General features: G+C 39.7%; 51 protein-coding genes, 1 tRNA gene and 3 pseudogenes (1 of these 55 cut by a window edge). 32 read left to right on the forward strand and 23 right to left on the reverse strand.

The window, feature by feature from the left end; translation table 11 throughout:
- Window positions 1-38 carry the 3' portion of a Tol-Pal system beta propeller repeat protein TolB gene (gene tolB, locus PVV66_RS03670; RefSeq protein ID WP_273718779.1) on the forward strand. It extends 1,288 nt beyond the left edge of the window, so only the last 38 of its 1,326 coding nucleotides appear in the window; the start codon falls outside the window, past its left edge; its stop codon occupies window positions 36-38.
- 47 nt (window positions 39-85) lie between these two features.
- On the opposite strand, the pseudogene PVV66_RS03675 reads toward tolB, so the two are convergent.
- A pseudogene (locus PVV66_RS03675) lies at window positions 86-1,009 on the reverse strand (tyrosine-type recombinase/integrase); the annotation flags it as partial.
- 590 nt (window positions 1,010-1,599) lie between these two features.
- Complete coding sequence (locus tag PVV66_RS03680) at window positions 1,600-2,346, reverse strand: YebC/PmpR family DNA-binding transcriptional regulator (protein ID WP_273718781.1); 747 nt, start codon at window positions 2,344-2,346, stop codon at window positions 1,600-1,602.
- A gap of 376 nt (window positions 2,347-2,722) precedes the next feature.
- On the opposite strand from PVV66_RS03680, the gene PVV66_RS03685 reads away from it, so the two are divergent.
- The 6 genes from PVV66_RS03685 to glmM all read left to right on the forward strand — a co-directional run bounded on the left by PVV66_RS03685 (window position 2,723) and on the right by glmM (window position 11,456).
- Window positions 2,723-3,418 (forward strand): DUF1013 domain-containing protein, encoded by a 696-nt coding sequence (locus PVV66_RS03685; RefSeq protein ID WP_273718783.1) that lies wholly within the window; start codon window positions 2,723-2,725, stop codon window positions 3,416-3,418.
- A 189-nt stretch (window positions 3,419-3,607) separates the two neighbouring features.
- A complete protein-coding gene (gene pal, locus PVV66_RS03690; protein ID WP_273718784.1) occupies window positions 3,608-4,126 on the forward strand; it encodes a peptidoglycan-associated lipoprotein Pal in 519 nt (172 codons plus the stop codon).
- Between the two features lie 53 nt (window positions 4,127-4,179).
- On the forward strand, window positions 4,180-5,814 hold the full coding sequence (locus PVV66_RS03695; RefSeq protein ID WP_273760951.1) for a tol-pal system protein: 1,635 nt from the start codon (window positions 4,180-4,182) through the stop codon (window positions 5,812-5,814).
- Window positions 5,815-5,832: 18 nt separating this feature from the next.
- Complete coding sequence (tilS, locus tag PVV66_RS03700) at window positions 5,833-7,320, forward strand: tRNA lysidine(34) synthetase TilS (protein ID WP_273718896.1); 1,488 nt, start codon at window positions 5,833-5,835, stop codon at window positions 7,318-7,320.
- A 115-nt stretch (window positions 7,321-7,435) separates the two neighbouring features.
- A complete protein-coding gene (gene ftsH, locus PVV66_RS03705) occupies window positions 7,436-9,577 on the forward strand; it encodes an ATP-dependent zinc metalloprotease FtsH (protein ID WP_273718897.1) in 2,142 nt (713 codons plus the stop codon).
- Window positions 9,578-10,097: 520 nt separating this feature from the next.
- On the forward strand, window positions 10,098-11,456 hold the full coding sequence (glmM, locus tag PVV66_RS03710; protein WP_273718898.1) for a phosphoglucosamine mutase: 1,359 nt from the start codon (window positions 10,098-10,100) through the stop codon (window positions 11,454-11,456).
- A 687-nt stretch (window positions 11,457-12,143) separates the two neighbouring features.
- Here glmM and PVV66_RS03715 read toward each other — a convergent pair.
- Window positions 12,144-12,518 (reverse strand): hypothetical protein, encoded by a 375-nt coding sequence (locus PVV66_RS03715; protein ID WP_273718899.1) that lies wholly within the window; start codon window positions 12,516-12,518, stop codon window positions 12,144-12,146.
- Between the two features lie 65 nt (window positions 12,519-12,583).
- On the reverse strand, window positions 12,584-12,877 hold the full coding sequence (locus PVV66_RS03720; protein ID WP_273718900.1) for a hypothetical protein: 294 nt from the start codon (window positions 12,875-12,877) through the stop codon (window positions 12,584-12,586).
- A 493-nt stretch (window positions 12,878-13,370) separates the two neighbouring features.
- On the opposite strand from PVV66_RS03720, the gene PVV66_RS03725 reads away from it, so the two are divergent.
- Entirely contained in the window at window positions 13,371-13,547 is a 177-nt protein-coding gene (locus PVV66_RS03725) for a hypothetical protein (RefSeq protein ID WP_273760952.1), read from the forward strand.
- Here PVV66_RS03725 and PVV66_RS03730 read toward each other — a convergent pair.
- Both PVV66_RS03730 and PVV66_RS03735 read right to left on the reverse strand, forming a co-directional pair.
- Entirely contained in the window at window positions 13,530-13,982 is a 453-nt protein-coding gene (locus PVV66_RS03730) for a phage holin family protein (RefSeq protein ID WP_273718901.1), read from the reverse strand. The two genes, PVV66_RS03725 and PVV66_RS03730, sit on opposite strands and share 18 nt — an antisense overlap.
- Window positions 13,983-13,985: 3 nt before the next feature.
- Window positions 13,986-14,324 (reverse strand): YqjD family protein, encoded by a 339-nt coding sequence (locus tag PVV66_RS03735; protein WP_273718902.1) that lies wholly within the window; start codon window positions 14,322-14,324, stop codon window positions 13,986-13,988.
- Between the two features lie 1,070 nt (window positions 14,325-15,394).
- Between PVV66_RS03735 and PVV66_RS03740 the strand changes: the two genes are divergently transcribed.
- The 3 genes from PVV66_RS03740 to PVV66_RS03750 all read left to right on the forward strand — a co-directional run bounded on the left by PVV66_RS03740 (window position 15,395) and on the right by PVV66_RS03750 (window position 17,139).
- A complete protein-coding gene (locus tag PVV66_RS03740) occupies window positions 15,395-16,270 on the forward strand; it encodes a MotA/TolQ/ExbB proton channel family protein (RefSeq protein WP_273718903.1) in 876 nt (291 codons plus the stop codon).
- The gene (locus PVV66_RS03745) at window positions 16,267-16,866 is read left to right on the forward strand and encodes a biopolymer transporter ExbD (RefSeq protein ID WP_273718904.1); all 600 of its coding nucleotides are present in this window, start codon (window positions 16,267-16,269) and stop codon (window positions 16,864-16,866) included. The genes PVV66_RS03740 and PVV66_RS03745 overlap by 4 nt, the downstream gene beginning before the upstream one ends.
- A 141-nt stretch (window positions 16,867-17,007) precedes the next feature.
- Window positions 17,008-17,139, forward strand: a complete 132-nt coding sequence (locus tag PVV66_RS03750) for a hypothetical protein (protein WP_273718905.1) — start codon at window positions 17,008-17,010, stop codon at window positions 17,137-17,139.
- A 726-nt stretch (window positions 17,140-17,865) separates the two neighbouring features.
- Here PVV66_RS03750 and dut read toward each other — a convergent pair.
- On the reverse strand, window positions 17,866-18,402 hold the full coding sequence (gene dut, locus PVV66_RS03755; protein ID WP_273718906.1) for a dUTP diphosphatase: 537 nt from the start codon (window positions 18,400-18,402) through the stop codon (window positions 17,866-17,868).
- A 397-nt stretch (window positions 18,403-18,799) separates the two neighbouring features.
- The gene (locus PVV66_RS03760; RefSeq protein ID WP_273718907.1) at window positions 18,800-19,618 is read right to left on the reverse strand and encodes a VIT1/CCC1 transporter family protein; all 819 of its coding nucleotides are present in this window, start codon (window positions 19,616-19,618) and stop codon (window positions 18,800-18,802) included.
- A 1,112-nt stretch (window positions 19,619-20,730) separates the two neighbouring features.
- On the opposite strand from PVV66_RS03760, the gene PVV66_RS03765 reads away from it, so the two are divergent.
- The 3 genes from PVV66_RS03765 to PVV66_RS03775 all read left to right on the forward strand — a co-directional run bounded on the left by PVV66_RS03765 (window position 20,731) and on the right by PVV66_RS03775 (window position 21,870).
- On the forward strand, window positions 20,731-21,084 hold the full coding sequence (locus tag PVV66_RS03765) for a hypothetical protein (RefSeq protein WP_273718908.1): 354 nt from the start codon (window positions 20,731-20,733) through the stop codon (window positions 21,082-21,084).
- Window positions 21,056-21,373: a hypothetical protein gene (locus tag PVV66_RS03770; protein WP_273718909.1), complete on the forward strand. Its 318-nt coding sequence runs from the start codon at window positions 21,056-21,058 to the stop codon at window positions 21,371-21,373. The genes PVV66_RS03765 and PVV66_RS03770 overlap by 29 nt, the downstream gene beginning before the upstream one ends.
- Before the next feature lie 287 nt (window positions 21,374-21,660).
- Window positions 21,661-21,870, forward strand: a complete 210-nt coding sequence (locus PVV66_RS03775) for a hypothetical protein (RefSeq protein WP_273718910.1) — start codon at window positions 21,661-21,663, stop codon at window positions 21,868-21,870.
- Between the two features lie 1,594 nt (window positions 21,871-23,464).
- On the opposite strand, the gene PVV66_RS03780 is transcribed toward PVV66_RS03775, so the two are convergent.
- From PVV66_RS03780 to PVV66_RS03790, 3 genes are all read right to left on the reverse strand, one after another.
- Window positions 23,465-23,995: a type II toxin-antitoxin system PemK/MazF family toxin gene (locus tag PVV66_RS03780; protein WP_273718911.1), complete on the reverse strand. Its 531-nt coding sequence runs from the start codon at window positions 23,993-23,995 to the stop codon at window positions 23,465-23,467.
- A gap of 549 nt (window positions 23,996-24,544) precedes the next feature.
- Window positions 24,545-25,114, reverse strand: coding sequence for a disulfide bond formation protein B (locus PVV66_RS03785; protein ID WP_273718912.1), 570 nt, complete (start codon window positions 25,112-25,114; stop codon window positions 24,545-24,547).
- A 12-nt stretch (window positions 25,115-25,126) separates the two neighbouring features.
- The gene (locus PVV66_RS03790; protein ID WP_273718913.1) at window positions 25,127-25,732 is read right to left on the reverse strand and encodes a YqaA family protein; all 606 of its coding nucleotides are present in this window, start codon (window positions 25,730-25,732) and stop codon (window positions 25,127-25,129) included.
- A gap of 194 nt (window positions 25,733-25,926) precedes the next feature.
- On the opposite strand from PVV66_RS03790, the gene PVV66_RS03795 reads away from it, so the two are divergent.
- A tRNA-Leu gene (locus PVV66_RS03795) sits at window positions 25,927-26,011 on the forward strand.
- 2,614 nt (window positions 26,012-28,625) lie between these two features.
- Here PVV66_RS03795 and PVV66_RS03805 read toward each other — a convergent pair.
- Window positions 28,626-29,519, reverse strand: coding sequence for an outer membrane protein (locus PVV66_RS03805; RefSeq protein WP_273718914.1), 894 nt, complete (start codon window positions 29,517-29,519; stop codon window positions 28,626-28,628).
- A 1,086-nt stretch (window positions 29,520-30,605) separates the two neighbouring features.
- Here PVV66_RS03805 and PVV66_RS03810 point away from each other — a divergent pair.
- Window positions 30,606-31,375: pseudogene (locus tag PVV66_RS03810) on the forward strand (Arm DNA-binding domain-containing protein); the annotation flags it as partial.
- A gap of 390 nt (window positions 31,376-31,765) precedes the next feature.
- Here the strand turns inward: PVV66_RS03810 and fumC are convergent.
- Window positions 31,766-33,154 (reverse strand): class II fumarate hydratase, encoded by a 1,389-nt coding sequence (gene fumC, locus PVV66_RS03815; RefSeq protein WP_273718915.1) that lies wholly within the window; start codon window positions 33,152-33,154, stop codon window positions 31,766-31,768.
- 232 nt (window positions 33,155-33,386) lie between these two features.
- On the opposite strand from fumC, the gene groES reads away from it, so the two are divergent.
- The 3 genes and pseudogenes from groES to PVV66_RS03830 form a co-directional block, all read left to right on the forward strand.
- The gene (gene groES, locus PVV66_RS03820) at window positions 33,387-33,683 is read left to right on the forward strand and encodes a co-chaperone GroES (RefSeq protein WP_005774667.1); all 297 of its coding nucleotides are present in this window, start codon (window positions 33,387-33,389) and stop codon (window positions 33,681-33,683) included.
- 60 nt (window positions 33,684-33,743) lie between these two features.
- Window positions 33,744-35,387 (forward strand): chaperonin GroEL, encoded by a 1,644-nt coding sequence (groL, locus tag PVV66_RS03825; protein ID WP_273718916.1) that lies wholly within the window; start codon window positions 33,744-33,746, stop codon window positions 35,385-35,387.
- Between the two features lie 337 nt (window positions 35,388-35,724).
- A pseudogene (locus tag PVV66_RS03830) lies at window positions 35,725-36,184 on the forward strand (integrase arm-type DNA-binding domain-containing protein); the annotation flags it as partial.
- Between the two features lie 63 nt (window positions 36,185-36,247).
- On the opposite strand, the gene PVV66_RS03835 reads toward PVV66_RS03830, so the two are convergent.
- Both PVV66_RS03835 and PVV66_RS03840 read right to left on the reverse strand, forming a co-directional pair.
- Window positions 36,248-38,032 (reverse strand): MFS transporter, encoded by a 1,785-nt coding sequence (locus PVV66_RS03835; RefSeq protein ID WP_273718917.1) that lies wholly within the window; start codon window positions 38,030-38,032, stop codon window positions 36,248-36,250.
- Window positions 38,025-39,083 carry a radical SAM protein gene (locus PVV66_RS03840; RefSeq protein WP_273718918.1) on the reverse strand — a complete coding sequence of 353 codons (1,059 nt, stop codon included), beginning with the start codon at window positions 39,081-39,083 and terminating at the stop codon, window positions 38,025-38,027. The genes PVV66_RS03835 and PVV66_RS03840 overlap by 8 nt, the downstream gene beginning before the upstream one ends.
- A gap of 694 nt (window positions 39,084-39,777) precedes the next feature.
- Here PVV66_RS03840 and PVV66_RS03845 point away from each other — a divergent pair.
- The gene (locus tag PVV66_RS03845; RefSeq protein WP_273718919.1) at window positions 39,778-39,942 is read left to right on the forward strand and encodes a hypothetical protein; all 165 of its coding nucleotides are present in this window, start codon (window positions 39,778-39,780) and stop codon (window positions 39,940-39,942) included.
- A 906-nt stretch (window positions 39,943-40,848) separates the two neighbouring features.
- Here the strand turns inward: PVV66_RS03845 and PVV66_RS03850 are convergent.
- The 4 genes from PVV66_RS03850 to PVV66_RS03865 are packed head-to-tail and all read right to left on the reverse strand — an operon-like array spanning window position 40,849 to window position 42,085.
- Window positions 40,849-41,061 carry a hypothetical protein gene (locus PVV66_RS03850; protein ID WP_038474185.1) on the reverse strand — a complete coding sequence of 71 codons (213 nt, stop codon included), beginning with the start codon at window positions 41,059-41,061 and terminating at the stop codon, window positions 40,849-40,851.
- Window positions 41,054-41,266 (reverse strand): hypothetical protein, encoded by a 213-nt coding sequence (locus tag PVV66_RS03855; RefSeq protein ID WP_273718920.1) that lies wholly within the window; start codon window positions 41,264-41,266, stop codon window positions 41,054-41,056. Before PVV66_RS03855 ends, PVV66_RS03850 begins: the two co-directional genes overlap by 8 nt.
- Window positions 41,190-41,426, reverse strand: coding sequence for a hypothetical protein (locus PVV66_RS03860; RefSeq protein ID WP_273718921.1), 237 nt, complete (start codon window positions 41,424-41,426; stop codon window positions 41,190-41,192). The genes PVV66_RS03855 and PVV66_RS03860 overlap by 77 nt, the downstream gene beginning before the upstream one ends.
- The gene (locus PVV66_RS03865; RefSeq protein ID WP_273718922.1) at window positions 41,423-42,085 is read right to left on the reverse strand and encodes a lysozyme; all 663 of its coding nucleotides are present in this window, start codon (window positions 42,083-42,085) and stop codon (window positions 41,423-41,425) included. The genes PVV66_RS03860 and PVV66_RS03865 overlap by 4 nt, the downstream gene beginning before the upstream one ends.
- Window positions 42,086-42,227: 142 nt before the next feature.
- Between PVV66_RS03865 and PVV66_RS03870 the strand changes: the two genes are divergently transcribed.
- Window positions 42,228-42,458, forward strand: coding sequence for a hypothetical protein (locus PVV66_RS03870; RefSeq protein WP_273718923.1), 231 nt, complete (start codon window positions 42,228-42,230; stop codon window positions 42,456-42,458).
- A gap of 265 nt (window positions 42,459-42,723) precedes the next feature.
- Here the strand turns inward: PVV66_RS03870 and PVV66_RS03875 are convergent, their stop codons facing one another.
- From PVV66_RS03875 to PVV66_RS03885, 3 genes are all read right to left on the reverse strand, one after another.
- Window positions 42,724-43,674: a YopJ/AvrA family T3SS effector serine/threonine acetyltransferase gene (locus PVV66_RS03875; protein WP_273718924.1), complete on the reverse strand. Its 951-nt coding sequence runs from the start codon at window positions 43,672-43,674 to the stop codon at window positions 42,724-42,726.
- Between the two features lie 389 nt (window positions 43,675-44,063).
- On the reverse strand, window positions 44,064-44,996 hold the full coding sequence (locus tag PVV66_RS03880) for a YopJ/AvrA family T3SS effector serine/threonine acetyltransferase (protein WP_273718940.1): 933 nt from the start codon (window positions 44,994-44,996) through the stop codon (window positions 44,064-44,066).
- Window positions 44,997-45,387: 391 nt separating this feature from the next.
- A complete protein-coding gene (locus PVV66_RS03885) occupies window positions 45,388-46,356 on the reverse strand; it encodes a YopJ/AvrA family T3SS effector serine/threonine acetyltransferase (RefSeq protein ID WP_273718941.1) in 969 nt (322 codons plus the stop codon).
- Window positions 46,357-47,138: 782 nt separating this feature from the next.
- Here PVV66_RS03885 and PVV66_RS03890 point away from each other — a divergent pair.
- Window positions 47,139-47,312 (forward strand): hypothetical protein, encoded by a 174-nt coding sequence (locus PVV66_RS03890; protein WP_273718925.1) that lies wholly within the window; start codon window positions 47,139-47,141, stop codon window positions 47,310-47,312.
- 890 nt (window positions 47,313-48,202) lie between these two features.
- Complete coding sequence (locus PVV66_RS03895; protein ID WP_273718926.1) at window positions 48,203-48,445, forward strand: hypothetical protein; 243 nt, start codon at window positions 48,203-48,205, stop codon at window positions 48,443-48,445.
- 934 nt (window positions 48,446-49,379) lie between these two features.
- On the opposite strand, the gene PVV66_RS03900 is transcribed toward PVV66_RS03895, so the two are convergent.
- A complete protein-coding gene (locus PVV66_RS03900) occupies window positions 49,380-49,949 on the reverse strand; it encodes a hypothetical protein (RefSeq protein ID WP_273718927.1) in 570 nt (189 codons plus the stop codon).
- A 2,182-nt stretch (window positions 49,950-52,131) separates the two neighbouring features.
- On the opposite strand from PVV66_RS03900, the gene PVV66_RS03905 reads away from it, so the two are divergent.
- The 9 genes from PVV66_RS03905 to PVV66_RS03945 all read left to right on the forward strand — a co-directional run bounded on the left by PVV66_RS03905 (window position 52,132) and on the right by PVV66_RS03945 (window position 57,525).
- Window positions 52,132-52,647 (forward strand): hypothetical protein, encoded by a 516-nt coding sequence (locus PVV66_RS03905; protein WP_273718928.1) that lies wholly within the window; start codon window positions 52,132-52,134, stop codon window positions 52,645-52,647.
- A 12-nt stretch (window positions 52,648-52,659) separates the two neighbouring features.
- Window positions 52,660-53,220, forward strand: coding sequence for a hypothetical protein (locus PVV66_RS03910; RefSeq protein ID WP_273718929.1), 561 nt, complete (start codon window positions 52,660-52,662; stop codon window positions 53,218-53,220).
- Between the two features lie 45 nt (window positions 53,221-53,265).
- Window positions 53,266-53,823, forward strand: a complete 558-nt coding sequence (locus tag PVV66_RS03915; RefSeq protein ID WP_273718930.1) for a hypothetical protein — start codon at window positions 53,266-53,268, stop codon at window positions 53,821-53,823.
- The gene (locus tag PVV66_RS03920; RefSeq protein WP_273718931.1) at window positions 53,813-54,010 is read left to right on the forward strand and encodes a hypothetical protein; all 198 of its coding nucleotides are present in this window, start codon (window positions 53,813-53,815) and stop codon (window positions 54,008-54,010) included. The genes PVV66_RS03915 and PVV66_RS03920 overlap by 11 nt, the downstream gene beginning before the upstream one ends.
- A complete protein-coding gene (locus tag PVV66_RS03925; protein ID WP_273718932.1) occupies window positions 54,007-54,351 on the forward strand; it encodes a hypothetical protein in 345 nt (114 codons plus the stop codon). Before PVV66_RS03920 ends, PVV66_RS03925 begins: the two co-directional genes overlap by 4 nt.
- 587 nt (window positions 54,352-54,938) lie before the next feature.
- On the forward strand, window positions 54,939-55,289 hold the full coding sequence (locus PVV66_RS03930) for a hypothetical protein (protein WP_273718933.1): 351 nt from the start codon (window positions 54,939-54,941) through the stop codon (window positions 55,287-55,289).
- 253 nt (window positions 55,290-55,542) lie between these two features.
- Window positions 55,543-55,920 (forward strand): hypothetical protein, encoded by a 378-nt coding sequence (locus PVV66_RS03935; protein ID WP_273718934.1) that lies wholly within the window; start codon window positions 55,543-55,545, stop codon window positions 55,918-55,920.
- A gap of 13 nt (window positions 55,921-55,933) precedes the next feature.
- Window positions 55,934-57,082 carry a DUF6990 domain-containing protein gene (locus PVV66_RS03940; protein WP_273718935.1) on the forward strand — a complete coding sequence of 383 codons (1,149 nt, stop codon included), beginning with the start codon at window positions 55,934-55,936 and terminating at the stop codon, window positions 57,080-57,082.
- 167 nt (window positions 57,083-57,249) lie between these two features.
- Window positions 57,250-57,525 (forward strand): hypothetical protein, encoded by a 276-nt coding sequence (locus PVV66_RS03945; protein WP_273718936.1) that lies wholly within the window; start codon window positions 57,250-57,252, stop codon window positions 57,523-57,525.
- Window positions 57,526-57,671: the final 146 nt, after the last annotated feature.

Here is a 57,671-nt window from a genome sequence, read left to right on the forward strand (position 1 = left end):
CTGATCCCGCATGGTCGCCATTGCTCAACGTACAGTAAAAAATGCTTGATAAAAATACAAAAACATAGAGGGAATATAGTCTTATCAGAAAGAGGACCGCGACCGGTTGCAGAAAAAAGAAATCATTGCGAGAAAGCAGACGTGCTTTTTTTAATTTCTAATGCCTCTATTGATAAAGGCACACGAAATTCTGTTGGAGCATCACGCCGTCCTTTCATATTTTCAGCAGGAATTATCCATATATCCCTATCAATCTGTTCTTTACATATATGACGCAAGGGATTTGCACGAACGCCTGTAAGAATAAGCAGATGCAAAGCCAATAGTGTTAGGGGGTGATGCTTCGCACAGTGTTTTATAAAAAGCCGGAACATCTCTCCCATCCAGTGCGGGTCTATTAGGAGTTTTGTGATGTTGTTTGCCTAACAAAGCTTGTGCTTTTTCTGCTGCTGTAGATCAACATCTAAACCTAACGCAGCCGCATGTTTGAAACACATATTAAGGCGCTTGAAAGCTCTATAAGCAACTCCAGATCTTGTATGCCAGATAGGGGCGAGGGTATTGTGTATCTCTGTTTGGGTAATCTCTGAAACGGGGAGGCAACCTAATTTGGAAAGAATATGGAGTTTTAAAGGTGAAAACCAATTTCCAGCTTTGCCATCTTTTTTTAATTCAGCTTTACGGCTTTCAAAAGCACCCAAAGCAATATCTTATTCAAATAATGCAGATTACACATTGCTTCACGTTTTTGTTTATTGCGTTCTTTAATGGGGGAACACCCTTCACGTAAAACAGAGCGCCAACCAGTTGCATATTCACGCGCTTGTTTTAAAGAAACATCTCTTAAAGCGCACTCAAGTCCATTTCACGGCGGCGCCCGTGAAGGGTATAACGATAAATTCATCGAGTACCACCATCTTTAAGCTTGTGGAGAGGAAAGACGGCATCATCGTTATATTTGCCAGCCCCCAGTTTTACCAACAGCCCTACAGCCTTTGAGACGATTCATAAGGGAATTTTTTCTCCTTTAAGTTTTACGCCAAACGGGCTTTTTCTGCTTAAATAATGTGCAAGCGCATGACTTTGATTGATGCACCGCACACACAAATTTGGAATAAGAGAATTTGACGCTATTTAGAGGGTCTCATTCAAGTTCAATAACGCTAAACTCCCCTTATAAATCAATGTGATAAGTATTTAGGGGTTTCAGTTTCAAGTGAATCTCATGCGTGAGAAGAGGAATATGTCTAAGAGGATCTGATTTGTTTACAGACCAGATTGGGGTGACATCTTCATCATTTGAGGGTGGGGAGCAATCTTAAAGAATAAATAGAGAGGGGCTGTAGGGGTAATTCTTAGAATATATAAGAAAAGCTTGAGATCACAAAGTTTTTTATCATCAGAACTGTTTGAGCGTTCAAGGGTATTTGCTTTATGCTTTCTTTTTTTAATCCGCTTTTTTTTCTGCGATTGATTGTGGTTTTCTTGGCTTTACAAATGATTGACCCCGCTATTGACGCGGGGTTTTTATATTGTGGGAAAAAAGTGATAGATGCTTTTAGTCCCTCACTTGGTGAAGAGAGGGCCAATGATGGGAAATTATACGGACAGTTTTGCCAAAATCTCATCGCTGACATCAAAATTAGCATAAACATTTTGCACATCATCATCTTCTTCTAATGTTGAAATCAGTCGTAAAACGGACAAAGCTTTTTCTTCATCGATTGGAGCAAGGGTGGTGGCTTTCCAAATCGTTTTAATCGATTCTGCTTCACCAAGTTTTGCTTCAAGTGTTTTTGAAACTTCACCAATATCTTCAAATGCACAAGTAATATGATGCCCGCTTTCTTCTGATTGTACATCTTCGGCACCCGCTTCAATGGCAGCATCCATGATGTTATCTGCTGTTCCTGCTTCTGACTTATAAATGATTTCCCCAATCCGATTAAACATGAAACTTACAGACCCGGTTTCCCCTAACGCTCCTCCTGATTTGGTGAAGGCCGCGCGCACGTTTGAAGCAGTGCGGTTACGGTTGTCTGTTAAAGCTTCAACAATGACGGCAACACCGCCTGGTCCATAGCCTTCATAGCGCACTTCATCATAATTTTCGACATCGGAGCCTGAAGCTTTTTTAATCGCGCGTTCAATATTATCTTTCGGCATTGATTGTGCTTTGGCATTTTGGACAGCCAGCCTTAAACGTGGATTCATGGCTGGATCAGGAGCACCTTGTTTTGCTGCTACGGTAATTTCGCGTGCAAGCTTAGAAAATATTTTTGAGCGCACCGCATCTTGACGCCCTTTACGATGCATAATATTTTTAAATTGTGAATGGCCTGCCATAGTTTTCCTTCCTATTTGAGGGCTGTCCTTCCAGTTGGATGCTTTGTTAGAATTTAAGGCGATAAAACATGCATCCAACCAGAACAAATATGCCACAGCATGAGGTGAAATAATCGAATAAATCCTTTATAAGAAAATTCATCTTAAAGGTAAAGAGACCTTCGTTGAGGATCATTCCAAGAGAGATCTCTTGTCGTTGAGCAAAAATCACGCTATAACAGAATATAATCTCATGGCAAAATGGTTTATTCCATGTCTCGCTTTAATTATAAAAGTGGGTGGGAGAAAACGAACATATAATTAAGAAGTTCCAGTGCTCTTGAGTGGGCGGTAACCTGCCTCATAATAGAAGAGGCGCAGAAGAGGATTTATAAAAATGGCAACGCAACTTTTGATGCCCAAAGCGACAGCTGTTTGGTTGGTTGATAATACAGCTCTTTCTTTTGAGCAGATTGCAGAATTTTGTAAATTACATGTCTTGGAAGTAAAAGCTATTGCCGATGGAGAGGCAGCTTATGGTATTAAAGGTCTCGATCCGATTAGTTCTGGGCAGTTGACGCGCAGTGAAATTGCACGGGTAGAGGCGGATCAAAACGCACGTTTGAAAATCTCTCAATCGAGGGTGCACATTCCTGAAAAAAAACGTAAAGGGGCGCGCTATATCCCTCTTTCCCGACGTCAAGATCGTCCCAATGGTATTTTATGGTTGGTCACAAACCATCCCGAATTGAAAGATGCACAAATTGCACGGTTGATTGGGACAACAAAAGCAACGATTGAACAAATCCGCCTCAGAACCCATTGGAATAGTGCGAACTTGTCTCCTCTTGATCCTGTAGGACTTGGCTTGTGTTCGCAGATCGATTTAGATTTTGAACTCCAGCGTGCGGCAAAAGGCCGCCCTGTTGCTGCAGAAGAAGATCGATCGTTGCTTCCCGCCTCTGTGACGGAAAATGCTGCTCTAGAGGAAAATGAGAGTGAAGAAAATCCACACAAGACTTTTGATGCTGATAAAGTTTTTGCAAAATTGAACGCGCTGCAAAAAAATCGTCAAGAGCAAGAAGAGGCATAAACAACATGAAAGGGCAATATTTCTCATGGAGATGTTAAAGAAATAGATGGAGGGAAGAAAAATCGGCAGAGACTGAAAAATGATGACAAAAAAACAGAAAAATTTCTTCTTCATTAGGAATTAACGGTTATTCTTAAAAATATTTTTAAGAATGTGTCCTTCTTTACGCAATTCGAGGAGAAACAAATTATGCGCTCTACCAAAAATACCCTCTCTCATTCTTTAGCTATCCTGTTTTTTTTCTCACTGTGCTTGGGTGGGTGTGGTAAAAAAAATATCGGTGCATTTAATGGTATGAATGGCGCTTATATGAATGATGCTGCTTTGAATCAAGGACCAGGTTCAGGACAAGAGTTTACGGTTAATGTGGGGGATCGCGTGTTTTTTAGTCTCGACTCTTCTTCATTGGATGCGGATGCTGAACGCATTTTAACGCGTCAAGCAGAATGGTTGCTTCATTATCCTTATTATTCTATTATGATCGAAGGTCATGCTGATGAAAGGGGAACACGTGAATATAACTTGGCACTTGGACAGCGCCGTGCTGTTGCTGTGCGAGACTATTTGGTGTCTCTTGGTGTGTCTGCACAACGGATTCAAACAATTTCTTATGGAAAAGAAAGACCTGTAGCTGTATGTGATGATATTTCCTGTTGGAATCAAAATCGACGTGCTGTGACAACACTGAGTAACATGAACAGTCATTAAGAAAGCAAATGGTTGGTTTCAACCATTCAATGAACTCTTAAGGGGAGAAAAGGATGTATCGTAAAATCAATTGGAAAACACTCTTTTATATGGCAGGTTTCATAGCTTGTTCTACTTCATTTGCTGAAAGTGCGGCACGAAACGCTTCTGAATATCCAGCACATGATACGGATAAAGTTGGCGCTGCCGATAAAGCTTCCGATGTGGTGAAGAAAGCTTCTGAGGTTGCCGATAAAGCAGCTTCCGATGCGATGGAAAAGGCTTCTGACGCTGCTGATAAGGCTTCCGATGCGATGGAAAAGGCACCTGACGCTGCTGATAAGGCTTCCGATGCGGTGAAGAAAGCCACTGATGCGGCTAAAAAAGCAGCTTCCGATGCGATGGAAAAGGCACCTGACGCTGCCGATAAGGCTTCTGATGCCGTGAAGAAAGCTTCTGAGGCTGCTGATAAAGCAGCTTCCGATGCGATGGAAAAGGCACCTGACGCTGCCGATAAGGCTTCCGATGCGGTGAAGAAAATACCTGATGCGGCTAAAAAAGCAGCTTCCGATGCGATGGAAAAGGCACCTGACGCTGCTGATAAGGCTTCCGATGCGGTGAAGAAAGTACCTGATGCGGCTAATAAAGCTGCTTCCGATGTGGTGGAGAAAGCCACTGAGGCTGCTGATAAGGCTTCTGATGCGGTGAAGAAAGTACCTGATGCGGCTAAAAAAGCAGCTTCCGATGTGGTGGAGAAAGCCACTGAGGCTGCTGATAAGGCTTCTGATGCGGTGAAGAAAGTACCTGATGCGGCTAATAAAGCTGCTTCCGATGTGGTGGAGAAAGCCACTGAGGCTGCTGATAAGGCTTCTGATGCGGTGAAGAAAGTACCTGATGCGGCTAAAAAAGCAGCTTCCGATGTGGTAAAGAAAGCCACTGATACTGCTGATAAAGCCGCTTCCGATGCCGTGAAAAAAATCTCTGATGTTTCGGCGCACCAAGGGATTATTTTAGAGAATCAGCAGGCTTTATTTAAAGATTATGATTTAGATAAGCTTTTGCATAAGATACGGATGGTGCTTGAGCATAACAATCTAAAAAATGTTAACAAGCAATTTCACCGGCTTTTTGATAAAAAAGACTCTTCTGTTTATTCTTGTTCCGTTGAAAGTGCCGCGTTGGATGAGAAATCTCAGACTGAAAAAGAAGAGATGGTGCAGCAGCTGAGCGTGGATAACCAGACAAATGTTGCTGATGTGAAAGACCATGATGTGAAGGAAACTGAGGAGATTTTAAAAAAAGTGCATGACGTAAGTGCTCATATCGAAGCACATCAGAGTGACACTCTTTCTTCTTCCAAAGCTTTGTATAAGGAAGGGTATGATTTTATTCGTTCTGCCAACTATGTTGGTGCTGAAAAAAGCTTTTGCGCTTTTCAAAATCGTTACAAAAAAGATCCTTTGAGTGATGACGCTTTATTTTGGTTGGCTGAATCTTTGTTGGGACAAAAACGCTATCATGAAGCAGCACAAGTTTATCTGACCGCATGGTATGCAGATAAAAAGAAGCTCTATACCTCTGAGATTTTGCTGAAATTAGCAAGAAGTATGGTCGCTCTTGAGACAAATGAAGAGGATTGTGCTCTTTTTGCAAAAAACAAAAAACGTCATCAAATGTTAGAGTCTGTGTTTTGTAAACCCGCAAAATAAGTAGCGAGGTCATTTTCGGTGTGTGTTAGACTGGCAAGAAATCTCTTTAAAACATCGGATTTTATTCAGTGTCGACGAGTGATTCTTGCTGTCTCAGGGGGAAGTGATTCTTTAGCTTTGATGTTCTTGGTCAAAGAGTATTTCGAAACGCTCTTAGTCCCTCCGGAAATAATTGCTGTTACTGTTGATCACCAATTGCGTAAAGAATCAGCGCGTGAAGCAGAAACCGTTGCGGAGATTTGTCGTGCCCATCACATTAAGCATATCACTGTGCGGTGGGAAGGCAAAAAACCAAAGACACATATTGCTTCTAGCGCTCGTGTTGCACGCTATGATCTCTTGGTTCAGGAAGCGCAAAAACAAGGCGCAGCCCTTATTATGACGGGCCATACACTCAATGATCAGGTTGAAACCTATCAAATGCGCTCTCAACGTCTCCAAAAGAGTAGAAGTGTGTTGTGCGGTGAAGTTGATGCCATGCGTGATGGGTTGTCTGAGAGCGGTTTTGCCGGTGCGTTGCGTGGTGAAGCTGATGCCATGCGTGATGAAGATTATGTTAGAGAAACGAAAAAAAATATTACCGAAAAAAGCTATGGGGTTCTCTATGAGCGTGGTTTATCCTGTATTCCGCGTGAGGCATTGTTGCAGAGAAAAGTGCGTTTGATTCGGCCGCTTCTTGGTGTAAAACGTCAAACATTGCGGAATTATTTACGCTTACAAGGAAAAACATGGATTGATGATCCAACCAATGAAGACCGCAATTTTGAACGTGTACGTGTGCGCCAATCTCTTTCTTCCCAAAAGCTTGCTGATATTGCTCAAAAAATAAATGAAGCCGCATGGCAGCGTCGTCAACAAGCGCAAAATATTGCCGATTTAATCTTAGCTCTGGATATTACGGTTCAACATGGGCGTTGTTTCATCAAAAAGCCTGCACCATTTTTACAAAAACATTCCGGTTTTTCTTTCGTTGTCGGGCTTTTTGCGGTGTTGATGGGCGGGGGATTTTATTTGCTCCCCAATAAAAAATTGAGCATGCTTGTTCAAAAACTCTGTCTGAATTCTCCAGAAAAGCGGCGTTTTACTTATGCGGGCTGTGTTATTGAATATAACAAAGATGGCATTGCTTTGTGGCGTGAAGGGCGAAATATGAAAGAGGCTCTTGTGGAGCCAGAGGAAACTCTTCTATGGGATGCGCGCTATCACATTACCAATCATGGATCTGAGACTATAAAGGTTGGAGCAGCAAATTTAGAACAGCTGAAATTTTTATTGCAAAACAGTGATTTTGATCTTGAAAAGCCTCATTTCCCCTCGTTACAATCCTTGCCGATGATTTCAAATGATAAAGGGTGTGATATTCCCGAGTTGATTTCTCAAGCGATTATTCATAAAAATGTTATTATCAAGCGAATTATGGCGCCTTTCGATTGGCTTTCCTCACGCGAAGATGCTGTGCTGGTGAATGTTGTGGAACACTTTTTTAATCTTGAGGTGAAAAGATAAAGAAAAAATAACTCTAAAAGAGAATAAACCGTCTCTCATCCCTTGGCAAGGGGCTGACAAGGTTATATGTTAAAGGGAACTGTTTGAAATCTATATTTGATTAAGTGGGCTGAATATGAATTCCAATTACCGCTCTCTCCTCATTTGGGGGGTTATTGCTTTGATTTTGATTGTGTCGTTTTCTTTCTTTAATGGAGATAGCCAACGTTCTGGTGGTGGAGAAGTCTCCTATTCTGAATTTTTGCAAAAAGTTGAGAATAACGAGCTGAAATCGGTGACTATTCAAGGTCAAAAGTTAACAGGACAAACTGTCGAACATAGAACTATTTCAACTTTTGCGCCACGTGATCCCGGTTTGATACAAAAATTGGAAAGTAAAAACGTCAATGTTAAAGCTATTCCTGAAAGCTCTGGAAATAGTATCTTCCTCAATCTCCTTTTTTCTTTGTTGCCTGTTATTATTATTGTTGGGGCGTGGGTCTTTTTTATGCGACAAATGCAAAATGGATCACGCGGCGCAATGGGATTTGGGAAATCAAAAGCAAGGTTGCTTAATGAAGCACAAGGACGTGTTACCTTTAAGGATGTTGCTGGCGTTGAAGAAGCCAAACAAGATCTCCAAGAAATTGTTGAATTTTTACGCGAACCGCAAAAATTTCAACGCTTAGGCGGGCGTATTCCTCGCGGTGTCTTGCTTGTTGGTCCCCCAGGAACCGGTAAAACTTTGTTAGCGCGCTCTGTAGCGGGTGAAGCCAATGTGCCATTCTTTACCATCTCAGGGTCTGATTTTGTTGAAATGTTTGTTGGTGTTGGGGCTAGCCGTGTGCGTGATATGTTCGAACAGGCTAAAAAAAATGCGCCTTGTATTATCTTTATTGATGAAATCGATGCGGTTGGACGCCATCGGGGGGCTGGACTGGGGGGTGGAAACGATGAACGCGAGCAGACCTTAAATCAGTTGCTGGTCGAAATGGATGGGTTTGAGCCCAATGAAAGTATTATCCTTATTGCTGCAACAAACCGCCCTGATGTGCTTGACCCTGCTTTATTGAGACCAGGACGTTTTGATCGACAAGTTGTTGTGCCAAATCCTGATGTTTCTGGGCGTGAACAAATCTTGAAAGTGCATGTGCGCAATGTACCTTTAGCACCGAATGTTGATTTGAAAGTTTTGGCAAGGGGAACACCAGGATTTTCCGGTGCAGATTTGATGAATCTTGTCAATGAAGCTGCTCTTATGGCTGCGAGCCGTAATAAAAGAGTCGTGACGATGCAAGAATTCGAAGATGCAAAGGATAAGGTGATGATGGGGGCTGAACGCCGTTCAACCGCCATGACACAAGAGGAAAAAGAACTCACAGCCTATCACGAAGCAGGACATGCTATCGTGGCTCTCAATGTTCCTGCTGCTGATCCTGTTCACAAAGCAACAATCGTTCCAAGGGGAAGGGCATTGGGAATGGTGATGCAATTGCCTGAAGGTGATCGCTATTCCATGAGTTATCGGTGGATGATTTCTCGTTTGGCTATCATGATGGGCGGACGTGTGGCTGAAGAATTGAAGTTTGGAAAAGAAAATATCACATCGGGGGCTTCTTCTGATATTGAGCAAGCAACTAAATTAGCACGGGCTATGATCACACGGTGGGGATTTTCTGATCTGCTTGGAAATGTTGCTTATGGCGATAACCAAGATGAGGTTTTTTTAGGGCATTCTGTTGCACGAACACAAAATGTCTCTGAAGAAACAGCACGCATGATTGATATGGAAGTGCGTAAGCTTATTGATGATGCCTATAAAAATGCGACTAATATTTTAAAAACAAAAAGAAAAGAGTGGTTTGCTTTAGCGCAGGGCTTGTTGGAATATGAAACTTTAACGGGTGCTGAAATTAACGAGGTCATTGCAGGAAAACCTCCTTCACGCACACAGAAAGATGAGGGGGCGGCACCACGGACTTCCTCTGTTCCAAAAACTGGAACAGTGAAGGCAGAGGACTCTGTGGTCGATGAAAAAGACGCCAAAACAGCACCTAAAACAGTTGCCCATAAAGCAGAGAACGTTAAAAGTGAGGCAAGAAAAGCAGAGGGCGCTGTTGGGAAGAAAACAGCAAATTCCAGTAATACTCAATCCAAGGATATGGAGCCTAAAAAAGCGCAAAGCGCAAAAGGTTCCACAAAGTCAGTTAATCATTCTCAAAGTAAAAGCAGTGCTGAAAAAAAGTCAAAACCTGTGGGATCTGATAAAGGAAAATAAAAACTTTAACGTTTGAGTGATTATGTTTTGGGAAAAATTTTAAATTCTTTGAGAAAGGCGCGAGCATTGCTTGCGCCTTTGATGTAATGTTTTCCAAAATATGGAAGAAAAAATTAAGCAAAGCCGTTGTATTATGATGGTTTAGCAGGGGATAAGCTGGTTTGTTGCTTTGCGAGTTGGGTAAGGGTGTGAGGTTTGGCGATGGGGTGCTGTGTGGATTTGGGCTCAGGGTGTGAGGTTTGGTGATAGGGTGTGAGATTATTCTTTGATTGTGTTCAAGGGATGTGTAAAGCTTTTTTAGAAGAGGATATTGCTTTATAGGTGAGGTGTAGAAACCTCATTGGTTGAGCGTGGTTTAGATGTGTAGAGGGTGAAGAGGGTTTTTAATGATCTAAAAAGATGAGGATCGAGTTAGTCTTATTTATAAGGTGAAGGGTATAGGGTGAGGAAGCCTATTGTACCAAGGGGGCTGTTAGAGCTTTAAAAAAAGCCCAAGGGAAGACGTATAAAGGAAAGAGGCATGGTGCAAAAATATTTTGGTACAGATGGAATTCGGGGGAAAGCTAATTCATTTCCTATGACACCGGATTTTGCCATGAAGGTGGGGATGGCTGTAGGGTTTTTATTCCGTTCACAACATCAATCGCGTCGTGTGGTGATTGGCAAGGATACGCGATTATCTGGTTATATGTTGGAAAATGCTTTGGTGTCAGGATTGACTGCTGCGGGGATGGACGTTTTTTTATTAGGACCAATACCAACACCTGCTGTTGCAATGCTTTGCCGCTCTTTGCGCGCCGATCTTGGGGTGATGATTTCTGCTTCTCATAATCCTTTCTATGATAATGGAATTAAACTTTTTGGTCCTGATGGTTTTAAACTTTCAGATGAGATGGAAGCAAAAATTGAACAATTGATCGATACAGATCTTTCAAAATCTTTAGCAAGTTCTGCTGAAATTGGTTCCGCAAAACGGGTCGAGGGGGATATTTATCGTTATATTGAATACGCCAAACGAACATTGCCCCGTGATGTTCGCTTAGATGCTGTGCGTATTGTTGTAGATTGTGCCAATGGGGCTGCCTATAAAGCGGCACCCCGTGCTTTATGGGAATTAGGGGCTGAGGTTTTTGCTATTCATGATGAACCCAATGGGACCAATATTAATCAAAAATGTGGCTCAACTGATTTAAGCTCTTTAAAACGCAAAGTGCATGAAGTGCGTGCGGATGTAGGGATTGCTCTTGATGGAGATGGTGATCGTGTTCTCATTGTTGATGAAAAAGCACAAATGGTTGATGGGGATCAGTTGATTGCTGTGATTGCTGAAAATTGGCATAAAATGGGACGGTTACGGTGCAATGGAGTTGTCACAACGATTATGTCCAATCTGGGACTGGAGCGGTTTTTGAACGGAAAAGGGTTAGACCTTATTAGGACAAAAGTTGGGGATCGTTATGTGGTCGATGCCATGCGCCAAAAGGGATATAATGTTGGAGGTGAAGCTTCGGGGCATATTGTGCTCAGTGATTTTGGGACAACAGGTGATGGGTTGGTGGCAGCTTTGCAAATTTTAGCTTGTATGAAGGAGAGTCAAACCCCTATGAGCCAATTATGTAAACGGTTTGAACCTGTACCGCAAATTTTAAAAAATGTAACGATTAAAAATAAAAATGTCTTGAAAAAAAATCCCGTCAAAACGGCCATTAATCAAGCAGAGAAGCGGTTGGGAAAAGAGGCACGGCTGATAATCCGTGCTTCTGGAACTGAGCCGGTTATCCGCCTTATGGCTGAAGGTGATGCACGAGAAGTATTGAATACGGTCGTGACAGAGTTGATGGATATTATTACCCATCATGATACACGCGTGGGTGCTTGAACTTTAAGGAATCTTGAGTTTTTTGCGAGGATTTATGGTATCATTGGCCTAAGATTTGGAGCAGAGGGTGTAATCTATTTTTGCAAGCGTGTTGGTTGGTCGTGTAATGGTGGAAGGGGAGGCGCGAGAAGGTTTGCAAGATATTTAAGCTATCTTTGAGGGGGGCGGCCCTTGAGGGAAATCTGGCAAATTTGCTGATTGAGGAGAGGGACAAAAAGCAGATTTTATTCGTGGGGTGGTGTTGGTGAAAAACAGAAGTGGATGGTTTGTTTTTCTGGAACCAAGCCTTCTCTCTGGATGATGGCTGTCGGTGGCGCGCGAGAAATTTTGGATGTGCCGTGCAGGAGGTTCGGCCAAGTTATTACCTATCATGTATGCTTGTGGGTGTTTGTGCTTTGAGGATTTGTGCTTTGAGGAAATGTGAAGGCATTGGGATTGCCTTAGCCCTTTTTATGACAATATGTTGAAAAATTAAGATAAAAATCGTTTTGAATGGTGGGCTGAAAAAGTAATAAATCGTTATAAGTTCGTGCAAAAAGCAATAAAAGAAGCACAATGCCTCTATCGATAGTGTAATCTTTAAGCGGCAGTGCGGTATCTTATTGGAGAAGAATCAAGCACTATTCTATCTTGTGAATTCATGAGAAAGAGCGCTTAGTGGGTTTCAAAAGCATTTTGATCGTTCGTTTAAAAACGTGTTAAATATCGCTTCCATTTTTCAAAAGTGCTATATCTCACAGGTGGTCTTACATGTTCTTTGGGCATCATTTCAAGGTATACGTTTCTCGCAATAGCGCACATTGTTGCTGTGTTTTGAAAACGAGAGAGTTCATTTTCTACGATCATTTGCTCTGTACGAATGGTTTGTTCTTTTCTACTAATGCCATTTGGAGAGTCTAAAAATTTTTCTGCGTATGCAAACATTGGATCATTAAAGTTGGTGTCAAATTTTGCTTTGAAGAAAATATGTTCTATATAATCCCAATGTTTCCTATATTTCATTCCGTTAGCTTTAAAAGCTTCCAGTCTTATTGTTAAGTCATTAAATGTAAGTGTCGGCATACTTTTATCACCTTGCCATAAATCGGCAAAGCGTCCACAAAAAACAAGCAATATGTGATAATGTTTTAAAATATTAATTCTGGAGGATTGTTTGGTAATGTTATTAAATACCTCCAAAATGGGCTCTTATCATGGGGTATGTCTACAGTATCTCCCATCTGCGTTTTTAAATATTCTATCGATTCTTTTGCTTTTGCTAATTTCTGGTGGTATTCTAAGCTTTTATAATTTTTATGCACATATTCTTCGTAAAGTTTATCGTATTGTTCTAAATTCTCTACACTCGTATATTTTGATAATACTGATATTGAAAAGAAAGCTATAAATATGATGGCGAGCGTTATGGATAAAGATTTCATCGCTTGAACCTTGATGATGATAAATTAAAGCTTTTTAACTGATTCACGCCGAATGTATCAATATGTGTTATTCTGGGGTGGTAATGTGTCGTAAATTGCCCCTCATAACACTGTTTTTTGCCTGTCGTGTATGGGTATCGCAAGAGGGGGGGAGTATCGTTTAAAATCTCTAGCATTTGCGGAGGGTTATTCTCTGGGGAGAGTGCTTTGTGACATCCGAAAATACAAAGCAGGCTCTACAATCAATAAAAAAGCGAATTCTACCAAAAGCGTGTAAAAGCTATTCCTAATATCCGTATTTTAAAGGAGGCTCTGCCCGATGGAGCAGACAGTAAATAGGGAGGGGGTTGGATTGCTTACTTAGAGGCGGTAATGGATTGTTCTGCTTTTTATTGAATGTTGCTGCAAAAGGGGGGGATTTTGGCAAAAGAGATCTCGACAAGGGAGATCTTGATACAGGATTGCCTTTGCAAGGACAAGGGAGAATGAGGGAGTGATGAAGATGATAGGGCGTGTGGCAATCGTCCCTTTACTTCATGACAATGAGGCAAATCAAGATTGTTCCAAAGGATGGGGGAAAAGACTTGGAAAACAAAAGGGTGTTTTCTCTCTCGAAGGAAAGAAAACACCCGGGGGGATTAGAATGGCAGTGTTACATATTTTCATCTGAAAGGTGGTCTTTTTTATCTTTTTTCCACAGAAAATAAGTTGCTAGTCCCAGAATGGGGACACCCAATTTGGCAAAAGGGAGATGTTGACTGAGAGCAGCTAGGCTGGAAATTGTCGCCTCTGTCACCAGTTTGTGGCGTTGTTCTTCGGTCTTTTTTTGTTGGTCATAGCGTTGATAAGCCTTGAGAATCCGGTTGATCATAAATGCTAATCCTGCAAGAAAAAGCCAAATTAAAAACATGATACTGGCGGCGGCAAGAGGCTTCATAACAGTCCATAACGCAAGAAAACCAATGATACATAAAAAAAGTAAAGCCATGAATAATGAAATGCCAATCAATCCACAGCAAATTGCTTGAAGGCGCACTTGCTTAACCGTGCTTTTAAGCCCTCCACCGACAAGATGGTTTAAAAGAGGAGCGATAAATTTATGCATTGCTTAACGACGCAGTAATTGAGAAAGAATAAAACCAACACCTGCGGCAAACAAAACGCTTTTGCCAGGATTTTTGCGAACGCATTGGTTCATGGTTTGTTCCAAATCACTGATTTTGTCTTTTGCTTGAGACATGATGTCTTCACTGCTTTCTTTCGCTGAGTGATACAGTTTTTCCGCTTTGTCTTTGGCTGCATTGAATTTTTTTGCACCAAGATCTGTCAGTGTTGAGGTCATCCCTGAAATTTCATGGCGTAACGTTTCTAGTTGTCCCTGGAGCTCGTTTTGTAGGTCTTTTTCTGCGGCGGTTTTATTTTTTTGTGGTGTTTTATTATTGGCCATGATGTTTTTTCCCTCTCTTATCTATTTTATATTTGTGTTGGTGTGTTCATCGTAATCATTTGCATTGGAGTGAAAATTTTTACTGCTTGGGTAACGCTCAAAGTTTTTTTTGGTTCCCTTCATTTTGTCGAATTTAAAATTGTTTTTGATAAAATAAATCTCGCCTATAATTCGCCCTATAAGATGGGCTCTTTCCCATAAAGGATCTTCTCTGTTGAAATTGTCTTATGCTTTTGAAAGGAATTCAGCATCATTCTCCAGCTTTTTGTGGTGTAAGTTTTTTTATAAAAGTTTTGTTAAAGTGGTACATTGAGACTTGTTTTTTAAGGACTTGGTAATAGGTAAAAAAACGGTTTTAGCGATTTTGCAGGAGAAATTTTGCAAGAGAAGTTATGCCGTCTTTAGGCTTTTGAAGCAGAGAAGAGAAAATAATGTTGCTTGCTCTTTTTTTTATATATTTGAAGTCTTAAAGCCTATCTCCATTATCCTTTTTTTTACCTGTTAAAATATTGCGATCGTCCTTTTTAAAAGCCTTATGGCACCTTTTTAATTGTAAAAAGGGGATTTCAGAGAATTGATTTTTTTTAAGAGGTGAATATCTTTTTCTTCAAGTATTCCATCTTTGCTGTTTATTCCGTACAAATTATCCCATGACGGGAAATATTTTGTTGGGTTTATTCAAGAGCGGCTGAAATGAGAAAAGCTTGCAATATGAGGGGCTCATTCAACAGAAATGAGATAAATTATTATTATAAGTCAATGTGTTGTAAGTAGAAAGATGATGCGTTATTTTTATAAATTGAAATATTATTATGGGATATTTCTGACATATTTATCATTTTGCCAAATTTACAGCGTAAATTGAGTGAGTAAGATAAATTTGTTGAAGAGTTTCTTTAGAATAAGAGAGAATTTAAGGAAGAAAACTATACTTGATTTATCAAGTTTTCTTTTTTAAGAGGAATGCGAAAGTGACGTTGAAGGGAAATGGCATTGTGGAACAGTAATGCTATGCGGGATGACGATCCAGTGTATAAAGAAGATTAAGACCACAAGAGTGCGAGACAAAAATGGAATCTGAAACAGTCCCTTTAGAGAATAGTTCTGCTGTATTGGCAGTGCATGATTTTTCTCCTTTTTCTATGTTTATGGCTGCTGATTGGGTGGTGAAAGCTGTTATTATTCTTTTGTTGCTTGCTTCTCTTATGTCTTGGACAATTGCTTTTGTGAAAATTGTTGAGATCACTTTGGCAAAACGACGCGTGCGCCAGGAACTCCAATTGGTTCTTAATGCTCAGACTCTTACGCGTTTAGCTGCCAGCTTGAAAGAAAGCAAAGGGGCGGGGGTATTTTTTCTCAAAGAGGTTCTTAAAGAGGTCTATCTTTCTACACAACAGGTTAATTTTGTTGCTCCTGAAGGGATAAGCGAAAGCTCTGTTGAGAGAGCCAATACAAGGAAAAATGTACAAACGCTTGAAGATATTCTCTTTTATGAGGAAAATGATCAATATAAAGATGCTTCTCGCGATGTTTATGTTCGCGATGTTCATGAAGGTTTAAAAGAAAGGGTTCATTCGCTTTTGTCGCGCTGCTTGCTGGCTGCGACACGCCGTATTGCGTGTGGGAACGCTGTTCTTGCAACCATTGGTGCTATTGCGCCCTTTGTGGGGCTTTTTGCAACGGTGTGGGGAATTATGAATTCTTTTATTGGAATTGCTCAATCGCAAACAACGCGGCTTGATGTGGTGGCTCCTGGAATTGCTGAGGCCTTATTTGCAACGGCGATTGGACTTTTTGTGGCTATTCCTGCTGTTGTTATGTATAACAGCCTTATGCGTGCTTTGAATGGTTATCGCAGTGATTTAGGGGATATCGCTGCTGCTCTTGAAAGGCTCTTGAGCCGTGAACTTGATCGACAAAAACAACAGAAAAGTCATAAAAAATGAAAGCAAGCTTTAATGATGATTGGGAAACAGAGGATAGTGGGTTGCACAGTGAAATCAATGTGACGCCCTTTATTGATGTTGTGTTGGTGTTGTTGATTGTTTTTATGGTTGCCGCACCATTGGCAACATCTGTCATTCCTGTTCAACTTCCTTCTATAACGCAAACGCCTTCAGTGGTTCAACCTGATGAGCCCCTTTATGTCACTTTGCAAAAAGATCATTCTCTTTACATTGATGATCATCTTATAGAACAAGCAGCCTTGAGAGAAACTTTGTTAAGAGAAACCAAGCAAAATTTAGAAACAAAAATTTTAATCAAAGCAGATAGTGAAATGGATTATGGCATTGTCATCGATTTATTAAATCAAATACGCATGGCTGGATATCGTAAAATTGGTCTTGTTGGATTGCAAAATTCTCCCAATCTTGCTGCAAGAGGTGGGGGCAATCATAAAACAGCTGATGCGACAAATGGACCTGTTGTGGCAGACGGTGCCCTTGAGGGAGCGGGCACTAACGTGGTGGGCCATGTGAAGGCGGTCACAATGAGCGATGCCGTCAATGCGCATAGTTCTGGAACAGCTTCCGCCCCGTGATAAAAAGCGCCTTTTAAACAAGGAAATTTTGAAGAAAATAGAGCACTTTCATCAAAGTTACAGAGTGAAATTGATGATGGAACTCTCATCGATTAATTAAATCACGCATGCGCTGGAGAGCGTAAAATTAAGTCTTATCGGATGACAAAATTCTCTCAATATTATCATAGTGCCGCAAGAAATGCGGTATCAACCGTTGTCATTGTTCTTTGTGTCTTAATGCGTCTAAAAGCTTTTGCAACGGTGTTCATGGATGATGTTCTCATAAAATAAGAATAAAAAAATCTATTGAGCACTATCATTTTGGTGCTTCATAAGAAAGAAAGTGGATATCATGATACTCCTCCAATGTTGTGACGGTTATTGGTGAGGTTTATTATAGGGCATTTTTCCAGTTTTTATCTACACGGGCAAGCAGCGCTTAATGGACTTGTAACAAATAAGAAATTTGGAGGGTGATGGATGAAAAAACAGATTGGTCATGAAAAAGTCTTATGGCATTTGGATTGCTCATTTTACAAGACAATGAATTCTTCTTAATCCAATCAAGATGATGTGTTGTCTCAATTATCATCGTCAATCATCGCAGGGGGCATGTGAGGGGAGTGCTAAATGAGAAGCGTGGAAGGATGCGTGCTTGAGAAGTTTAAAAGCCCTAAGTGATCAAGGAAAGACGTGTTAAGGGCACTACGTGTAAAGGTTTTTTTCTCTAAGGGCTTGTATATTTATCAAGATCAGTAAAACCAGCCATCGCAAGAAAGTTTTCTTGTCTCAAATGCTACGATGCTGAATGGATAAAGGAACGGGGTGTGAAGCTTGAGAAGAAATAGGAGAAAAAAGGATGCCGCTCTAAGGGTCCGGTTTAACCAAGGCGTCTTGGGCATAAAACGGCATACACCTTCGGCGTTTTAAAAGCCCAAGAGACGCAAAAATCAAGGGATCGGGACGTGAAAGAGTCGTGAGCCCGTATTGCTTTAAAAACAGATTTTTCAGAGCTGTTTAGTTGTGTCCTGTTGAACCAAAACCGCCTGTTCCACGGCTTTCGTTATGGTTTTGAGTATTTTGCTCTGGTTCAATGGCGCAAACATTGACTTGGGTTACGGGGGCGATGACTGTTTGGGCAATGCGCATGCCCCGTTGAATGGAAAAGTCTTCCTGACCCAAATTGATGAGAAGGACTTTGATTTCGCCACGGTAATCACTATCAATGGTTCCAGGGGTATTGAGGCATGTGATGCCATGCTTTAAAGCTAAGCCAGAGCGTGGACGTATTTGTGCTTCAAGCCCCAGTGATAAATGAAAAATGAGACCCGTTGGAATAAGAGCACGCTGCCCTGGCGCAAGAACAAGCGTTTCTTCTTCTCCAATGGCTGCACGCAGATCAAGACCGGCAGAACCCGCTGTTGCGTAGTGAGGAAGTTCTAGACCTTGTCCGTGTTCAAGACGTTGAACGAATAAAGTCACCGGGTGTGAAGATTGAGAAGAAACACCATTTTCTTGGTTGTTTAGAGGAGCGTTGGTTTCAGTGTTCGGCATGATCAAGGTATGTCCAAAATATGAGGTCTCGAAAAAAATAACACTTTAACAAAAGATAGCCATAAAACAAGTCAATAAAGGTTTTTTGATATAGGTTGTCCCCAGGGCGTGGTTATCATCTTTTGTTGATCCACAAAATTCCAAATCAGCACCAATGAAATTTTCCGGAATAGCCTTCCCAATGATGGCTTATGGCTATGAAGGAACACGTGCATTTGCGATCTCAATGATTTGTTACAGAGAAGATTTCTTAGATACTAAAGGTCAAAATATCAAAGCACCATAAGAGCCCTTTTAATAAGGGCATTTCCAATGATAATTTGATGTTTTGCTAAGAGGGACCCCTCTTGGAGATCGAAATTATATGAGAGATTGAAATTGTGGGGACACGTTTTTTTTAAATATTTCCGATAAGAATCCCTGTGGCAAAAACCAAAGCTCCCCCAATGATGACCTGTAAAGAGGCGCGCCAAAAAGGCGTTGACATGTATTTGTTCTGGATCCAGACGATGGCGCTTAGTTCGAAAAAAACAATGATAAAGGCAATCACTGTGGCGAGGTAAAAAGAGTGAATCAAATAGGGAAGCGTATGACCTAACCCCCCTAATGTTGTCATAATGCCGCTGGCAAGACCTCTTTTTAAGGGTGAACCACGCCCTGATAATTTCCCGTCATCATGGGCTGCTTCTGTAAAACCCATTGAAAGCCCCGCACCAATGGAAGCTGAGAGCCCTATCAAAAAGGTTTGATGCGTTTCTCCTGTGGCAAAAGCTGCAGCAAAAATGGGGGCGAGGGTGGAGACAGAGCCGTCCATTAATCCCGCAAGACCAGGTTGAATCCATGTCAAAAGGGTTTGTTTTTCCGCTTTCGAGGGCTTTTTTATGGTGTGATTTGCTGCTGTCTTTTTCGGGGAAGCTTGTCTCCCCTTGCTTTTTATAAAAGAAGTTTGCTCACATAATCCACCCGATCCACCCGCTGTGTGGGCGCGATTGTGGCAAGAAAGACACAAAAGTTGCTTATAATTTTCAAGCTCTTGAAGCCCCATGGCGGTAAAAACCGCGGCTTCCTTAGAGGAATAAGGCTCTAGAGCTTTTGCATATTTTAAATAGAGCGCGACATGTTGCTCTTTTGCTTTGAGCGCTTGAAGCATCATTTTTTGTGCTGAACGAAAGGACAGAGCTTTACGCTGTACAAATGAAAAAAACGATTTCAACATTCTCTGTTCCTTTGCACTTTAGAATAATTCTAAAACATGAAGAAAAATAAACTGAAAGTCAACCTAAAAGTTAGAAACTGAAAAAGTGCAAAAAGGTTGCGCTGGAAAAAAAAGAGCGCTGGGGCTTATGCAAGTAAAGTTGGCAAATCTGGCAAATACAAGGAAGTACAAGAGAATTTATCAAATGGGGTGATTTATAAAGTGGGGTTTGAGAGGGGCTGTGTGAAAACCTTGAGAGAAAATATGCTTTATTTTGCTCAATTTTGCTAAAAGAGAGTTTTCAATGGCGCATTCTCATGTGTACTTGATGCTTGAAGAATATAGGGAAAGAAAGAGATCAGCGTCATCATTTATTTGATGCGTTCAAAAGGCTATAACAACTTTTGCACTTTGAGATCATTTTTTTTAAGAGACTTTTTTCAAGTAACAAAAGCTTATTTTGCGAGAGTGCTCGTGAAGCGTATAGGTGAAGAATATAGAAGGGGAGAGTGGTAAAGCCCCCATGAAATAATATAAACATTATTGAGTCTTCTCACTTTCAAGCTTCATAAAAGAGCAAGCCGGCACTCTCATACCCCTTTGCTCCTAATGTTACGACAGCTTTTAGCATGATTCATTATAGCATTTTATTTGGATAGTTTTACGCATTGCATCCTGCTTAGGTGTAAGTCCGTACGCTTATGATATTTACGCACATTCAGCACTGTTATAGCTTTTGCATTTAGGTGGATCTGTCAGTGTTAACAAATTATCTTTTGGGCTGTGATTGCAGGGGGTAGATTTAAGGGAGTACATAAATGAGAGAGATATGATCATATCCAATTGTTTGATTACGCACGAAAATTGATGCTTTATAAAGGGCAATTTATCGCCTTGTAACTTGCCTTATATCTTGCATGAAAGCCCTAAATTCAGTAGGGTTCTCTTACTTCAAAACTTCTTATCTTGAATCAATTCAAATTATTTGCTTGTAGATCACAAGGAGGTGTATGGCTGCTGTGTTTTTATACAGTATGGGATGAGTTGCAACGTGAAAGAGCCCAATTGTACATTAACAAACGTTTTTGATGTTTTAAAAAAGAATTAAGTTGTGCAGAAAAAATGGAGCATATATGGACATTGATGAAGGTTTGGACTTATGGCGGCTGCCTGAAAAACTAACAATACCGCACGCAGCATTTTTAATAGCTGGATTAAATCCAGGAAGATGTCGTTTTGTCAACAAAATAGAACCAGAAAAGAGTGATATTTACGAAGGTAAGCTTCTTTTATCATTAGAAAGTACTGCTAATTTCCGAGCAGCTTATCATGCCATTGTTTCAGCAGGAAAAGACGATCGATTAGAGATAGAATGGTCTTACTATAATTTTTTGGATTTTATAGATGCAGATTTCTCATATGTTCTCGTTGAAGATTTAAAAGAATGGCTTTCATCGCGTGGTCTGCGCCCTGCGTTTTTTTCCTGAGGATGATTCTCGTGACGCTAAGGATAAAAAATATGCGTTTCAAGATCCAATGCATCCACACTATGTTCCAAAGCTTGCTGCAGCTGTTGCAGCTTGGGAAGCGGTGAGCGAGGCTGCACCAAGTAAAACTGTTAAACAAACACTTGCAGAATGGTTGCGACAGAATGCTGATCAATATGATTTACGCAATAAGAAAACTGGTGAGTTAAAAGAGGATGTTATTGAGCAGGTTTCAAGTGTTGCGAATTGGCAAACTAAAGGAGGGGCTCCTAAGACACCTGCCAATTGATTTTATCAAAAAAAAACAAAAAGATTACTAAAATTGTGCTGCTTTTTTTGATAATCTTGAAGATAATCTCCTTTTCTGGGGAAAGTTTTTACCTTTCTCCCCTAGATTATAAGTAATTGTTTTTACATAAGAAAATATTTATAATGTTTCAATGATTGTTTAGAGGAAGAAAAATAGACATTTTGGGGCAGCAAAATTTACCCTATAGTTTTCATAACTTATCCCTCTATTTTTGTTTGATTTTTTTTGGCATCGTTCAATCCAGAATCATCACTATGGAATTGAATATGATCAAAATATTTTCTTTTTTTATGGGGCGTGGAAGTGCAAAAAATTCTCAAGTAAATGCACCGAATACACCGATATTGGAGCAGCCTGATGCCAATGAGGTGGTGCGTAAATCGTTTAGAATAGGTGTATTGTCGTTTTGGTTAAAGTTTGAACTTACCTTTTTTATGGAAAAGGTCAAAGCTGAACGCCATGCGCGCTCTCCATAAAGAAACCTTGTCATCTATGAGCAGAAAAGGATTTCTCTTGAAAGATTTGCACAAAAGCAAAACCCTCTCTATGGCACAATATGAAAAGGATAGCTCATGATTTATCATGTGGGAAATGCGAAAAGAAAAATAAGGGCATGGCGTGGTCTCGATGGAATGCTACGCTGCTGATATGCAGATGATCAACATTCTCGTTTATCTCTTGTCTATTATCTCTTTTCAATGGAAGTGATGAACGGCCTATGCTTTAGGGTGTGATGGGGATCAATGTTGGGGAATGACAAGTGTTGGCGATAGGGCAAGAGAATATATCTCGCGCTAAAGGGGTGTGTTTCTTGGAAATAAAGTCGAGCATTAAAATTGCTCTTTTTGCAAAGAAAAGTTTTTTTATCCTTTATGGGGTGTAAAAAAGAGGTATTGATATGGGGTGCAAAAAAGAGGCGGTGAGAGCATCAGAAATTTGGCAGTAAAGACAATCAATCCAATCTTTGGCATAGTTTTTTTGTTGATGTGAAGCTTATCGTCTATGAGCCTATATATATACGGGAGCTTTTCTTGCTTGTGAAGAAGCAAGCCGGCACCATGACACACTTTGCCAGCCACCAATGTTGCGACGGATCTTGTATTTAAGAGCGTTCATAAGGGCCATTTTTACTCCTTTCTTATATAAATTTGATCCACACATTCATCCCACTTGTTCTGTGCAAATGAGTGGTTTTGATTGATTCAAGATAAACAGGTTTGAAATAAGAGAATCTTACGTTATTCGAGACTCTCACTCAACATACAAAACAGTAAATTATCATTATAAATCAAAGCATTTATGCTTTTATGAGAAATGTTCCCATTTATCGAGAATCTTTCTGCTTGTCATGGTTGTATTCTCAAAAGGTGAAGTTTTTTGTGAAAAGAGGGTTTGAGAGGCAAAAAGATAAGACAAGGTTGAAAATTTATTTGCGCGACTGAAAGCTATGAGAGATGAGGCAGTGCATTGAAGTTTAAGGTAGTAACTATGATGTTCTTTGTGCAAGGAGAAAAACGGGTGGTGCGCTGATTTCTACTTGGTTATCTACTTGGGTTAGAGAAAGATGTAAAACTCTCCTTCTTTCTCTCTGTAAAATGATATGACGAAAGTTCACAAATGGTAAGCAGATGTTTGCTGGAGAAGGCGGGGAGGGTGAGGGCTATTATCAATAGGCTTCTTTTGTGTGTTGTGAGTGATTTATCATTTTTTTTAAAAGCACTGACCTCGGATTAGATTTTAGTGATCTCTTGCTTTTTCGAAGGAAATAGGCAACCCTGTAAGGAGAATAGATCCGGCTGTTTATTATGAACTCGTTTTCTAAAGGGAGAATTAAGGGAAAATTATAAGCCTTCCTATCGGGTAAGCTTCTTCATTTCAGTTTGTCACCGTTCTTTTTTTTTGCGTTGATTAGGATGATGATATTGTTGGATATCTTAAGTAAAAGGGAGCACTTAAATGACGAAAGGAGTGGTTTCCCACTCCTCCGTTCCTATCTCCCCTTGCGAGGGAAGCGGCCACCATTGCTGATGCCGTATGTGCTTATTTATATACGCTTATTCTTTAAAAAAGTCAATGGGGTAAACAATGATGTAAACGAGGTAAATGTTTAAGCATAAGCGCAACAACTTTATGAAATTCTTCCTCCGATAACCTTGGAACACTCCGTGAACAACTAAGACGGCTTACTGAAACTGTTGTCACATAATTGCAGATAATCCATGCTTTTTTACGTTCTATCGGAGATTGTAAGGCATAAGCTGCAGGATTGTTTGGTTGCGATTTTGTCGAAAATGGCAAAACCGTAACATTCCCGTAGAGTTTTGCATTCTTAGAGAGTACTAAAACAGGACGTTTTTTCCAGAATTCGGGTAAGATCGAATCATGAGGAAAATCGCACCAAAAAACTTGTCGAATGCGAGGGGCTGATTTGAGCCGAGGTTTTATATGCGGGGGTTTTGTGTAAGGAGCATTTAAATCCCTGAATTTCTCATGTTCTCGCCAGGCAGCATGATCATGTTCCATTACAGTAGGGGGGGCTTCAAGGTGACAGATATCTAAAGGAGTAAGCGAGGGAGGTGCTGTGTTTTTATCCTCAGGCATGGTTGACCATTCAATTTTTATGGGTCCCCTCACGCATTATTTGATCGCTTTTCTAACGCCTGTTTCTATCAAAATGTTTCTTATAAGTACAGAGAAGCAAAACAATAAAATACAGATATCCGTTGTTTTTGTTGTTTCTCCTCCCTTTAGAGAGAAAAACATGGATAACAACCTTAAATCAGCAAAGACATGAAAAAGAAAAGAGAGGAATATTTTACAACAAAAGGTTGTTTTATCCGTTAAAAATGAGCAGAAGTTTGAGGAGAGATGATGTGTGTGGGGTGCGTGGGGGGCTCTAGGGGTTATATGGGTGTCTTTTGCTTGTCGAGCCCCATGTGCGGCTGTGTGGTGTTTTTTTAAGAGCAAGTATGCTCTTGTGTGCGGGGGGCGGTTGGTTTGTCTTGTGGTCTGGAGATGATGTGTGTGGGATGCATGGGGGCTCTAGGGGTTATAGGTGTCATTTTGGCTTGTTGGAGCCCCTATGTGCGGCTGTGTGGTGCTTTTTTTAAGAGCAAGTATGCTCTTGTGCGCGTGGGGGGCGGGTGATTGTTATGTCTTGTGGCCTGAAAGAATGCCTTTTGAAGTAATATAGAGGCTCATAAGGGTGAAAAATAGGCTTGCAACAACATTCCAACCGGCAAATGAGAGAAAAAGAAAACGTGTGGGTGCTTCAGAACAAGAAGGAGGGTGAATGTTGTTTAATTGGTTAAGCAGTTGGTTAATATTGGTGGTTTTTCGCACGGCGTTTACACCACAGCTGAGAGGAGCTTCCCAAAAGCCATATTCAACACCGGCATGATAAATGGCGAGAACAAGGCTGATGCTCATTAAGACAAAAACACATAAAAATAAAAGTTGTATCCAAGAAGACATGCGAAAAAACCACGCTCCAAAACCTGCTAAGAGCAGAAATGGGACGGCACCGTAATAGGGAAAACGCTCGATAAGACATAAATCGCAAGGAAGATACCCGCCAAGATGTTCAAAACCAAGGGCAAGACCTATTGTGGCGGATAAGCAAAAAGCCAGAAAAAAAGCCCATAAACTTTGTTCTTTTCTACTGGGTTCAAGATGAAGGTGCTTCTTTAAAAATGAATGGGAAGACAAAACACATGCCATTGGGTCTGTTCCTTATAAAAGCTGCTTGTTTAAAAAAACGATGAAAATTCCATAAATCAAAACAAGACTCACAAAACCGAAGAGGATAATCCATTTGAAATGTCGTTTTAGAAAATTCATTGCTTTTTGTCCAAAATGTTTAATCAGCCACGCGAGAAGATAAAAACGTGCACCTCGGGAAAAAATACAAATGAGAATGAAAAGTTCAAGACGTACACTCATCACACCGGCCAAAATTGTGACAATTTTGATGGGGGGAAGATGAAAAAAACCTGATGTTATCAATAAAATAATCAGAAATTGCAGGGTGGCACTGTTTTTCAGAGTTTCAAAACTTTCAACTCTCCCGTAAAATTCTAAAATGGGTTTGGCAAGGGTGTCATAGGCAAAATGTCCGATAAACCAACCGACAATGCCTCCCAAAACAGAACAGATCGTCGCAATCAAAGCATAGCGATAAACCTGCTTTTGACGGATAAGCAGCAGCGGGATATATAAAACATCTACGGGTATTGGAAAAACAGAACTTTCAATAAAGGCAATGAAACCAAGCCAGTGTGGTGCTGTACGCCGATTTGCTAAAGAAATCGTCCAAAGCTTTAATTTGTTTAATATCATGAGATTTTTATAAATTTAAGAGGTAAAAACTTTACAAATGAAATTGTTATAAATTCGATAAAGAAAATATTCCATAAAACAGAGAAGAAAATGAGAGAAATTCTTAAAAAATGAGAAGACTGGTGTTGACGAATCTGTTCTTCTTCATATAGTGCAAAGAGATAATCGACAAGTCTGTCTTTTATAATACAAGTGCGGGTGTGGTGGAACTGGTAGACGCGCCAGACTCAAAATCTGGTTCCGAAAGGAGTGTCGGTTCGAGTCCGACCACCCGCACCACTTTATAAATATCCCCCTTTAGCTTATTGTGTCGCATCACATGAATTTATAAAATCATAGGATTTATAAACCTCTGGGATTTGTAAAATATTGGGATTTATAAAATCTTGGCATTTAAATCAGTGATGTGTAAAGAGCCTTCACTGTTTTGCTTATTGAATAAACGTCCTCGAATACTGGAGGATTCTTTCACTTCAAGTCTGTTTATCGTTAATCAATCAAAACCATGTCTTCTTGCACATTGCAAGCAGGATGCGCTTGTGTGGCATAAAGTTGTCCAAGAAAAGCGTGCCTTTTCATGCATCTTATTAAATGTGATGGGGTATCATTGGAGGGGACAAAGTGCATGATGGTTTAAGCTTGCTCTTTGATGAAGTGTAAAGAGGGTGCTCTATAGATTTTATATTCTTCATGGCTGCTGTTGCGAAATGGGTTTGCGGGTTTAATGTTTCTTGAAAATAAGCCCGTGCATGAGCAAGTGTTGAGGGGGGCGTGGTTTGGAGCGCTCTCCTATACTGTGAGGGGTGTGATCCAAGACAGATGAGAAACAAACGCGCCAGATTCTGTGTAATCTCCACTCTTTAAAAGAGCGTGCTTATTAAAAGAGTGTTCTTGGCTTTTGCTCGCCGAAGCAGAAGGATAGGAGCGGGCTTGGAAATGGGGTTTCAAAAATGGTTTTTGGGTTTTTACAACTTCATATTTTCCCCAAGTGAGATTGCCTTTTCGTTTTAGAAATGACACAAACAGAGATTAGCAATAGCCTTGCTCTATTTTGGCATAGAACAGTTTTGTAAAACGTCATCATTTAAGGCGTTTAGGGCATGTCGTTACAGAATAAGCAAACGTAAAGCCAATTCCTGTTATGGTTGTTGTTTAGCAAATCGTTTTGTAAAAAGATGGACTATCTCTCCAATTCATAGTGGATTTATTAGCGGTTTTATGATTTTGTTTGCCTAAAAAAGCTTGTGTCTGCTGCTTTTAAATCAACATCCAACCACTCATGCGCAGCATGTTTTAAGACACACATTGTGACGGATAAGAGCTCTATGAGCTGTTGCTTCTTTTATATGCCAAATGGAAGCGTGTTCCATATCGCTGTTTGAGTTATTTCTGAAACAGATAAACAGCCTCGTTTTGAAACGTTCAAGAGTGTTTTTTCAGTGTGTATTGAATATTCAGCTCACGGCTTGCCATAGTTTTAAGTTTACGTGAATCCCATGAAATGGGACGTCAAGTAAGGAGAATATAAAGCCGTAAAGGCGCAAACTGTTTTTCATCTTTATCATCATCTTTTCATTCGGCTTTACGGCTTCCAAAAGCATCTTAATTAATATCTTTGAAAGAATGGAGAGTACGCATTGCCGCACGCTTTTGTTTCTCACCTGTCTTTTTTTGGGTACGCTTGCTCATGCAAGACAGAATACTATTGAATGGCTCATTCACGGGCTTTTTTTAAGAAATATTTTTAAAGGCACATTACAGCCATTTTGCGAAGGTGCTCGTGAAAGGTATACAGTAAAGCGTCTCCATGAAATAATATAAAATCTATTGTGCTTCCCCCCATTTTTGCGCTTATAAAGAAGCAAGCTGTCACCATCAATCTACTTGGGGCTATCCTAAAATGTCGCAGACCAACCTTTGGCTCTTGAGGACGGTTCAAAAGGGGCATGCCTTTCTTGTACAATTTTACGTTACGCGAGATCATCCTGCTTGTGACGTGCGAGAGACACGGGATTGTTGGGTTCAACAGATACAGATTTGAAATGAGAGAATCCGCGGGTATTTTAGGTTTCTCATTCAAAATAATTAATTATCATTATAAATCAATGTGTAATAATTTACAGCGATAAAGATCGGCAATATCCATTGCGTCTCTCTGGCGTAGAATAGTTGTAAAATGTCGTTATTTAAAGTGTGATGAGGTGAGAGAAGGCAGCTTTTTGAAACGTTCAAGAGTGTTTTTTTCAGTGTGTATTGAATATTCAGCTCACGGCTTGCCATAGTTTTAAGTTTATGTGAATCCCCATGAAATGGGACGTCAAGAGGAAACGCTTTTAAAAGTTGCATTTCTTGATAAACTGCCATGGGGTTTTAGGGGGGGGTAAATGGGATTTAAAATCTTTGTGCTTTGAGATGTGGCGAGAAAATTAATTCTCATTAGCCTATGATCTTGTTTAAGCAAAAAAGAGGTGAATTGACATTGAAAAAAAACAGATTGTTTGTCGATTTAGAAGCATTCCTTTTTAGGCGTGAAGAAGAGGTTGAAAAATGAACACATACAAGCTCCTCTTTTATGCTGTTGTCCCGTTATCATCATCAGCTGTACTTGATGCGCAATATCCATATTTGTTTTAAAGAAATATCAGTGCTCTCACTGATTTCATGAGGGCACTAATGGTCCAATGGTGTGCGGGTCAAATGTTTATCGTTCAAATGCGTCCTATAAAAGGATTAGAGGATAGAAACTTGTTGAGACGCTAGATTGTTTCGCGATCCTTTGGTGACAATTTAGCGCTGGTTTTTAAGAACTTCGTCTTTTTAAGGGGGAAGCGAGGCATTAAAAAACCCTGTTTTTAGCAGGGTTTTTTAAACGTTTCATTTTTTCTACAAGACATTAGAATTTATAAGCGATGCCAAGGCGAAAATTATGCGTTTGGTTGCTTATTTTAAGTTCATCATTTGCAAATTTCTGTTTAAAAAAATCTGTATAACGATATTCTGTACGCATGATAATGTCATCTGTCATGGCAAGATCAAAGCCACCACCAACAGTGTAACCAATCATTGTTTTTGTTTTATCGAATACATCGCCAGAAGCAAAGACGACTGTCGAATCCTCTTGCGATTTTGCTAAAAGTGATAGGATATATTGCATCTTTGTGTAGGCGACACCCCCTGCAATATAAGGCATAAGACGATGGGAAGCAAAACCAATACGCGCGCGGGCAGCACCAGCCCACTTTTCTTTCAATGTTACACTGCTCACAACAATATCATTATAGTCGGGGATCGTTTCATCCTGAGCGGCTGGTTTTATAATAGGAATCCCAGCTTCGTGAAAGGAAGCATTAATAGAGTCTAATTCATCGAGAATTTTCTTTCCTCTGTTCGTTTGGGTGTCTTTTCTCCCAGACCAGATCATATCCGTATCAAAACTGACAACAAGGTTATTTCCTAGATCAATATTAGAACCTACATAAAAACCGGCAACAAATCCTGTTGGTTTTGGTGATAAATCTCTATCGACCCAAGCCCATTTTCCGTCTCGCGCTTCTGGTGCGTAATTTAAAGTGCTTTTACTGAAAAGATGTCCAATTTGTCCGCCAAAATAAAAACCAGACCAAGAAAAAGGTGCTGAAACAATAACCGGTGAGATTCTTGGTGATAAATCACTTGGCGCTGAAACATTCGGTTGTGATTGTTTAACGATTACCGTATCGGCTGCTTGCGCTGTTGAAGCGGTCATGAAAGTGAAAAGAGATAGTGCAATTAAACATTTTGTATTCATAAAACGTCCCCAATTTATTTCAATTACATAATGTATTATGCATGAATTGGTTAAAAAAATCTATATTTAATATCATTATGGAAAAATAAAATACTCTAAAATCCATAAATTTTCATCATTAGGCTTTTTAAAACAATGTTTAGTTTGTCTTTTCCCCTTGTAAGACTTAATTTTTAGGATTTTTTTGGATATATTTCTTTAGTGTTCTCTGTGTTTTAGAAAACATTATGGTGTAATAAATAATGTTTTAGCTTGTTTTAAAAAATATCATTTTGTAGATACGAAAATACTTTTTATTGTTTAACGATAAATGCATTATACATAATGATTATTATCTTTATGCTTAATATAAATGTACTTCGTATTAAAAAAGTGCATGGTGGCCCCTCATATTCTTTGTTCAATATTGTTGACTCCTCTTGTATGCCGATAGTCTTGGGGAATTGAGAAGAAGAGCAACTTTTTTCAATTGTTTTTTATTGATATGCCACGCTTTCTTGTGATGATGTAAGTGCATCGTTTGGATTGATTCAATGGAATATGAAAAATAAGAAAGGGGTATATGAAGAATAAAAAGGGTTGAAATGAAAAATAACAAGGTGCCATACGAAGAATAAAAAGGGGAAAGGGGGAGAGTATTTTTCCATGAGATTTTTTATTCATGTAAAATGATAAACTATTCTTCTCGTTTGCCTCAGTTGGAATGTGGATTGGAGCCTTTAGGCTGACTGTCATTGATCATTTTAAAGAGAGCAGTGGCTAAGGTATTTAGGCGTTTTGGGAAATGGATGAGAGTGCCATGATGGGCTTCAAATTTATTGTGCGCTATCCAAGCATAATCCCTGTGAGGGCGCGGATTGTTTTTAGGAAAGATAGAAAGCTTAAGGTCAAAACCTTTCGGGGGGCTTTTTACAAAACATTGATTTATAATGATAGTTTACCGCTATGCATATTAAATTAAAACTCCGAATATCGTAAGATTCTTTCATTCCAAATCCTCTCAGATTGAAACAATTAATGTCACTTGCTTGCATGTCACAAGCGGGGCTGGCGTGGGGGTAAAAACTATAGAAGAAAGGAGTAAAAATGGCTCTTATGAACCGTCTTCAAATGCCAAGAGCTGTCGCAACATTTTAGGGCTGGCAAATATAATGATGGTTCCGGCTTGCTTCTTCTTAAGCGTAAAGATGGGGGGAGAAACAATGGATTTTATATTATTTCCATGGGGGCTGTTATACCATTCGCGGGTGTCGTCGTGAAATGGGCTTTAGTGCGTTTTGAGAGATGTTTCTTTAAAACAAGCCCGTAAATGGGCAACTGGGTGGCGTTCTGTTTTGTATGAGGGGTTGTGACCTCATTAAAGAACGTAAGAAAAACAAACGCGTGAAGCAATGCGTAAGCTCCACTCTTTAAAAGATATTGCTTTAGATGCTTTTGAAAGCCGTAAAAAGGTGATGGCTTGGGGGATTGGTTTTTACTTTAAAACTGCATATTCTCCCTAAATTAGGCTGTCTGTCTGTTTTAGAGATTGCACAAACAGAGATACGCGATACCCTTTCCCTTATTTGGTATACAAAAGCTGGAACTGCTTGAACAGCATTGATGCGTCTTAATCTTTGTCTCAAATATGCGGCTGCTTTAGGGGTGGCGGTTGATTTACAAGAAACAGCAAAAGCACGCGCTCTCTTAGGGCAACAATGTTATAAAAATAAAGCTTACTAGCAATGAATTGGAGAGATATACCAGTTTTTTATAAAATATTTTGCAAAACACCAACCATAACACAACTGGCTTTACGCTTTTCTGTTCCAACAGTTGTTTGTCTATTGAGCACGCCCATCGTTATGCTTCATAAAAGAGTAAGCCGCTACCATCACACATTTAGGGCTGCTCTAAAATGTTGTGGACCACCCCTCGGGTTTTTAAGATAGTTCATTCGAGGCATTTTTTCTTGTCTTACGCAATTTTACGCGACACACTCATCTTTCTTGTGGTGTGCAAGCAAGTGATTTTGATTGATTCAACATAAATGGACTTTAAATGAGAGAATCGTACGGGAGGTCGTTCATTCAAGTTGGATAATGCTTGTAGTATCATTAATCAATGCATTATCTCCTTTGGACAAGAGCTGGAATGGGGATGAGAGCCTAAAATGAACACTGTGAGAAATCATAATCGGGGCGTGGGCGCCCCGATGTTTTTTATGCGTAAGGTTTAAGAAGTTTGCATCTTCTCTCAAGGCTTCTTTATTGGGGAGCGATCATCTTTTTGGGATCAACCAGCCGGTCATAATCTTCTCCAGAAACGCCTGCTTTGAGGGCTTCGGTGCGCAAAGTTGTATCGTTTTTATGCGCTGCCTTGGCAATTTCAGCGGCTTTTTCATAGCCAATTTCTGGAGCAAGAGCTGTGACTAACATCAGTGAGCGCTCCATGAGCGCGTGAATATGAACGCGATTGGCGCGTAATCCTTGAATGCAATGCATATCAAAAGAACGCATGCAATCACCAAGAAGGGTTATCGATTGTAAAACGTTATAGCCAATAAGAGGTTTATAGACGTTGAGTTCAAAATGTCCTTGGCTGGCAGCAAAGGTTACGCTGGTATGATTACCAAAAACTTGGGCTGCAACCATGGTCATCGCTTCACACTGGGTGGGGTTGACCTTGCCGGGCATAATAGAGGAGCCTGGTTCATTTTCAGGCAAGTTGAGTTCGCCTAAGCCGGAACGTGGACCAGAACCTAAAAACCGAATGTCATTGGCAATTTTAAAGAGATCAGCGGCGAGAGCATTCAAGCTTCCGTGGAAATGCGCAAGTGCGCCATGATGAGCAAGCGCCTCAAATTTATTATGCGCCGTCTTAAAGGATATTCCTGTGAGGGTGCTGATGGTTTGTGCAAAGGCAACGTCAAAACCTTTTGGGGCGTTGAGTCCTGTTCCCACAGCTGTTCCACCTTGAGCAAGCATTTGAACATCAGCAAGGGCTGTTTCAATACGATGAAGATTGGCTTCCAGGGCGACTCGATAACCTGAAAATTCTTGTGCAAGCGTTAAGGGGGTTGCATCTTGTGTATGGGTGCGTCCAATTTTGATAATGTCGGCAAATTCTTCTTCTTTTTTCTTGAAAGTGGTAATGAGTGCTTCAAGAATAGGAAAGAGATGTTGGCGTGTTTGCAGCGTGGTGGCAATGTGAAGTGCCGTGGGAAAGGAATCGTTGGAGGATTGACTCATATTGACATGGTCATTCGGATGAACGGGTTTTTTGCTTCCCAGTTTACCCCCTAAAAGCATGCTGGCATGGTTGGCAATCACTTCGTTGACATTCATATTGCTTTGTGTCCCGGAGCCTGTTTGCCAAACAGAAAGAGGAAAATGCGTATCGAAGGCACCAGAGAGAACTTCATCGGCAGCTGTGACAATTGCTTTTCCAATCTTTTGAGAAAGTTTGCCTTTGTCCATATTGACAAGGGCGGCGGCTTTTTTGATAAGGCTTAAAGCATAAATGATGGTAAGAGGCTGCTTTTCACTGCCAATATTAAAATTATGCAGAGAACGTTCAGTTTGTGCACCCCAATAACGATCTTCGCGTACCGAAATCGTTCCAAAGCTATCCGTTTCCTGACGTGTTTCAACCATGATAAGATCCTTTTTTGTTCACGGGTTCTTAAAAAAAGCTAGATAACGCGAAAGTGCAAGAAGAAGCAAGACGTGGAAGCTTCATTATATAGAGAAATTATTTTATGACTATCCTTGACATTGAGAAATGCCGATTTTATATCTTAAACAGCGTTAGCACTCACGACTTAAGAGTGCTAGCAAGAACTTTCTAAGATTAATGCAATTATGTTCAGTTTTAAGGATTTAAAACATGGCTAATATACAATTCCGCCCACTTCACGACCGTGTCGTTGTTCGTCGGGTTGAATCTGAAAATAAAACCGCTGGTGGGATTATCATTCCAGATACAGCTAAAGAAAAACCACAAGAAGGTGAAGTTATTGCCGTTGGCAATGGCGCTCTCGACGATAACGGAAAGCGCGTGCCGCTCGAAGTCAAAACAGGAGACCGTATTTTGTTTGGAAAATGGTCTGGAACTGAAGTCAAGATTAATGGGGAAGACCTCTTAATCATGAAAGAATCTGACATTATGGGAATTATGGGCTAATTAAAAGCGCTCAATTTTTCATTGTGTACTATTTTGAGAAAAACTCCAAGGAGAAATTAAATGGCTGCTAAAGAAGTCAAATTTGGCCGTGAAGCGCGTGAGCGTTTGTTGCGCGGTGTCGATATCCTTGCTAATGCGGTTAAGGTGACACTCGGCCCTAAAGGGCGCAATGTGGTAATTGATAAATCATTTGGTGCGCCGCGCATCACAAAAGATGGTGTATCCGTGGCAAAGGAAATCGAACTGGAAGATAAGTTCGAAAATATGGGTGCGCAAATGTTGCGCGAAGTTGCTTCTAAAACCAATGATATTGCTGGGGATGGAACAACAACGGCAACTGTTTTGGGGCAAGCTATCGTACAAGAAGGTGTCAAAGCCGTTGCTGCGGGCATGAACCCTATGGATCTTAAACGCGGAATTGATGCTGCTGTGGATGAAGTGGTGGCTAATCTTTTCAAAAAAGCTAAAAAAATCCAAACTTCAGCAGAAATTGCGCAAGTTGGAACTATTTCTGCCAATGGTGCTGCTGAAATCGGTAAAATGATTGCTGATGCCATGGAAAAAGTGGGCAATGAAGGTGTTATTACCGTAGAAGAAGCAAAAACCGCTGAAACGGAATTGGAAGTCGTGGAAGGTATGCAGTTTGATCGTGGCTATCTTTCCCCTTACTTCGTCACAAATGCTGAGAAAATGGTTGCTGATCTTGATGACCCTTACATTCTCATTCACGAAAAGAAATTGTCTAATTTACAATCCTTACTTCCAGTTTTGGAAGCGGTTGTGCAGTCTGGCAAACCCCTTCTTATCATTGCTGAAGATGTGGAAGGTGAAGCTTTGGCAACGCTCGTGGTCAACAAATTGCGCGGTGGTTTGAAAATTGCTGCTGTAAAAGCCCCTGGCTTTGGTGATCGTCGTAAAGCAATGTTAGAGGATATCGCTATCTTAACATCGGGACAGGTGATTTCTGAAGATGTCGGCATTAAGCTTGAAAATGTCACTTTGGATATGCTTGGACGTGCAAAGAAAGTGAATATTTCTAAAGAAAACACCACCATTATTGATGGTGCTGGACAAAAGGCTGAAATTACCGCACGCGTCAATCAGATTAAAGCGCAGATTGAAGAAACAACTTCTGACTATGATCGTGAAAAATTGCAAGAAAGACTTGCTAAACTCGCTGGTGGTGTTGCTGTTATCCGTGTGGGTGGTGCAACAGAAGTTGAAGTGAAAGAAAAGAAAGACCGTGTGGATGATGCTTTGAATGCAACACGGGCGGCTGTGGAAGAAGGTATTGTTGCTGGTGGTGGTACCGCATTGTTGCGTGCAGCAAGTGCGTTGACCGTTAAAGGAAACAATCCGGACCAAGAAGCGGGTATCAATATCGTTCGTCGTGCTCTCCAAGCACCAGCACGTCAAATTGCAACCAATGCCGGTGAAGAAGCAGCGATTATTGTTGGCAAGGTGTTGGAAAATAATGCTGACAATTATGGTTACAACACCGCAACCGGTGAATTTGGTGATTTGATTGCTTTGGGAATTGTTGATCCTGTGAAGGTGGTGCGTTCTGCGCTTCAGAATGCGGCTTCAATTGCAAGCCTTCTGATCACAACAGAAGCAATGGTTGCTGAAATGCCAAAGAAAGATGCTCCAATGCCTCCAATGCCAGCTGGTGGAATGGGCGGAATGGGCGGAATGGATTTCTAAGCTCTGTTCCCTAGAGAGAATAAAGAAACGGGTCTTTGCGGCCCGTTTTTTTTTGTCTCTTTCTTTTCTTCTTCTTGTTCTAGATAACACATTGATTTATAATGATAATCTATCGTTATTTATATTGAATTAGCCCCTCGAATAACGCAAGTTTCTCTCATTTCAAAGCTGTTTATGTTGAATTAATCAAAACCACTCATTTGCACATCACAAGCGGGATGAGTGTGTGAATCAAATTTATATAAGAAAGGAGTAAAAATGGCTCTTATGAAGCGTCTTAAGTGCCAAGATCTGTCGGCAACACCCACGGGTTGGCAAATAGTATGATGGTGCTGACTTGCTTCTTCATAAACGTAAAGATGGTGGTGCTTAATGGCTTTATCGTTATACCCTTCACGGGCGCCGTTGTGAAATGGGATTGGGTGCGTTGCGAAACTTTTCTTTAAAAAAGCCCGTGAATGTGCAAATCAATGGCGTTCGGTTTTCGTGAGGGGCGTGATCCTATTCAAGAACGCAATAAACAAAAGCGTGAGGCAATGCGCCATCTTCATTATTTAAAAGATATTGTCATGGATGCTTTTGAAAGCCGTAAAGCCGAATTAAAAGGTGATGGTCAAAATGGTAAATGGTTTTCACCTTTACGCCTTCATATTCTCCCTAAACTAGGCTGTTTACCCGTTTCAAAGATTACACAAACAGAGATACGAAATACCCTTGCTCCTATTTGGCATACAAAAGCAGGAACAGCAGAAAAAGCACTTATATGCCTTAATCCTTGTCTCAAACATGCGGCTGCATGAGGCATCCAATACGGACAATGATTGCAGCCCGCACTGCAATTTTTATTACAAATTACAATATTATCGCCCATGAAATTTCTTATTCAAGTTCATATAATCCAATACCAATTGTTTCATGAAAATATTTTGGTATAGACAAAGATCAGAAATTTTTTTAGCCACAAACGCTTTTATCATTGGTAAAGCTTCATCCTTTGATATAGACAGCAAATGAGAAATATAGTCTATCCGTTCTTCTAAATTGAGAGATAATCTTGGACTGGTGAAAAATGTTAAGATATCCAATTCCGGACTGGCTTCTTGACATAAATCCCAATCCACTACCATAAAAGAACTATCAGGAGTAACAATGATATTATCAGGATGTAAATCTCCATGTGATAAGATTATATTCTTGCTTAATCGATCTTGAAAGATCTTATTGATTTGATCAATAATCGTCTTTTGATGTAGCAAATCCATTTGGCTCAATACAGTCCCTCGGATAAACTCCCATTCGACTACTTCATCGCAAAGTGTTATCAAATTTGGTGCAGGATAGAGACTTTGTCGAAAAGAGCCATCCTTGATGTTTTCATTAATACACGATGCTTCCGGATAAATTTGCCCATAGCAAAACTCTTGATGATTGCGTTTCAAGAAATGTTGTTTTGACGATTGTGCATTTTCAGGCTGTAACCAAATGATTTCTTGTTTTCTAACAAAAATAATTAAAGCAGACACCCCAAAAATCACAGCCATAATCACTGCCAACCACAAATTAGCTTGCCAGAATGTTGAAAAAACATGACCGTATAAAAAACTGAATGCAAAGGATACAACAGCTGTAATAATAGCTGTAAATGATAAAACAGTCGCGATAGCTTTGGGATCAATCAGTGAATTTATAAGAAGAGACGACAGATAAGATCGATAAGCGGATTTAAAAACACATAGCAGCAAAAATCCTAATATAAGAGCCGCAATGATTTGAAATGACATGAGAAAAAAAGCAATGGTTACCATACAACCAATCATTAAGACGGGAAAAATAGGATTTTGAAACTTTGAAAAATACTTCTGAAACAATATATTGGAACTTGCTGAAAAAAAATTCCCAATGATAAAAATAATCGAAACCAAAATAGCAGGTTGAAATGGCAAAAAATCGGAAAATGCGATAGAAACAGTTCGATTATTAACCAAAATAGCAAAAGCTGAAACTGCACTTAAAAAAATAAGAGTGAAGCGATAAGGATTTTTGACTTCTTTACGGCTGGCGCACATAACTGTGAAAATACTCGGATGAGCGTTGATATGAAAACTATCTAATCCCTTCGTCAGTTTTGAAAACATAAAAATAGCAAAAATTAATGAAAGGACTTGAAAAAGCACAGGCAATGCAGGATGCACATAATAAAGTATTCCCCCTAAAAAAATAAGTACCGTTGTCACACTATAGGTAACAGCAGCCACTTCGGACTTAACGGAAAACAGTGTGCGATGCTTTGGTACTACAGAAAAGAGTAAACTATCTTCCGCACCTGAGAAACAAGCGGCTGCTAATGTAATACACAACAAATAAGTGGCGTAAGCAAAATATGCATAATTCATAAAAAGAGCTAAAAAACCGCAAAGAAAGAAAAACAGCCCAGTATAAATAACGCGTTTACTTCCATAAACATCTGATAATAAACCCAAGGGGATTTCTAAGATCAAAGGAAGCAATAAAAAATAACTACCTATTAAAACAATATCCGCTTGCGACAAATGCAATTTTTCTGACAAAAAAAGTGGTAAAACAGCAACCACTAGAGCAGTAGACTTGCTAACACTATAAATCTTAAATTGCTTAACCTTATCCACAAAATACCTTCCCACGACATCCGCTACATGCGCCAGATTCTTTCAAAGATTTTAAAACGCTTTGAGCAGACCAATCTATTGCCTCATAATTTTGTAGATTCCCAAAAGCTTCTGAATAAAAGCAATTTTTTAAATCTCCATTATAGTCCAATACCAAGGATGAAAATGGAAATAAACACATTAACGGCGACGAAACGTACGTAGAATTTTCGCCTAAGTAATAATTAATACAATTTACAAAATTTTGTGACGTCCATGAGATTTTCTTTTCTTGAAACTTTTTATCTATATAAACCTGGAGGGGGGATTCTTTCCTTGATAATTCATCTCTCAAATGAAAAAGTGAAGCGTTTGGTGGAAGAGTTTTGTTTCTTAAAGCCTTAGATCGATCCTTTGTATTATTTTTTCTAGAAAAACTAAATGACGACGTATCGAGAGGGCTGAATCCGATATAATCGACATCTTTGCTTATACAAAAATCGATAAAATTAATAATATTTTCTAGAATCTCTTTGGTAACTGTCGCTCTTATTCCTATACTTTGCAGAGGTTGAAGATTTTTAACGGTTTCAATGTTTTTCCACACGCGATCAAATTTATTCGCCCCCCGTATATCATAATATCCTTGGATACTCGTCGAATCCATAGAAATAACAATTTCTTTTATGTCATACTGTGAAATCCATAAATTTTTATGCAATAAGATGCCATTAGTATTTAATTCAACAGGCAGACCTAGTTCATTCAACGTTAATAAAATATCTTTAAGCTTCGGATGCATTAAAGGTTCTCCCCCAGAAAGCATCACTGAGGCAGCTCCTTTTTCTTTCAACATTCTAAATAAGGGTATTAAACTTTCTGGAGTATGCCAATCTTTTTCCTTAATTTTCCAGCAATCGCATATGGTACAAGGGCTATTGCAATTCTGGATAATATGTATAATAGGTGTTACAGGTACCCATAATTTTTTAAGATCAAAAATCGAATCTGACGCACTAATCAAGGTTTCCTTCTTTAAAAGAAAACCATTCTTTTCTAGTTCTTTTAACAAGATTGAAAAATCTTATGCTAAAATCTCTGTCTCTACATTAAGCCTTGCCGCAACAATATATCCTCCTCATATTGTTATTATGTACCTTATTTATATTCAAGACATTTTGATTTACAACTTTATAATTGTAAAGTCAATTTAACTGTAATACGCAATATTCAGTTTGGAAAACAAATTGGCCTATACCGGTATAAATCGAAAAACTCTTGTGCTCAGCTAATTTCCATTTTAATTATTAAGTTCATTCAAAAAGTATTATTCCTGATTTCAATGGCTATTTCACTTCAATCGCAATAAGAAATATGCAATGCTCTGCTTTATCAAGTAATTTTAAAAAGGTTTTTTGGGGCTGAAATAAAGTATAGTTGTTGCGTAAATCAGCTTCTCAGAAGAAAAATTTTTCAATTATTTTTTTGTTCTGGAAAGCGGTTTTTTTTACGTGGAAAAGAAGCTTCGCCTTATCTTTGCTTTAATCCTCTATCTTTAATAGTCTATCCTTATAGCTCCCAATATATCACAGCTCTGATGTCTCCACGAGTAGCACGCTATTTCATCCCTTTCATTTGTGCCTTTTTCTCGACCTTCCTTATTACACCCGTCATTTTTCTTACAAAGTGCACATTCTTATGGTTCATTTTACAGCTCTACGTTTTTACGAGTTTGCAAATTTATAGAAAGCAGTAGGGAAAAGACCTTGTGCTTTCAAGCCTATTTCGTGATGGGTTTGGTGCGTGGTGCGGAGTTGGTGCGTGGTGCGCGGGGGGATTGGTGCCGTGATACGGGGCTGGTGTGTGTACGGGGGATGGTGTTTTTAGAAGTTACAGTTAATTGCTGGTGTCTTGTAAAAACTTCCCAATAAAGGTTGCTTTGCGTGTCATCATTCTTTTGCTCTTTTGAGAAAAGGAGCTGTGGTGCGAAACAGTAAATTGCGTTGTAAGAGTAAAGTGGGTTGTTTGTGCCGGTGTTTTTCCTTGGTAGATGGTTTGGGGTTTGTTTTGAGGTCTTGTAATGGTTTTTTGATAGAGTCTTGTTGGTCGAGGCGAGTGTTGGGTTGATGCACAATAAGCGTGGTTTATTGCGGTTGGGTTGGTGATTGGGATTATGGTGTCTGTCGTATAGGGGGGGCGTGATGCGGGGCTGGTATGGGGTATGGGGGGCTAAAGTGCACATTCTTATGGTTCATTTTACAGCTCTACGTTTTTACGATTTTGCAAATTTACAGAAAGCAGTAGGGAAAAGACCTTGTGCTTTCAAGCCTATTTCGTCATGGGGGTGGTGTGTGGTATGGGGTTGGTGCGTGATACGGGGCTGGTGTGTGGAACGGGAAGTGTATGAAACTTATAGGAGACATCCTTTATGCTTCAATAAAAGATGGAGGGGTGTATCTCATAAGGTGATTTTTGTTGCTTACTGATGCGTTTATTTAAAAGAAAACTCTTTGAGTGGTTTTAATGGTATGGATGATGAAGATAAAATTCTCTGCATATCAATACGTTATTTAAAAAATGCACGTTGGCATGTTTGTTTTTCAAGATTATTCTCTTGCGTCAGCTTAAGTTTCTTCCTTATGGTTTTTTTTAATCTCTTCTCATACCGATAGCATTAATGTCACTATAATGCTTTGAAAATTTATTGCATAAGAGTGTTTGTAAAGTGTGTAAATTTCCATGAGACGTGAAAAATCATCAATAAAATCTTCCCGTGTTTTTAAAAAATAACGGATATTTTTTTAAGATTGAACACGTCTCATGTTTGATTGTTTATTTTAGAGCTGAATATTTGATTTTTGTGTAAAAATACTTGCCAACGCATCCATAATGCGTGAAAAATCAAGCACTAAGAGGAAAATAATGAATATAATCCATTTCGTATAGCGTGACATCACTTTTATACTTTTATAAGTCATGATGATTTCTTGAAGAATTTCTTTTTCCTTTTCTGTAAGCTCTGTTTGTTTTTCTACTTTTTTTCTAGCCATGTTTCCACCCACACAAGCCTTCCCCTTGTTTGTTATGCTTTAAAATATCTCTGGCGAGATTTGAGCTGATGTTTTTGAGATCTTTTTGGTCTAAATAAATGGGCAGCCAACCAACGCAAGATGAAGGCTCATTTATTGTTTTTATTGCGCAACCAGTGAGTAAGAGCGGCGCGCACATCAGGATCACTTTTTTGATTAATTTCATTTTCCACCTCTAGCCGTGTTGTTGATGACTTTAGCGTTTTTTCTATTTGCTTTTGCTGTTCAAGCTTCTTTCCAAGCGTAAAAGCTTTTGCTAAAGCGATAAAAAAAGCGGTCAGAGCCGCGCCCATTATCATCAAATTTTTTTTCAACCACCCCATCATAAGCGCTGCTCCCGAAAGCGTTTTACCACAAAGAAAATACCAACACAGGCGGCTAAAACCATGATGGTTGCTAAAGCCCATTGGATGGGACCATTGCCGGCCAATAAGCCTCCAAGTCCAGAAAAAGAACCAATAATGGGTGTGAGCGCTTCTGCTTTGAAAAAAACCATGGGTTCTTTTGTTTCCACGGTTTGATAGTTGGGAGAAACATAAGCCCCTTTTGCCCATAATCCCGCTTCTGCTGCACGACGGTGCACAAGACCGTGAAGACGTTTTCCCCCTGCTTTGGTCCATTTTTGTAATTCGGAAGGGATAGCTTCATATTCGCTGTTATTGAGTTTTTTGAGCAGGGTCGACTTGCAAAATGCTTCTGTCCCTACATTATAGCAAAACGATACGAGTGCTGCGAATTGTTCATCTGTTAAGGAAACCGTCACATTTTTTTCAACGGTATTTTCAAATTGTCTTAAATCTTGAGAAAGAACTTCTTCGGCTTGTTTTTCTGTGATGACCATGCCTTTGTGTACAAACGGTTTGCCAGCCGTGCTGGTATGGCCATAACCGATTGTCCACACCCCGATGGCATCTTTATAGGCTTGTAAACGCAATCCTTCCCATTGTTTAATGAGTGCAAGCCCTTTTGGTGATATTTTTCTCATTTGCTTCTCCATAAAATAAAGCCTCACAGGTCATGTGAGGCTGGTTGAAAGATTAAAAATGAATTTTTTCTCGCTTCAAGAATAGAAGAGACGTAAAACTTTGATGAAATCAAAAGGTTGGTTATGACATTCCAAGTGGATAATGGTTGGTGATGTTTTCCTTAGCAAATGGGGTGTTTGTGGTGGTGTTTCCCTTGGTAGATGGTTTGGCTTTGAGAGCTTGTGCTGGTTTTTTGATGGTATTTTGTTGGTGGGGGCTGATGTTTGGCTGATGCACGGTATGCCTGGTTCATTGCGGTTGTTTGGGGGTATGGTGGAGGCGTTTGAGATAAAGCGGACACTCTCAGGAAAACAAGACATAGGCTTTTACTGAAGACGAAAGTATTCCATGGGTTCAGCGTTCTGCATATCTAAATAGGATCGTTGTTAAAAAGAGCTTTGAGCGAATAAGAGCTTTGGAATTTTGATACAATTCTAAGAGGGAATGGTTTGATAGGAAAACGGCGTTTTGCTCTTAAGAGGCAAGTTGTTTGCTCTTTTTATTTTAGGAACAGAAAAGCTGGTTTTCCTAGAGAAATCTTCACTGTAAAGCAACATTGCTTCATTCTTTATGAAGAGAAAATAGGAAAAAACGTCAATTACATTGTCAAAGATTTGTATTCCGTAATCCTTTTTTTGTGGGGGGAAACAGAGACGTTTTTTGCCCCTTCTTCCTTTAAGTTTTTTTCAAATCTCTCCCTTATAGTTTCACCTTTTTTATTGACTGTTTCATGTTCAGCGCCCGGATTAGCTTTTAGATAGTGTTCGAGACGTCTTCTTCCTTGCGCATGTTTGTATAAACTGACGGGAAGATAGGCATCTAACTTTTCAGCCGGTAAAGGCGTATTGGGTTCACATAATAGCCCCGTAACATTATCCTTATGCAGTCTTGCTAATTTATCAGATTCAAGATGAAGCTTTTTGGCGAGGCTTAAGCTGAACATCCCGCATTCAGAAGAGCTTCGCTGAATATCCATTTCGGCCATGGTAAAAGAATAAGGAGGCAGTTGAAGAGTTTGCAGGGTTTGATTTATTTTTATCCCTAGTTTGCAAGCAGCGATATTCTGAAATGTTGTCGGTTCAAACATAATAAAAGAGATTTTGTCATCAACTTTTTTATAATCCATTGCCGCAAAATGGATTCTGCTCCCCATGTTGACAACAAATTGGGAAGATTTGGCACCGCTTTCAATTGTTTCTTTGAGTGCGTGGGTAAGATCTTCAGCTGTAAGAGCCAATTTGAGATTCATCCCTGGGTATTTGCTGTTGGCTTTTTTGACGAGAGCCGGCAACAGTCTAATATCGGTATCTTCATAATCAGCAAAAATCCAACGGCCGGTGATAAGATCATCTTCTAAGCCTGCAATAATAGCTTGTAATTCTTCAGAATTTGGGGTGACATGTTCTTCTTTTGTTTGGAGGGAGTTTTGCTTTAAACGGGCAATAAGCTCTTCTAAGGATTCATTCGCGCTGACTTCTTCTTGTGCACTTGCTTCTTCTTGTGTTGGTGATGAACGAGGGGGAACGTCTTTTGAATCTTGTGGCTTCATACTATTAGCCTCCATATTGATGGTCGATCCGCAATATTATTTTCTTACATTTTGACTAAACAATGTTTTGAAAGAAAGCCTTTGCACCTTGGAAGGTGAGGTTAAAAAGGGGTGTTTTCAGAGCGTTGCGTAAGGCTTATGCTTCTCTTGAATGTAAAAATTTGAGCATCCCCGTGCATTTCTAAATTTGTATAGTACTCTATTAAAACATGCTCACTTTGATAGAATAGCTTTGTTTTGCCTTTAAGAGGTAAATTGCTTATTGTTTGCATCTTTACCTCTTTCAAATGGAAAAGCAGATTTTCTAATAGCAATTCATTCCTCGCTGTAAAGCGGCATTGCTTCATCCTTTATGGATATGGTATAGGGATAAAGTAAAAACGTTTCAATTACATCATCAGAGATTTGTATTCGGTTGCTCTTTTTCTATGTTGTGAAACAGAAACAGTTTTTCCCTCTGCTGTTTCTAAGTTTTTTTCAAATCTCTCCCTTATAGTTTCACCTTTTTTGTTGACTGTTTCATGTTCAGCATCCGGATTGGCTTTTAGATATTGTTCAATACGTCTTCTTCCTTGTGCGTGTTTATAAAAAGTGGTTGGAAGATATGTATCCAATTTTTCTGCAGGTAAAGGCGTATCTGGTTTACATAAGACACCTTTAACATTATCTTTGTGCAGTCTTTCTAATTTAGCAGATTCGTTATGAAGCTTTTTCGCAAGGGCTAAGCTGAACATTCCACATTCAGAAGTGCTTCGTTGAATATCCATTTCTACCATAGAAAAAGAACAGTTGGGCAACTCATGTGCTTTAAGGGCCAATTGTGTCCTTAATGCTAGCACCGCTGGTTTCATACTGTTGAATGTTGTAGGTTCAAAAAATATCACAGATGTTTTGTCATCGATGGTTTTATGATCAATCACTGAAAAATGGATTCCTCTATCCTTTGTGTAAATGATAAATCTGGAAGATTGAACGCCGTTTTCGAGTGTGTCTTTGAGTTTAAGGGCAAAGTCGTGAGATGATTCTGCTAATTGAAGACGCATGTCGGGATATTTACGGTTTGCTTGATCGACCAAGGCTGGCATCAGTTTAAGATCTGTACTTGCATAATCAGCTGTGAACCAACGCCCCGTTGAAATGTCATCTTCTAAGCCTGCAATAATATTTTTTAACTTTTCACGATCAAAAGGGATATTTCTTCCTTTTTCGCTGTTGGATTGTTCTAAATGTGTAGCAAGATTTTCCGTAGGATCATTTGCACTCGGACCTGCTTGTGTTTGTGATGAACGAGGGGGAACGTCTTTTGAATCTTGTGGTTTCATCATATTAACCTTTCTCTTGAGGGGCGATAGGCCAATATTATTTTCTTAAATTCTGACCAAATGATGTTTTGAAAGAAAAAAGCCTTTTTCTCTTGAAAATTAAGGAAAAAAGATCATCTTTTAGCTGTTTTTATAAGAAGGTGCGGGCGGGGTTTTTACAATTCTCGCGTGCTTTTTGTTTCTTCAAAATTTTAAAATATGGGCTCATTTTAAAATATGGGCTCTGGGCTGATTTTGATAGAATTTTTATAGAATACTCTGTTTTGTCTTTAAGAGACACGTTGCTTGTCGTTTACCTCTTTTAAACGGAAAAGCCGCTTTGCTTATCGCAAACTTAGCCGTAAAGAGGCATTGTTTCATTCTTTATGGAGGGAATAGAGAAAAATCTCAATTACATCATCAGAGATTTGTATTCCGTTGCTCTTTTTCTGTGTTGTGAAATTGAGACCGTTTTTCTCTCTGTTGTCACTAAGCTTCTTTCAAACCTCTCGGCAAGAGTTTCGCCTTTTCTGTTGACTTTTTCATGGGCTGCTTCTGGATTGGCTTTTAGATATTCTCCAAGACGTCTTCTTCCTTGCACGTGTTTGTATAAACGGGCTGGAAGATAGGGATCTAACTTTTCAGCCGGTAAAGGCGTATCCGGTTCAAATAATACGCCCTTAATATTATCTTTATGCAGTCTTTCTAATCTTTGAGATTCAAGGTAAAGCTTTTTGGCGAGGCTTAAACTGAACATTCCACATTCAGAGGAACTGCGTTGAATGTCCATTTCCGCTGTGGAAAAATGAATAGGAGGAAATTGCCGCTCTTCAAGGGATTGTCGTGTCCTTAATGCGAGTAATGTGGGGAGCGTTTCACGCAGTGAGGTCGGTTCAAAAAAGATCAAAGATGTTTGATCACCGATGGTTTGATGATCAACAACTGCAAAATGGATGCCTCTATCTTGCGCATTAACAATAAATCTGGAAGATTTTATGCCGCTCTCAAGTGTGTCTTTGAGAGCAAGGGCAAAGCCGTCAGGGGGGGTTGTAAGTTTAAGATTCATCTCTGGATATTTACGGTTTGCTTGATCGACTAAGGCTGGCATCATATAAAGATCTAAAATATCATAATAATTTTTGATCCAACTTCCATTAGCATTATGCTTTTCTAAGCCTTTAATGATATCTTTTAATTCCGCACGGTTGAAGGGGGTATTGTGTATTTTTTCGATATTGAGCCGTTCTAAATGTGTCGCAAGATTTTCTAAGGATGCATCTGCGCTCGGACTTTCTTGTGCACTTGCTCCTTCTTGTGCGCTTGCTCCTTCGAGTGTTTGTGAGGAGTGAGGGGGAACGTCTTTTGAATCTTGTGGTTTCATCATATTAACCTTTCTCTTGAGGGGCGATAGGCCAATATTATTTTCTTAAATTCTGACCAAATGATGTTTTGAAAGAAAGCCTTTATCTCTTGAAAATTAAGGAAAAATCCTATTTAAAAGCGTTTTTATAAGAAGGCTTTTAAAGCTTGAGGCTTTGTTTAAGTTTTAAAAAATCCGCATATTTTTTACAGCTGTAAAATCTATAAAAATTGGAAGAAATTTGGGGGGATTTGCAACGTTATCTTTATATTTTAAGTTATTTCTATCGCATGGCTTATTTCAATGAAGAGATGACAGCTTTTTTCAACAGTTTTGCGTGTGAAACAATGAAACCATCCGCAATCGGTGTTTGGTATACAATAATGCCTATTTTTTTAAAGAACATTCTTTTGGATTTTTTTCTGGAAAAATCATTTGTTATCAAATGATCCTGTTATGCTGAAAAATACTGTTAAGCCGTAAAACACGGTCCTTTGAGGTGTTGTGATATAAGGTAAGCCTCCTTGATACGTTTTGAGTATTGAAGGGTATGGGGGCTTTTAGAGTGGCTGTTGATTGGTTCCTCTCTATAAAAATTTTCTCATAAAGGTTGCGTTGCGTGTCATAGTTTTCTTCCTCTTTTGAAAAAAGGGGCAGTGGTGCGAAAAAGTAAGGTGTTTCCTCTGGGAGAGATGGTTGGTGTTGGTTTTGGGACCTTGTGTTGTTTTTTTGATGGAGTCGTGTTGGTGGGGGCTTGGTGTTGGGCTGATGCATGATAAGCGTGGTCCATTGCGGTTTTGTTGGTGATTGGGTCCCATGGTTTTTGTCGTATAGGAGGTGTTTGTCGTATAGGGGGTGGTGTGACGGCTAAGATTGTTGCCGATATAGTTGTTGGGGGGGCTGGTGTGGTTATCGTGGGTATGGTGGTGAGAGGCGTGGGAACTATTGTTAGGCTTGTTTATTGGCGCGTGTTTTAAGTCCACAACTCCGAAAGTCCGATGAAAAGGCAAGCTCTCTGTGGATCTCAAGTATTAAGGTTGTCACGGCATGACCATTGGGGGCGGTGTGTATGAGGGGAGTGGCTGGTTACAACGGAGGGGGAATGTCTGAAGAGGGAGCTGTCTTGTTATGCCGTCTTGTCCTTTGAGGGCATATGTTTCTTAGATCGGTTGTGAAGTGCTTTTGAGGGCGTGAGGGTTGTTTTTAAGTTTGTTTATTGTGCTTTTAAGTTTTGAGTGAAGAGCATGGGGAAATTTTAAGGGGAAAGGTTTGTGGATCAAAAGTGCATCTTGCCAAAAACCATCGTTTCTTTACAAAGCAACGTGGATTTAAAAGCCGCGCCCTTTAAAGTGGGGGGGCTTTGAAGTGTGGGGCGAATAAAATGTACTCTGTATCAACAGAAACAGCTCTAGCTTATTGCTGTTCGTGTATTGCACATCACTTTTATGAGAGATTACATCGGTGTTTTTTGGGGTATTTTTTGGGGGGGTGTGGATACTGTTTTCCCTGAACATCTCAAAATACTGGTTTTTGTGATGCAAAAGAAAGACAATTTAAAAAAAGAAGGAAGATACCGTCAGACAGTAAACTTTTAAACCCTTAGTCACTGCTTAATCTTCTCAAATGGTAAAAATTCACACCATTTTATACATTGCTGCAAAATACACTGTTTTATAACAATCTATAACAGCCTATCACAAGAGAAACATTTTATGATGAAATTAGGGCACAAATACCCCTTTACCGCATCCGTCATTAAATACGATTTTTCATATTTTGTCAACAGAAAAACGATTATTTTTGCTTTTTTATCGCGGAAATAAATCTATAGAAATTCATTGATTGTACCGTAAAATATGCTGTCTTTATGGGAAAGTTTTTTGATGCGGCAAAGAACATTTTTTCTTTTGAGAAAGGAAGGGCGAGGGGGAGGCTAAGTTGTCGTTTTGAAATCCGTGGTTCTTTATCAATGCCATTGGGGAGGCTTTGGCTGGCAGGTTGGGGTTGGCAGGTTGGGGGGGCAGGTGTTGGTGGGGGAGAAAGGCGAGATTATTGCGATTGTGTGGAGCGATTGAGGCTGTGGTGGCTGTCCTATGAGCGAGGGGCGTAGATGGGGAGTGGATTGTTGCCAATCTAGATGTTGATAGGGGGGGTAGATTGTTGCTGAGGGCTTTTTCTTTGGTTTAAAAGCTCATGCTTTTAATTTTGTAAAAAAATCAACTCATTTTGTAAAAAGCCAACCTGTTGTTTTTAATATCAATAGATTGATTGATAATGATCATTTAATCTTTATTCATCTTGAATGAAAGATCCAAATACGTAAAATTTTCTCATTTAAAACTTATGTTGAAGCAAAATCATATCTTGTATGTCATAAAATAGGGGAAGCCTTATAAATTGTACAGGAAAGAACTCAAAATGCCTATCATGAATTGTCTCAAGTGTTAAAGTTGTCACGGCATGACCATGGGGGGCAGTGTGTATGAAAGGCGCGGCTGGTTACAACGGAGGAGGAATGTCTGAAGAGGGGGTTGTCTTGTTATGCCGTCTTGTCCTTTGAGGGCATATATTTCTTGGATCGGTTGTGATGTGCTTTTGAGGGCGTGAGGGCTGTTTTTAAGCTTGTTTATTGGCGCGCCGTTTTAAGTTCGCAACTCCGAAAATCCGATGAAAAGGCAAGCTCTCTGTGGACTTCAAGTGTTAAGGTTGTCACGGCAATTACCATGGGGGGCAGTGTGTATGAAAGGCGCGGCTGGTTACAACGGAGGGAATGTCTGAAGAGAGGGGGTTGTCTTGTTATGCCGTCTTGTCCTTTGAGGGCATATATTTCTTGGATCGGTTGTGATGTGCTTTTGAGGGCGTGAGGGCTGTTTTTAAGCTTGTTTATTGGCGCGCCGTTTTAAGTTCGCAAATCTGAAAGTCCGATGAAAAGGCAAGCTCTCTGTGGATCTCAAGTGTATCCGGTTGAAAGAGGGGGCTTGGCAAACGGGGCGTAGGTTGTGGAATCTTTGTTCTTTTTTGAGGGGCGGACAACAAAGGATATTTTAGCGAAGGCGCTTGTGGCTGAAACAGTCAAAATGTTTATAAAGAGCATCAAGAATAATGCGCAGTGAGCCAACAAGCGTTGGCAGTGGTTGATCTTCACTCACGAGATATTGTAATGCCGCATGAAAATTGTGTTGGCGATGCAGATATTGTGCTTCTTTAATGGCTTCTTGCATCGCTTCATAGCGTTGGGTTGAAAGAGCAACCCATTGCTTTTTGGCTTTCTCATCAGATGTGCTAGGCTTAAAGCCATCATAATAGCCATTTGGTAAACCTTTGGCACATAAATAGTCGTTTCTGATTTGCAAGTATTGTTGCGCTGTTTCATATTGCTCTTTACTGATGCCTGATGAAGCATCTTTATAGCCAAGCAAACAAAGACGCCCAATATAGGTCCCCACAAGCGGATTTTTCGCTTCTTCAAGGCTCAAACCAAAGCGTTTTGCACGCATTTCAATGGCTGATTGAGATGCAGATTTTCGGAGACCTTTGGCACGTGAAATACGACCATTGGGCTCTCTCAGTTTGCCTGTTATTCTCGGTCTACCGCGTTTTTTACCTATTTTCATGAACTTAACCATTTGAATGAAAAATAAACTGTCTACTTTTGGGGGACAGTGATTGTAAAAAGCACTTGGGGTAAATATTGAGGGGGGGGGAGTAAATAGTGAGGGGAGAGCAAATACGGGGGGCAAATACTGTGGGGAGGAAAATTCTTTGGGGATATGAATTGTTGCAGAGCAAAGGAGAAACGAAGTCTTTAAGCGTAAAGAACAGCAACATTATAGAGCGAAAAGATCATCTGGTGTTTCCTAGCATTTTCTTGACCCTATCAGTGTTATTTTCCCCCATCATGCTTATTTTTATCTTTTGAGCATCGATAGCCAAGGAATTTTCTTTCTACAGATTTCTCAACTCCTTTGGAAAAAGTAAAAGAAATTTTTGTCAAATGTGAATGAAAAAATAAAGCTCTATGGGGGTGCTCTCCTTATTTTTTCTCATGAAGTCTTTATTTCATAGAATGATTGAGGGCTTATTGGGAGTTATCTGGGAATGATAGAGCTTTTTTTACGCGCGTTTTGCGGAAACTTTTTAATTCCTCCTTTGAAAAGGTTTTGTTTTTGGGGTTTGCTATTGGGGGAGTGAGGTTTTTGTTTTTGAACGCAGGACCAAGATGCCAGGTCTTCATCACGCAGTTTAAGCAGATCTTATTCTTTATGAGTCGTCCTTTATAGATAGAGCCTTCTTTAAAGATTATCCTTTATAGAGGGATTTTGCCTGGTGTTGAAGGGGTAGAGAACAATAGAAAACGAACTTACCCACTTTTATCATTATAGCATAAGGCACCCTCTATTTTCAAATAAAATAATCGTTTATTGGTTCAAAATAAACTGAGAAGGTCAAGTGATCTGGTGTAGCGTCTTACTTTTATAGTCATCATTTATAGAGGATAATTTTTTCCGTTTTAATGGATTTTATCATAAGAAGGGGTGGCTGTCGTTTAAATGGCGCGATGCAATACCCAAAGAAACTTTATAAGAAGATATCTTGATAAGAGAGGCTTTTATAAAGCTGGGGGGGCGGGATTTGTGAGATACGAGATATTTCTTTATTAATTTTATAAAGAGGCGCTTTTTTAATTTAAGAAATTTTAAAATGAGAATTGAAAAATTTTAAGGCTGCTGTTGGTGCAATTTTAGATAATCAATTGTTTGTTTGTCCTGTGGGATGTTGCTGGTCTCACGCTTTTGTTTCTTTTGTTTTATGAGGGCACATCTCTCCCGTAAAACAGAACGTCTCAAACCACATACCCAAACCACATACCTTGGAGCTGCGCATTCACGGGCTTGTTTTAAAGAGGCATGTCTTAAAGTTCTCAATCCCAATTTACGGGATTTTGCCACTCTTCATGAAAAGCTATGTCTTTCTTGTACCGTTTTTACTCCACACGGGCTTCTCCCTCTTGTAATCTGCAAACGATATGCTTTGGGTTGATTTTAATATGGGGATGTGATGAAAGAATCTTACAGTATCGCGGTGTGATGATTCAAGTTTAAAAAAATGATGATTCATCATTATAAATCAATGTGTTGTTTATCAAGACACAAAGAGCTTGTGAAAATATTTTATCCTTTTATGCGATAAAATACTGTCATTTGAGGCGGTGATATAAAGCTCATAAGGCATACAACGCTTGATCCGTTAAATATTTAAAATCAGCAGCGAATATTAAAGCAAGAGCTCGTTCGTAGGGCCTTATGCAAATGGAGCTCATAAGTGATGAGCAGGTGGAATCCACTAAGAGCAATTAGATTGTTTACAAATTGATATGGGTTTTAGAATCTTTGTCCTTTGGAGGGCAGAGAGGAAGATCATTATCCTTTGTCTCGTATAGGTGCGGTTTCATTGAAGCGGTGGTAAACACTGTCGTTTATGGCGGGCAGGTAAAATTTCCCCAGGGGATGTTTTTTTTGAATTGAAAAGTGTTATTGATTGGGTTTTGTCAAACAGCGCCCTTTAAGGGGAGGGGGCTTTAGGGTTGGTGATCGATCAGAAGGGAAAAAGGCGCGTTTGGGCTTGTAAGCGTGGGAGGGTGTCTTGTTGTTCCGTACTCAAGGCATTAAAAAAATACTTAAAAGGAATTATTAACGCTTGCTTCATGATGAGAAGAGTGCTAAGCAGTTTCGTCACGCTGATCGCGTGGTGTCAAATATTGAAGCGTGGGGATTTTAGAAGTGGGGGATTATCCGTATGATGAGAGATCAATCACAACATCCATCTGTCCATGAGGGGAATGAGGCTTTTGTCTCCAAGCCATTGTCGGATCAATTGGCGGATTTCAAAAAAGGAATGCCTCTCTCGACAAAAGATTATGTCATCATTTGTTGCTTGGCTATCCTCTTATTTGGGCTTTTTGCCGCGTCTACCTATATGCAGCCTTGGGAATTTTTTCACGTTATATCCAAAGAACAGTTTCAAGCAATGGCGAAAATGAAACAAGAAGATATTCAAAAAATGTTTCAGGAGAACCTTGCACAGCCTTTTAAAAGTCCTATCATCGGGTATGTGCGTGATGCGGGGTGGAATAGTGTTTGGGCTTTTTTATGTCTTATGCCGCAAATAATTTTGGGCGTTCTTTTCGCGTTCTTTCCACTCTTTTTTATTCTCCTCGCCATGGTGAAACGGGATGTGAAACAAATGATGCAGCTGTGGGAAACAGAGCCAGAGCAGCAACAGTTAGACAATCAATCTTTTGACAGAATATAATAGGGGGAACATGTGAGCACTTCTTTAATCATTGGAAGGTTGATTGGCGCAGGGGTAATTATCTTTATTTATGCTGCATTTTTCTCGGTATTCTTTTCCACCGTGATGACAATCTTGGCACTTTATTATTCTTTTATAAAACGAACAATCTTGTTATGGGCCATGTGGCGGAAATTACAAAAGGGTGTAGCAGAGGATTTGAGGTATGATCAGGCAGAGGGACGAGGACAGAATACAGTTCCTGCAACACAGTTCAGTGCTCTTTCTTTTAAAGAATCTTTGGAACTTTCAAAAAAAGATTATTCGATACTCTTTTCTATCACTTTTGTTATGTTTGTGCTTTTTACAGTTCTTATTATTTTTGCGGTTTTTCTCCCAAAATCTGCGATTTTTTTGCACAATCATGCACCTTTCTTGCTTCACATTGGTTCTTTGGTCGCGCAGCTGCTGTTTGGGTTGTGGACGTGTATTGTTGTCACTTTGCCTGTCATTTTAATTCTCCATAATCTCCTTTTATTATGGCGTGAAAAAAGCAGTGAAGAAATGAAAAAAATTTGCTTGAGTAGAAAGTAAAATGATGATTGCACATCAATGCGATAGGGAAAAAGAGGGAACGTTATGATAGGACATTTCGTTTTTTTAGGACTCATCATTATTGTCATTTTAATGTTTATGGTCATTGTCAGGCTGCCTTATCGGTTGATCAGGCATGTGAGGTTGTCCTTTAAACTTACTCAAGAATTGAAAAAGAGGACGACGCAACAAAAGCAAGCCATACAACAATTGCGCAATGATCAGGGAGAGATGAAAAGACACAATCTCGCGCTTGAGATCCTTGATGCAAAAATGCGCTTTCTTAACTTCAAAGAATCTCTGTTTCTTTCTTCAAAAGAATGTAAAATAATTCTTTTTGTCTTTATCCTCTTTTCTCTTCTAGAATCGGTTTTCTCTATCGCAAATTTGGCATGGTGGAAAAGTGATAGGATTGGCTTTATCATGATGCTGTTGAGCGTTATATCGATGGGAATTCTTCTCTTGTCTCCGATCATTGGCATGGTGTGCATAAGATTAACGAGAAAATTGAGAGAAACGCTTCAACAATTGGAAGAAGCAATCAAACAACGCGACCAGGAAATCCGTATGCAAAATGTGCAAGGGGGACAAAATGACGAGTAGTATGATAGTATTAGCAGCCCTTTCTTTCCTAGTCTTTACACCCTTAAATGCTTTAATATGGGTACCAATTTTGGTCATTTATTATCTGTTTATCAAGCGTGCACGGCTCTATTGCCGCGTAAAAAAGGAACTGAAATGCGTGTTGAATGAACGCGATAGTGCCTTAGAACAGATCGTCCAAAAATGAAAAGTAGCAGCCTGTTTGATCAAAAACAGCTTTCGCTTGTTTGGGGCGATTATAAAAAAATATTCTATCTTTCGACCGTCATGGTGACACTTCCAACAGTTATTGCTGTTATCGTTAAGATATGGAGAAGGAAGGATTTTTTTTCTGCGACTCTCTTAGAGCCATTGGCATGGATGTTGGCTTGTACTTTTTTATTCTTACCCATTGTTTTTATAATGCTTTTTATTTTAAATCATCAGTTGAAGAAAATGATGCGACAACTGGAAGAAGAGGTTGAGCAGAAAAAAACACTGATGATCCTTTCTCATGAACTCTCTCATGAAGATGAGGGAGAAAAGTGAAGAAAAAGAAGAAAATAAAGCATTCTATGCTGTGCATATCTTGGGGGGCTTTCGCGCTTTGAGGGGCGGTGGTGAGACCCTTTGAGCACAAAAGCTTTAGGGACGGTGAGAGACTGGGCTTTGAGACACACATAAAATCCATTTCCACCATGCTTTGAGGATGGTTTAAGAGAAGGTGCGTGGCTAGGCTTTGGTGATGGCTTGATAACTTAAGCTGTTTTCAAGACAAAGCAACGCGCGGATGATTTTCTTGAACCGCTTTGCTTCTTTTTTTGAAAGGTACTTCTCTTGGGGAAAAAACACCACTCAGAATTTTAGAGCCAGACATTTCAATTTATGCCATAGAAAGATCTCTTTTATAAAAAATGTCTCGAGGAGACAAAATAGGTATCTAAGACAATAGAGATACACTGTTAGGGATGAAAACATGATGGTTGAAGTCAATGGGAAAAAAGTAGACTCTTATGCACTTCTGATATTGTTTTTATAAAAGATGGGGGATAAAAGCGATTGATATAAAAATTGTGGAGGACAAAAGCGTCGATTCATGAAAATAGCTTAAAATTTTAGACAAATGAGGGGTAAAAATGAGGCATCAGGGGGGACATTCAATATCGGATGAAGAACAACGGTCTTTTTCTTTGGAAAAAGCGTTTCTAACACGTAAAAATTATATAGTCATTTTTTGTATTACTTTTATGATTGAGGCTTTTAAAATAGTGCTTGTGCTGTTATTTGAGTGGGATTTGACAGGGTGGTGGAATTATAGCCTCTTCATTCTCATCTTAATATTGGTTTTTATATCGGTGCTTCTTGTTTTATTGATCCCTATTGCTTTTGTGGTCCGTGTCATCTTTACGCGTTTGTTGAAAAAAAAGATCGATCAGTTGGATCAAGCAATTGGCCAAGCGGAGAAAAATTCCTTCTTAACAAAATAAGAGCGTAAAGAAGAGGGCAAAATGAAAGTTGGTCTTTCTATATTTTATGTATTATAGGGCACGCTTTTATTGGTGTGATGTTTAGAGGCAAGGGAAAAGACGCTATCGCGCATAAAAGATGAGGAAAGACCAAGTGATTGATCTAACAAGCGATTGATCGTGATGAATTGATATAAAAATTGAATTCATTGTAAGGACAAAAGTTTTAATCAATGAAAATAGCTTAAAATTTTAGACACATGAGGGGTAAAAAATGAGAAGCAATGAACAAAATGCAACATGGGATAGAGAACGAAGGGAACCACGTTTTTTTTCGCTTGAAGAAGCGTTTCTGACACGCAAAAATTATAAAGTTATCTTTTATATTGCTTTCATTATTTCAGTTTTGAGAACGGTTTCCATAATACCCATGTTGTTTGAGTCGAAGTTGACGGGATGGGAAGGAAATATCTCGATAGTTTTATTTTTCAGCATGGAGTTTATATTAGAGTTTTTTTTGATGTTCATCCCCATTGCTTTTGCTCTTGTGGTTCGTGTCATCTTCACGGTTTTGTTGAACAAAAAGATTGATCAGTTAGAGCAGGCAACTTGGGAGCGGATAGCGGCTGCGTATCGACAAAAAAGCACATGAAGGGGAGGGGAAAATGATAGATATAGTTGTTTTATTCTCGTGGGGTGTCGGCATTTTTTTCTTCACGCTGCTTTCTGCTGTGTGCATGATGTTTATTTGGGCATTGTATTACTCTGCTTTCAAGCGGGTGAGATTGTATTGCCAAGTGACAAAAGAATTAAGACGCGTGGCTTATAAACAACCGGTTGCTTTTGAGTCGTCCAGTGGGGAAACACCGATGATGAAGCCATCATTTGAGGAAAAAGAGTTCAAAGCGTTTTCTCTTGCTGATGAGGAAATTCTCACGATGGAAAGTGCAACAGCACTTTTAAAGAGTTTGGGGGGGAGGGTAGAAATTGAAGGAAAAGGGGATCATTTGGCAACCTTCTTTTTACCAGATCGTGAAGTACAGTTTCTTTATAATGCTGAGAAGGGGTATCTGCAATTTGATTGTGCCATTGCGGTGGTTTCTGGTATCCATGCGGCGGCTTGCCAAACGATTGATCCTTATAATTCTGGAAGATTGATTGCTCTCGAATTGAGTTTTGATCTGAAGGGATTGGAAATTTTTGAAGAAAAGGTCAGTGCGGGGTGTTTACGCCATGCGCTTGAGAAAGCTTTCGAAAAGGCTATGGGCGAGGTTGATCTTGGCAACATGCTTCGTTCTCAATATCACATTCTTCCGTGGGAACACAAAGTTGTGGACCCTAAGTTTTCATCTTATTCGCTGCGTTATCTTGCGGCTCTCGCTTTGGTCGGTGATGTTGAAACTTTAGACTCCTATCACAAAAGCTTTATGAATGGTGAGAGGTTGGGCTTTGAGACAAGCATTACAGAAGAGCATCTGGAACGCGCGATAGCGATTGCTAAGGCGGTAGAAGAGACAAAACAGCCCAGTTATGATCTGCTTCAACAGACGGCAAAGAGTTTTTCTATGGAGGTGGAGAGTTATGACTATTTTAGAATCACAGATCCAAATTTGTGCAATAGAAGACGCTCTGGTTACGAAAATTTGCTCGAAGAAAAAAGAGAAGAATTAAGGCAACAGGGATATACGGTTTACGAAAAGGACACGATTTGTGAGGTTGATGGGAAAAAGGCTCGTCCCCATATTCTTTACATGAAGGATGGGAAAGTAGAATATATGGATGTAAAAATTGGGATTAATGAAAAAAATTATTGAGAAAAATAAAGAATTTAGGTAAATTAAATAAAACTTAAAATGGCGCATGCAAAATGCAGAGGGGATCAATGCAGGAGAAAAACGCAATATTTGAAGAGTCTTTCTTTTCATTCAAAAAATTTACGCAATCTTTAGTGGAAAGCTGTAAGGGGGTGGAAAGGGATCAAATGATCGGGCGCTCCTTTTATACAATGTTTTATACGGGCCTTATCATGATGGCTTTAGAAGTTCCTGCCGGTGCAGAGTCTTTGGGACAGCCGTTGCAGTGGACAAGATGGGAGGGGATTGGTTCTCTTATTTTTCTCTTACCGATGTTGATTTGGTTTTGTCTTTTCACACCGTTTCCGATCCTTTGGGGAGTTCGTCGTTTTAAAGAGCGTAAATTGGAAAAAACAAAGCAAAAACTGGAAGCAGAAACACAGCCGTTAAAGATCAATCGGTGAGATGATCGCCATGAGAAATGAGGGTGTTGCCCTTTTTATTTTTTTTCTACCGTTTGGCTGTTTTTTTCTCGAGGTTGTGACGGTTTTTGCTCTTTTTGTCATGATGATGATTGTGGCGCCTTATTATTCTTTATTCAAGCGTTTGA

Source organism: Bartonella sp. AU16XJBT (assembly GCF_028618665.1).
In the GTDB taxonomy this organism is placed as follows: Bacteria; Pseudomonadota; Alphaproteobacteria; order Rhizobiales; family Rhizobiaceae; genus Bartonella.

Coding starts and splice junctions, on each gene's coding strand:
- PVV66_RS03760 (WP_273718907.1), bottom strand. CDS start 19,618: ATGTTGAAATCGTTTTTTTCATTTGTACAGCGTAAAGCTCTGTCCTTT.
- PVV66_RS03935 (WP_273718934.1), top strand. CDS start 55,543: ATGAGAAGCAATGAACAAAATGCAACATGGGATAGAGAACGAAGGGAA.
- PVV66_RS03730 (WP_273718901.1), bottom strand. CDS start 13,982: ATGCATAAATTTATCGCTCCTCTTTTAAACCATCTTGTCGGTGGAGGG.
- PVV66_RS03695 (WP_273760951.1), top strand. CDS start 4,180: ATGTATCGTAAAATCAATTGGAAAACACTCTTTTATATGGCAGGTTTC.
- glmM (WP_273718898.1), top strand. CDS start 10,098: ATGGTGCAAAAATATTTTGGTACAGATGGAATTCGGGGGAAAGCTAAT.
- PVV66_RS03740 (WP_273718903.1), top strand. CDS start 15,395: ATGGAATCTGAAACAGTCCCTTTAGAGAATAGTTCTGCTGTATTGGCA.
- PVV66_RS03870 (WP_273718923.1), top strand. CDS start 42,228: ATGGTTGGTGATGTTTTCCTTAGCAAATGGGGTGTTTGTGGTGGTGTT.
- PVV66_RS03860 (WP_273718921.1), bottom strand. CDS start 41,426: ATGATGGGGTGGTTGAAAAAAAATTTGATGATAATGGGCGCGGCTCTG.
- PVV66_RS03945 (WP_273718936.1), top strand. CDS start 57,250: ATGATCGGGCGCTCCTTTTATACAATGTTTTATACGGGCCTTATCATG.
- PVV66_RS03715 (WP_273718899.1), bottom strand. CDS start 12,518: ATGCCGACACTTACATTTAATGACTTAACAATAAGACTGGAAGCTTTT.
- PVV66_RS03680 (WP_273718781.1), bottom strand. CDS start 2,346: ATGGCAGGCCATTCACAATTTAAAAATATTATGCATCGTAAAGGGCGT.
- PVV66_RS03895 (WP_273718926.1), top strand. CDS start 48,203: ATGGGAAAGTTTTTTGATGCGGCAAAGAACATTTTTTCTTTTGAGAAA.
- PVV66_RS03905 (WP_273718928.1), top strand. CDS start 52,132: ATGATGAGAGATCAATCACAACATCCATCTGTCCATGAGGGGAATGAG.
- PVV66_RS03720 (WP_273718900.1), bottom strand. CDS start 12,877: ATGAAATCTTTATCCATAACGCTCGCCATCATATTTATAGCTTTCTTT.
- PVV66_RS03875 (WP_273718924.1), bottom strand. CDS start 43,674: ATGAAGCCACAAGATTCAAAAGACGTTCCCCCTCGTTCATCACCAACA.
- groES (WP_005774667.1), top strand. CDS start 33,387: ATGGCTAATATACAATTCCGCCCACTTCACGACCGTGTCGTTGTTCGT.
- PVV66_RS03745 (WP_273718904.1), top strand. CDS start 16,267: ATGAAAGCAAGCTTTAATGATGATTGGGAAACAGAGGATAGTGGGTTG.
- PVV66_RS03885 (WP_273718941.1), bottom strand. CDS start 46,356: ATGAAACCACAAGATTCAAAAGACGTTCCCCCTCACTCCTCACAAACA.
- groL (WP_273718916.1), top strand. CDS start 33,744: ATGGCTGCTAAAGAAGTCAAATTTGGCCGTGAAGCGCGTGAGCGTTTG.
- PVV66_RS03735 (WP_273718902.1), bottom strand. CDS start 14,324: ATGGCCAATAATAAAACACCACAAAAAAATAAAACCGCCGCAGAAAAA.
- PVV66_RS03790 (WP_273718913.1), bottom strand. CDS start 25,732: ATGATATTAAACAAATTAAAGCTTTGGACGATTTCTTTAGCAAATCGG.
- ftsH (WP_273718897.1), top strand. CDS start 7,436: ATGAATTCCAATTACCGCTCTCTCCTCATTTGGGGGGTTATTGCTTTG.
- dut (WP_273718906.1), bottom strand. CDS start 18,402: ATGCCGAACACTGAAACCAACGCTCCTCTAAACAACCAAGAAAATGGT.
- PVV66_RS03915 (WP_273718930.1), top strand. CDS start 53,266: ATGATAGGACATTTCGTTTTTTTAGGACTCATCATTATTGTCATTTTA.
- pal (WP_273718784.1), top strand. CDS start 3,608: ATGCGCTCTACCAAAAATACCCTCTCTCATTCTTTAGCTATCCTGTTT.
- PVV66_RS03750 (WP_273718905.1), top strand. CDS start 17,008: ATGACAAAATTCTCTCAATATTATCATAGTGCCGCAAGAAATGCGGTA.
- PVV66_RS03765 (WP_273718908.1), top strand. CDS start 20,731: ATGGACATTGATGAAGGTTTGGACTTATGGCGGCTGCCTGAAAAACTA.
- PVV66_RS03920 (WP_273718931.1), top strand. CDS start 53,813: ATGACGAGTAGTATGATAGTATTAGCAGCCCTTTCTTTCCTAGTCTTT.
- PVV66_RS03685 (WP_273718783.1), top strand. CDS start 2,723: ATGGCAACGCAACTTTTGATGCCCAAAGCGACAGCTGTTTGGTTGGTT.
- PVV66_RS03900 (WP_273718927.1), bottom strand. CDS start 49,949: ATGAAAATAGGTAAAAAACGCGGTAGACCGAGAATAACAGGCAAACTG.
- PVV66_RS03865 (WP_273718922.1), bottom strand. CDS start 42,085: ATGAGAAAAATATCACCAAAAGGGCTTGCACTCATTAAACAATGGGAA.
- PVV66_RS03880 (WP_273718940.1), bottom strand. CDS start 44,996: ATGAAACCACAAGATTCAAAAGACGTTCCCCCTCGTTCATCACAAACA.
- PVV66_RS03780 (WP_273718911.1), bottom strand. CDS start 23,995: ATGCCTGAGGATAAAAACACAGCACCTCCCTCGCTTACTCCTTTAGAT.
- PVV66_RS03930 (WP_273718933.1), top strand. CDS start 54,939: ATGAGGCATCAGGGGGGACATTCAATATCGGATGAAGAACAACGGTCT.
- PVV66_RS03775 (WP_273718910.1), top strand. CDS start 21,661: ATGATCAAAATATTTTCTTTTTTTATGGGGCGTGGAAGTGCAAAAAAT.
- PVV66_RS03940 (WP_273718935.1), top strand. CDS start 55,934: ATGATAGATATAGTTGTTTTATTCTCGTGGGGTGTCGGCATTTTTTTC.
- PVV66_RS03855 (WP_273718920.1), bottom strand. CDS start 41,266: ATGAAATTAATCAAAAAAGTGATCCTGATGTGCGCGCCGCTCTTACTC.
- PVV66_RS03850 (WP_038474185.1), bottom strand. CDS start 41,061: ATGGCTAGAAAAAAAGTAGAAAAACAAACAGAGCTTACAGAAAAGGAA.
- fumC (WP_273718915.1), bottom strand. CDS start 33,154: ATGGTTGAAACACGTCAGGAAACGGATAGCTTTGGAACGATTTCGGTA.
- PVV66_RS03785 (WP_273718912.1), bottom strand. CDS start 25,114: ATGGCATGTGTTTTGTCTTCCCATTCATTTTTAAAGAAGCACCTTCAT.
- PVV66_RS03925 (WP_273718932.1), top strand. CDS start 54,007: ATGAAAAGTAGCAGCCTGTTTGATCAAAAACAGCTTTCGCTTGTTTGG.
- PVV66_RS03805 (WP_273718914.1), bottom strand. CDS start 29,519: ATGAATACAAAATGTTTAATTGCACTATCTCTTTTCACTTTCATGACC.